51 protein-coding genes and 1 tRNA gene are annotated in these 55,427 nt (G+C 68.7%); 35 read left to right on the forward strand and 17 right to left on the reverse strand.

Features of this window, described 5'->3' with window-relative positions; all coding sequences use genetic code 11:
- Positions 1–59: 59 nt before the first annotated feature.
- Positions 60–308 carry a DUF3297 family protein gene (locus tag ASC95_RS13895; RefSeq protein ID WP_056204906.1) on the forward strand — a complete coding sequence of 83 codons (249 nt, stop codon included), beginning with the start codon at positions 60–62 and terminating at the stop codon, positions 306–308.
- Here ASC95_RS13895 and ASC95_RS13900 read toward each other — a convergent pair.
- On the reverse strand, positions 299–685 hold the full coding sequence (locus ASC95_RS13900) for a hypothetical protein (protein WP_057298255.1): 387 nt from the start codon (positions 683–685) through the stop codon (positions 299–301). The two genes, ASC95_RS13895 and ASC95_RS13900, sit on opposite strands and share 10 nt — an antisense overlap.
- Positions 682–2,040: a cytochrome P450 gene (locus ASC95_RS13905; protein WP_235537915.1), complete on the reverse strand. Its 1,359-nt coding sequence runs from the start codon at positions 2,038–2,040 to the stop codon at positions 682–684. Before ASC95_RS13905 ends, ASC95_RS13900 begins: the two co-directional genes overlap by 4 nt.
- Before the next feature lie 61 nt (positions 2,041–2,101).
- Here ASC95_RS13905 and ASC95_RS13910 point away from each other — a divergent pair, with 61 nt between their 5' ends.
- The 6 genes from ASC95_RS13910 (at position 2,102) to ASC95_RS13935 (ending at position 6,866) form a co-directional block, all read left to right on the forward strand.
- Complete coding sequence (locus ASC95_RS13910) at positions 2,102–2,947, forward strand: helix-turn-helix domain-containing protein (protein ID WP_082567770.1); 846 nt, start codon at positions 2,102–2,104, stop codon at positions 2,945–2,947.
- 22 nt (positions 2,948–2,969) lie between these two features.
- A complete protein-coding gene (locus ASC95_RS13915) occupies positions 2,970–3,767 on the forward strand; it encodes an ABC transporter substrate-binding protein (protein WP_057298257.1) in 798 nt (265 codons plus the stop codon).
- 104 nt (positions 3,768–3,871) lie between these two features.
- On the forward strand, positions 3,872–5,050 hold the full coding sequence (locus ASC95_RS13920) for an acetyl-CoA C-acyltransferase (RefSeq protein WP_057298258.1): 1,179 nt from the start codon (positions 3,872–3,874) through the stop codon (positions 5,048–5,050).
- Entirely contained in the window at positions 5,050–5,679 is a 630-nt protein-coding gene (locus ASC95_RS13925; RefSeq protein WP_057298259.1) for a LysE family translocator, read from the forward strand. Before ASC95_RS13920 ends, ASC95_RS13925 begins: the two co-directional genes overlap by 1 nt.
- The gene (locus ASC95_RS13930) at positions 5,676–6,341 is read left to right on the forward strand and encodes an SDR family oxidoreductase (RefSeq protein ID WP_057298260.1); all 666 of its coding nucleotides are present in this window, start codon (positions 5,676–5,678) and stop codon (positions 6,339–6,341) included. Before ASC95_RS13925 ends, ASC95_RS13930 begins: the two co-directional genes overlap by 4 nt.
- Positions 6,342–6,395: 54 nt before the next feature.
- Positions 6,396–6,866: a MaoC family dehydratase gene (locus ASC95_RS13935; RefSeq protein ID WP_056204884.1), complete on the forward strand. Its 471-nt coding sequence runs from the start codon at positions 6,396–6,398 to the stop codon at positions 6,864–6,866.
- On the opposite strand, the gene ASC95_RS13940 is transcribed toward ASC95_RS13935, so the two are convergent.
- From ASC95_RS13940 to ASC95_RS13950, 3 genes are all read right to left on the reverse strand, one after another.
- Entirely contained in the window at positions 6,847–7,323 is a 477-nt protein-coding gene (locus tag ASC95_RS13940; protein ID WP_235537916.1) for a response regulator, read from the reverse strand. The genes ASC95_RS13935 and ASC95_RS13940 overlap by 20 nt on opposite strands.
- A gap of 147 nt (positions 7,324–7,470) precedes the next feature.
- Positions 7,471–9,279 (reverse strand): ATP-binding protein, encoded by a 1,809-nt coding sequence (locus ASC95_RS13945; RefSeq protein ID WP_157256303.1) that lies wholly within the window; start codon positions 9,277–9,279, stop codon positions 7,471–7,473.
- Between the two features lie 86 nt (positions 9,280–9,365).
- Positions 9,366–12,392, reverse strand: a complete 3,027-nt coding sequence (locus ASC95_RS13950) for a VIT domain-containing protein (protein ID WP_057298262.1) — start codon at positions 12,390–12,392, stop codon at positions 9,366–9,368.
- Positions 12,393–12,650: 258 nt separating this feature from the next.
- On the opposite strand from ASC95_RS13950, the gene ASC95_RS13955 reads away from it, so the two are divergent.
- From ASC95_RS13955 to ASC95_RS13970, 4 genes are all read left to right on the forward strand, one after another.
- Positions 12,651–13,985, forward strand: a complete 1,335-nt coding sequence (locus ASC95_RS13955; protein WP_057298263.1) for a hypothetical protein — start codon at positions 12,651–12,653, stop codon at positions 13,983–13,985.
- A gap of 44 nt (positions 13,986–14,029) precedes the next feature.
- Positions 14,030–15,166 (forward strand): acyl-CoA dehydrogenase family protein, encoded by a 1,137-nt coding sequence (locus tag ASC95_RS13960; RefSeq protein ID WP_057298264.1) that lies wholly within the window; start codon positions 14,030–14,032, stop codon positions 15,164–15,166.
- Between the two features lie 358 nt (positions 15,167–15,524).
- Positions 15,525–16,124: a response regulator gene (locus tag ASC95_RS13965; protein ID WP_057298265.1), complete on the forward strand. Its 600-nt coding sequence runs from the start codon at positions 15,525–15,527 to the stop codon at positions 16,122–16,124.
- A gap of 130 nt (positions 16,125–16,254) precedes the next feature.
- Positions 16,255–17,928, forward strand: coding sequence for a methyl-accepting chemotaxis protein (locus ASC95_RS13970; protein ID WP_200960134.1), 1,674 nt, complete (start codon positions 16,255–16,257; stop codon positions 17,926–17,928).
- Here ASC95_RS13970 and ASC95_RS31375 read toward each other — a convergent pair.
- Positions 17,925–18,848, reverse strand: a complete 924-nt coding sequence (locus ASC95_RS31375; RefSeq protein ID WP_057298266.1) for an L-lactate dehydrogenase — start codon at positions 18,846–18,848, stop codon at positions 17,925–17,927. The two genes, ASC95_RS13970 and ASC95_RS31375, sit on opposite strands and share 4 nt — an antisense overlap.
- A 150-nt stretch (positions 18,849–18,998) precedes the next feature.
- Here ASC95_RS31375 and ASC95_RS13980 point away from each other — a divergent pair, with 150 nt between their 5' ends.
- From ASC95_RS13980 to ASC95_RS13990, 3 genes are all read left to right on the forward strand, one after another.
- Positions 18,999–19,928, forward strand: coding sequence for an ABC transporter ATP-binding protein (locus ASC95_RS13980; protein WP_057298267.1), 930 nt, complete (start codon positions 18,999–19,001; stop codon positions 19,926–19,928).
- 13 nt (positions 19,929–19,941) lie between these two features.
- Positions 19,942–21,237 (forward strand): ABC transporter permease, encoded by a 1,296-nt coding sequence (locus ASC95_RS13985; RefSeq protein ID WP_082567771.1) that lies wholly within the window; start codon positions 19,942–19,944, stop codon positions 21,235–21,237.
- A gap of 232 nt (positions 21,238–21,469) precedes the next feature.
- Positions 21,470–21,934 carry a nuclear transport factor 2 family protein gene (locus tag ASC95_RS13990; RefSeq protein WP_057298269.1) on the forward strand — a complete coding sequence of 155 codons (465 nt, stop codon included), beginning with the start codon at positions 21,470–21,472 and terminating at the stop codon, positions 21,932–21,934.
- Positions 21,935–21,937: 3 nt separating this feature from the next.
- Here ASC95_RS13990 and ASC95_RS13995 read toward each other — a convergent pair whose 3' ends face one another.
- The 3 genes from ASC95_RS13995 to ASC95_RS31380 form a co-directional block, all read right to left on the reverse strand.
- A complete protein-coding gene (locus tag ASC95_RS13995; RefSeq protein ID WP_157256304.1) occupies positions 21,938–22,273 on the reverse strand; it encodes a hypothetical protein in 336 nt (111 codons plus the stop codon).
- Between the two features lie 131 nt (positions 22,274–22,404).
- A complete protein-coding gene (gene lepB, locus ASC95_RS14000) occupies positions 22,405–23,091 on the reverse strand; it encodes a signal peptidase I (RefSeq protein ID WP_157256305.1) in 687 nt (228 codons plus the stop codon).
- A gap of 158 nt (positions 23,092–23,249) precedes the next feature.
- Positions 23,250–23,423 carry a hypothetical protein gene (locus ASC95_RS31380; RefSeq protein ID WP_056194453.1) on the reverse strand — a complete coding sequence of 58 codons (174 nt, stop codon included), beginning with the start codon at positions 23,421–23,423 and terminating at the stop codon, positions 23,250–23,252.
- A gap of 166 nt (positions 23,424–23,589) precedes the next feature.
- Here ASC95_RS31380 and ASC95_RS14010 point away from each other — a divergent pair, with 166 nt between their 5' ends.
- From ASC95_RS14010 to ASC95_RS14050, 9 genes are all read left to right on the forward strand, one after another.
- Positions 23,590–24,027 (forward strand): SET domain-containing protein-lysine N-methyltransferase, encoded by a 438-nt coding sequence (locus tag ASC95_RS14010; RefSeq protein ID WP_057298272.1) that lies wholly within the window; start codon positions 23,590–23,592, stop codon positions 24,025–24,027.
- 164 nt (positions 24,028–24,191) lie between these two features.
- Positions 24,192–24,884, forward strand: coding sequence for a tRNA (adenosine(37)-N6)-threonylcarbamoyltransferase complex dimerization subunit type 1 TsaB (tsaB, locus tag ASC95_RS14015; protein ID WP_057298273.1), 693 nt, complete (start codon positions 24,192–24,194; stop codon positions 24,882–24,884).
- On the forward strand, positions 24,881–25,357 hold the full coding sequence (rimI, locus tag ASC95_RS14020) for a ribosomal protein S18-alanine N-acetyltransferase (protein ID WP_057298274.1): 477 nt from the start codon (positions 24,881–24,883) through the stop codon (positions 25,355–25,357). The genes tsaB and rimI overlap by 4 nt, the downstream gene beginning before the upstream one ends.
- Positions 25,354–26,097, forward strand: a complete 744-nt coding sequence (locus ASC95_RS14025) for a uracil-DNA glycosylase (protein ID WP_057298275.1) — start codon at positions 25,354–25,356, stop codon at positions 26,095–26,097. Before rimI ends, ASC95_RS14025 begins: the two co-directional genes overlap by 4 nt.
- Positions 26,097–28,172: a bifunctional diguanylate cyclase/phosphodiesterase gene (locus tag ASC95_RS14030; RefSeq protein ID WP_057298276.1), complete on the forward strand. Its 2,076-nt coding sequence runs from the start codon at positions 26,097–26,099 to the stop codon at positions 28,170–28,172. The genes ASC95_RS14025 and ASC95_RS14030 overlap by 1 nt, the downstream gene beginning before the upstream one ends.
- Positions 28,169–29,260: a class I SAM-dependent methyltransferase gene (locus ASC95_RS14035; protein WP_057298277.1), complete on the forward strand. Its 1,092-nt coding sequence runs from the start codon at positions 28,169–28,171 to the stop codon at positions 29,258–29,260. The genes ASC95_RS14030 and ASC95_RS14035 overlap by 4 nt, the downstream gene beginning before the upstream one ends.
- 113 nt (positions 29,261–29,373) lie before the next feature.
- On the forward strand, positions 29,374–29,613 hold the full coding sequence (locus ASC95_RS14040) for a c-type cytochrome (RefSeq protein WP_157256306.1): 240 nt from the start codon (positions 29,374–29,376) through the stop codon (positions 29,611–29,613).
- Complete coding sequence (locus ASC95_RS14045; protein WP_057298278.1) at positions 29,610–30,857, forward strand: NAD(P)/FAD-dependent oxidoreductase; 1,248 nt, start codon at positions 29,610–29,612, stop codon at positions 30,855–30,857. The genes ASC95_RS14040 and ASC95_RS14045 overlap by 4 nt, the downstream gene beginning before the upstream one ends.
- Before the next feature lie 234 nt (positions 30,858–31,091).
- Positions 31,092–34,310: a glycoside hydrolase family 2 TIM barrel-domain containing protein gene (locus tag ASC95_RS14050; RefSeq protein WP_162250774.1), complete on the forward strand. Its 3,219-nt coding sequence runs from the start codon at positions 31,092–31,094 to the stop codon at positions 34,308–34,310.
- 37 nt (positions 34,311–34,347) lie between these two features.
- Here the strand turns inward: ASC95_RS14050 and ASC95_RS14055 are convergent, their stop codons facing one another.
- The 3 genes from ASC95_RS14055 to ASC95_RS14065 all read right to left on the reverse strand — a co-directional run bounded on the left by ASC95_RS14055 (position 34,348) and on the right by ASC95_RS14065 (position 37,522).
- Positions 34,348–34,767 carry a VOC family protein gene (locus tag ASC95_RS14055; protein WP_057298280.1) on the reverse strand — a complete coding sequence of 140 codons (420 nt, stop codon included), beginning with the start codon at positions 34,765–34,767 and terminating at the stop codon, positions 34,348–34,350.
- Between the two features lie 15 nt (positions 34,768–34,782).
- Positions 34,783–35,202, reverse strand: coding sequence for an SRPBCC family protein (locus tag ASC95_RS14060; RefSeq protein ID WP_057298281.1), 420 nt, complete (start codon positions 35,200–35,202; stop codon positions 34,783–34,785).
- Between the two features lie 88 nt (positions 35,203–35,290).
- Positions 35,291–37,522 (reverse strand): C1 family peptidase, encoded by a 2,232-nt coding sequence (locus ASC95_RS14065; protein ID WP_057298282.1) that lies wholly within the window; start codon positions 37,520–37,522, stop codon positions 35,291–35,293.
- A 76-nt stretch (positions 37,523–37,598) separates the two neighbouring features.
- Between ASC95_RS14065 and ASC95_RS14070 the strand changes: the two genes are divergently transcribed.
- Positions 37,599–38,579 (forward strand): 2-dehydropantoate 2-reductase, encoded by a 981-nt coding sequence (locus tag ASC95_RS14070; protein ID WP_057298283.1) that lies wholly within the window; start codon positions 37,599–37,601, stop codon positions 38,577–38,579.
- A gap of 12 nt (positions 38,580–38,591) precedes the next feature.
- Here the strand turns inward: ASC95_RS14070 and ASC95_RS14075 are convergent, their stop codons facing one another.
- The 4 genes from ASC95_RS14075 to ASC95_RS14090 all read right to left on the reverse strand — a co-directional run bounded on the left by ASC95_RS14075 (position 38,592) and on the right by ASC95_RS14090 (position 40,954).
- Positions 38,592–39,341, reverse strand: coding sequence for an ABC transporter substrate-binding protein (locus ASC95_RS14075; RefSeq protein ID WP_162250775.1), 750 nt, complete (start codon positions 39,339–39,341; stop codon positions 38,592–38,594).
- A 79-nt stretch (positions 39,342–39,420) separates the two neighbouring features.
- Positions 39,421–39,903 (reverse strand): GNAT family N-acetyltransferase, encoded by a 483-nt coding sequence (locus ASC95_RS14080; RefSeq protein ID WP_369820609.1) that lies wholly within the window; start codon positions 39,901–39,903, stop codon positions 39,421–39,423.
- On the reverse strand, positions 39,900–40,472 hold the full coding sequence (locus ASC95_RS14085) for an NnrU family protein (protein WP_057298286.1): 573 nt from the start codon (positions 40,470–40,472) through the stop codon (positions 39,900–39,902). Before ASC95_RS14085 ends, ASC95_RS14080 begins: the two co-directional genes overlap by 4 nt.
- Positions 40,473–40,489: 17 nt before the next feature.
- Complete coding sequence (locus ASC95_RS14090) at positions 40,490–40,954, reverse strand: Lrp/AsnC family transcriptional regulator (RefSeq protein WP_057298287.1); 465 nt, start codon at positions 40,952–40,954, stop codon at positions 40,490–40,492.
- Positions 40,955–41,075: 121 nt separating this feature from the next.
- Between ASC95_RS14090 and ASC95_RS14095 the strand changes: the two genes are divergently transcribed.
- From ASC95_RS14095 to ASC95_RS14105, 3 genes are all read left to right on the forward strand, one after another.
- Positions 41,076–42,170 (forward strand): saccharopine dehydrogenase family protein, encoded by a 1,095-nt coding sequence (locus ASC95_RS14095; protein WP_057298288.1) that lies wholly within the window; start codon positions 41,076–41,078, stop codon positions 42,168–42,170.
- Between the two features lie 14 nt (positions 42,171–42,184).
- A complete protein-coding gene (locus tag ASC95_RS14100) occupies positions 42,185–43,696 on the forward strand; it encodes an aldehyde dehydrogenase family protein (protein WP_057298289.1) in 1,512 nt (503 codons plus the stop codon).
- Between the two features lie 54 nt (positions 43,697–43,750).
- Positions 43,751–43,835 (forward strand) — tRNA-Leu (locus ASC95_RS14105).
- Positions 43,836–43,996: 161 nt separating this feature from the next.
- Here ASC95_RS14105 and ASC95_RS14110 read toward each other — a convergent pair.
- A complete protein-coding gene (locus tag ASC95_RS14110) occupies positions 43,997–46,063 on the reverse strand; it encodes a bifunctional diguanylate cyclase/phosphodiesterase (protein WP_157256307.1) in 2,067 nt (688 codons plus the stop codon).
- Positions 46,064–46,167: 104 nt separating this feature from the next.
- Between ASC95_RS14110 and ASC95_RS14115 the strand changes: the two genes are divergently transcribed.
- From ASC95_RS14115 to ASC95_RS14150, 8 genes are all read left to right on the forward strand, one after another.
- Complete coding sequence (locus ASC95_RS14115) at positions 46,168–46,509, forward strand: HU family DNA-binding protein (RefSeq protein WP_056194383.1); 342 nt, start codon at positions 46,168–46,170, stop codon at positions 46,507–46,509.
- 160 nt (positions 46,510–46,669) lie between these two features.
- Positions 46,670–47,710 carry a LacI family DNA-binding transcriptional regulator gene (locus ASC95_RS14120; protein WP_057298291.1) on the forward strand — a complete coding sequence of 347 codons (1,041 nt, stop codon included), beginning with the start codon at positions 46,670–46,672 and terminating at the stop codon, positions 47,708–47,710.
- A gap of 362 nt (positions 47,711–48,072) precedes the next feature.
- On the forward strand, positions 48,073–49,431 hold the full coding sequence (locus tag ASC95_RS14125; protein WP_057298292.1) for a GH1 family beta-glucosidase: 1,359 nt from the start codon (positions 48,073–48,075) through the stop codon (positions 49,429–49,431).
- Between the two features lie 252 nt (positions 49,432–49,683).
- Positions 49,684–50,985, forward strand: a complete 1,302-nt coding sequence (locus ASC95_RS14130; protein ID WP_057298293.1) for an HD-GYP domain-containing protein — start codon at positions 49,684–49,686, stop codon at positions 50,983–50,985.
- Between the two features lie 26 nt (positions 50,986–51,011).
- The gene (locus tag ASC95_RS14135) at positions 51,012–53,117 is read left to right on the forward strand and encodes a bifunctional diguanylate cyclase/phosphodiesterase (protein WP_235537919.1); all 2,106 of its coding nucleotides are present in this window, start codon (positions 51,012–51,014) and stop codon (positions 53,115–53,117) included.
- 26 nt (positions 53,118–53,143) lie between these two features.
- Positions 53,144–53,467 (forward strand): DUF1840 domain-containing protein, encoded by a 324-nt coding sequence (locus ASC95_RS14140; protein ID WP_057298294.1) that lies wholly within the window; start codon positions 53,144–53,146, stop codon positions 53,465–53,467.
- Between the two features lie 2 nt (positions 53,468–53,469).
- A complete protein-coding gene (locus ASC95_RS14145; RefSeq protein ID WP_057298386.1) occupies positions 53,470–54,111 on the forward strand; it encodes a histidine phosphatase family protein in 642 nt (213 codons plus the stop codon).
- 156 nt (positions 54,112–54,267) lie between these two features.
- Positions 54,268–55,227, forward strand: a complete 960-nt coding sequence (locus ASC95_RS14150) for a porin (RefSeq protein ID WP_057298295.1) — start codon at positions 54,268–54,270, stop codon at positions 55,225–55,227.
- Positions 55,228–55,427 lie beyond the last annotated feature (200 nt).

The raw sequence follows: 55,427 nt of genomic DNA on the forward strand, positions 1-55,427 counted from the left end.
TGCGGAACCCCCACCTTGCGCGCGAGAATGCCGGTTTGCTTCTCCGCCCGCCCCATTCCATGCCTGACACCCCCAGCCGCCCCGAACTGCCCGACCATCTCAGCGTCGACCCGCGCAGCCCGCATCACGTCGCCGCCGTCTTCGAGCACGACATCGGCATCCGCTTCAATGGCAAGGAGCGCCAGGACGTCGAGGAATACTGCATCAGCGAGGGCTGGATCAAGGTGCCCGCCGGCAAGACGCTGGACCGCAAGGGCCGGCCGCTGTGCATCAAGCTCAAGGGCGCCGTCGAGGCTTTCTACCGCTGAGACATCAGCACCAATGCGGCAGCCGCTAGCAGCGCGATCCAGGCCGGATGGCGGCCGCGGTTGCTGAGCAGTACCAAGCCGCCGCTGACCGCCAACGCCGTGGCGGCGGCCGCTTCGATGATGCCGCCGGACATTGCCTGCACCGCCGGTTGGGCCAGCCACGCCAGCACCACCGCCAGTGCCCAGGCCAGGGCCGTGACGACATGCCAGCTTGCCCACAGGATGCGCGTCTGGAATTCGCGCAGCGCCGGCTGGCCGCCGACGGGCACCAGGCCGCCAGCGCGCAGATGGCGGAACACCATGCGCTCGCCCAGCCATGAGTGCGCCAGGCCGATGACGAAGACCAGCGCCGCCGCGCCAACGAGCCAGGGGTTCATGCCGCCCGCCGTGAAGTGAGCCTCAGTGTGAGGCCGGACTCGGGCCGCAGCGTGACGGCCATGCGCGGCTTGGGCGCCTCGTTGCCGGCCGGGCTCAGCTCGAAGCGCTGCAGCAGCAGGGCGGCGATCAGCGTCATCTCCAGCACCGCGAAATGCTGGCCCAGGCAGACGCGTGGGCCCAGGCCGAAGGGGATGTAGGCGCCGCGCGGGATCTCGTGCGCGGCCCCCGGCATGAAGCGCTCGGGCTTGAAGGCCAGCGGCGCATCCGGCCACCAGCGCGGGTCGCGGTGCAGCAGCCAGGGCGTCACGCGCACCAGCGTGCGGGCTGGCAGGCGCACACCGCCGAGCGTGATCTCGCGCGTCAGGCGGCGCGTCATGATGGCCGCCACCGGCGGGTACAGGCGCATCGCTTCCTTCAGCGTAGCGGACAGGAACGGCATGGCACCCGAGTCATCGGCCGTCGGCACGCGGCCGGCCAGCACGGCATCCACTTCGGTGCGGGCGCGCGCCTGGGCTTCGGGGTGGGCGGCCAGCAGCCAGCTCCACCACAGCAGGGCCGTCGCGCTCGTCTCATGGCCGGCCTGGAAGCTGACCATGCACTGGTCGTAGACCTCCTGCGGCGACAGCGCCTCGCCGGTCGCCTCGTCGCGCAGTGCCATCAGCATGCCGAGCAGATCGGGCGTGCCGTCGCCGGACGCACGCCGGGCGTTGACGTGCCCACCCAGCAGCCCATGTATCAGCCTGCTCGCGCGGCGCTTGGCCGCCTTGCCCGGCAGCGGCAGCCAATCGGGCAGCGTGAATGGCCAGAACATCTCGGCCAACGCCGTCTCGCTGAGCACCTGCACAGCGTGCGCCGCCGCCGCGGTGTCGGCGCCGATCGGCGTGCTGAACAACGTGCGCGAGATGACGTCCATCGTCAGGTGGCTGAACAGCGTGTCCATCGCCACTTCACCGTCCTGCACGCCGGCCAGGCCGGCGGCGGCTGCATCGGTCATCAGCGCCGCGTAGCCGGCCACGCGCCTGGGCGTGAAGGCCTGCATCAGCATGCGGCGCTGGCGCTGCCAGGTGGGCCCTTCAGTGACGAGGACGGACTGGCCCATCAGCTGGGAAAACACCTCAGGTCCGCGTGCCCAGCGGATGAGCGCGTCGGCATGGTCCACCATCACCTCGCGCACCAGTTCCGGGTCGAAGACATCGACGCCGCGTTCGCCGAGGATGGTCTGGCGCGGCAGGTCGCCCAGCGACCGCTGCGCAGAGATCACCGCGAGATAGTCGCGCCGCATGGCCGCAAGCACGGGGATGCCCCACCAGCGCGTGGGGTGGCCAGGCAAGTCGTTCCAGGTCAGTGTCGTCATGGGCCGTGATGCTGCGCTCGGCGGGCGGACGGGTCTTGAACGAATGCGACACTGGTCTCCGATGCAAGCCCATACACGCCTTTGGCTGCCGCCGCTGGCCCTCGCCGGCTGCGTGCGTGGTGTGATGCTGCGCGACACGCGCGGCCGAAACCTCGACGCCGTGCAGCGAGAGAACTACTTTCCCGCGACACCGCTGGTCCAGCTGTTCTGGTGGGCCCAAGGCAGCAGCGAATGGCTGGCGACGCCGGGGTTCTCAACGCCGCCACCCGAGCGCCGCCATGCGCCGGTGCTGTTCGGCGGGCCGTTCACGCTGCCCACGCACACACGCAACGCCGGCGAGGTGTGGGCCTTCAAGCTGCTGCTGTTGCCGGATGCCTTCATCGCGCTGACCGGCGTCGCACTGGACCGCCACGTCAACCGGGTCGTCGATGCGCGGGAAGTGCTGCCCGCGGACTGGCTGGCTTGGGCCGAAAGCATGGCCGCCGCGGCCGACGACGCGACGCGTTTGCAACTGCTCGAAGGCTTCCTGCTGCCACGCTGGCAGGCCCTGGGCACGCAGCGCCCCGGCCACCGCTATGCCGACTGGACCCAGGCCCTGGCGGTGCGTGCCGCCACCAGCGCGGCTGGCCGCAGCATGCGCCAGTTGGAGCGCCGCATCAAGGCCTGGGCCGGCCTGCCGATGCGCGAACTGCGCGCCGTGTCGCGCGCCGAGAACGCCTTCCACGCGGTGGCTGCCGCCGAGGCCGGCGCGGGCGTGAACTGGGCCGACATCGCCGCCGACAACGACTACGCCGACCAGAGCCATCTCTGCCGCGAGACGCGCCGCCTGACCGGCTTCAGCCCCGAGGACCTGCGCCGGCGCATCCAGGCGGAGGAAGCCTTCTGGGCTTACCGGTTGTGGCGCTGAGCCTGACGCCTAAACTGGCGCGATGACCCGCCACCTGCTCCTGGCCCTGTTGCTGTGCTGGGTGGCTACATCGGCCCATGCGGTGCCTTGCCCGCAGCCGCTGCGCATCGGCTTCAGCGATGCGGCATCGCCACCGGGCCTGCTGGGGGTGGGCCCCGGCTTTCCTGAGCCGCCGGGTTGGGAGGTCGTCGCCGTGCGCGAGGCGCTCAAACGCCTGGGGTGCGAGGCCGAACTGCTGCGTCTGCCCAACCGCCGGTTGTCGGCCTCATTGGCCCAGGGTGGCGTTGACATCGCGCTGCTGTTCGGCAGCACCCCGGAGAGGTTGCGCAGCTTCCGCTTTCCCCTCGACGCCCACGGTCGGCCCGACGTGGCCTGGGCGCCCGTGTTCGGCCACCTGGCGCTGTTCGGCCGTGGTGGCGAGGCCCCCGATCCCGCCTGGGACGGCAAGCTTCTGCCCAAGGGCCTACGCGTGGGCGTGCTGGCCGGCTCGGTGCAGGACGCCATCGCGCGCGGTCACGGGTGGGCGGTCGAGCCCATCAGCGCACTCGACGCGGGGCCGACCATGTTGCAGGCGCGCCGCTTCGACCTGCTGCTGACCACCCGCGAGGTGCTCACGCCCGAGCAGCGCGCCGAGCTCGTCGAATGGGCGCCAGGGGTGGCCAAGCTGCCCTATTTCGCGCCGGCCTCGCCGCAGTTCGCCCAGCGCCACCCGGACTGGACGCGCGCCTTCTGGCGCCAGCTGTGCCAGGCCGTGCGGCGGCTGGAGCCCGACGTCCGCCCGGTCGACTGCGGCAGCGCGCCGGCCACGACCTGGCGCTAGGCCCCAAGCCCAACCGATTGACTCCGGCATTGCGCGGCAATTGACGCATACGTCAATTGATCGCGTCAAAATGCCGCTTCTGAGTTACCAACGGAGTACATGCCATGTCCGACCCCATCGTCATCGTTTCCGCCGCCCGCACCCCCATCGGCGGCTTGCTGGGTGATTTCGCCGGCCTGGCCGGCTGGGAGCTGGGTGCGGTTGCCATCAAGGCGGCCGTCGAGCGCGCCGGCGTGCCGGGCGACTCGGTCGATGAAGTGCTGATGGGCAACTGCCTGATGGCCGGCCAGGGCCAGGCGCCCGCCCGCCAGGCGGTGCGCAAGGCCGGCCTGCCGGATTCGGCCGGCGCCGTCACACTGAGCAAGATGTGCGGCTCCGGCATGCGCACCATGATGTTTGCCCACGACATGCTGGCCGCCGGGTCGGCCGAGGTCATGGTGGCCGGTGGCATGGAGAGCATGACCAATGCGCCCCACCTGATGTTTGCGCGCAAGGGTGTCAAGTACGGCGTCGCGCAGATGTACGACCACATGGCCTTGGACGGCCTGGAAGACGCCTACGAGCGCGGCAAGGCCATGGGCGTGTTCGCCGAACAATGCGTGAGCAAGTACAGCTTCACACGCGAAGCCATGGACCAGTACGCCATCACGTCCACCCAGCGTGCCAAGGCCGCCAACGAGAGCGGCGCCTTCGATTGGGAAATGGCGCCGGTGACGCTGAGCTCTCCCAAGGGCGACACCGTCATCAAGTTCGACGAGCAGCCCTTCAAGGCCAAGCTCGACAAGATCCCCTCGCTCAAGCCCGCTTTCAAGAAGGACGGCGCCATCACCGCCGCCACCTCGTCCAGCATCTCCGACGGCGCCGCGGCCCTGGTGTTGATGCGCGAGAGCACGGCCAGGGCCCGCGGCCTCGCTCCAATAGCGCGCATCGTCAGCCACGCGGTGCACGCTCAGGCGCCCGAATGGTTCAGCACCGCCCCTGCAGGCGCCATCCAGAAGGCCCTGGCCAAGGCCGGCTGGCAGGCGGGCCAGGTCGATCTGTGGGAAGTCAATGAAGCCTTCGCCGCCGTCACCATGGCCGCGATGGCCGACTTCAAGCTGCCCCACGACATCGTCAACGTCAACGGCGGTGCCGTGGCACTGGGCCACCCCATCGGCGCCAGCGGTGCGCGCATCGTCGTCACACTGCTGGGCGCGCTGAAGGCCCGTGGGCTCAAGAAGGGCATGGCGGCGTTGTGCATTGGTGGCGGTGAAGCGACGGCGCTGGCGGTGGAGATGCTCTGATGCTGGGTACCCACGATCTGGCGCTGTTTGCCGCCACCGTCTTCGTGCTGAATGCGACGCCCGGCGTCGACATGGCCTACACGGTCGCCAGCACGCTGCGTGGCGGCTGGCGCCAGGGCGTGGCGGCGGCGGTCGGCATCATGGCGGGCTGCGTGCTGCATTCGCTAGCCGCGGCCTTTGGCCTGGCGGCGCTGTTGGCCACGTCGGCCGAGGCCTTCACGGTCGTCAAGCTCGTGGGTGCGGCGTATCTGCTCTATGTGGCATGGGGCATGGCCCGGGCCGGGCTGCGTCCGGCGTCGGCCGCGGCCGAAGTCAGCGCCCCGCAGTCGCTGTGGCGCACGGTACGGCAGGGCTTTTTCACGAACGCGCTGAATCCCAAGGTCGCGCTGTTCTTTCTCGCGCTGCTGCCGCAGTTCATCGCGGCCGACGCACCGAGCAAGACGCTGTCCTTCCTGTTCCTGGGCGCCTGGTTCATCGTGCAAGGCCTGCTCTTCCTGCTGGCCCTGATCGTGCTGGTGGCGCCGCTTTGCCGTAGCAAGCCGCGGCCCTGGCTGGGGCGTGGCCTCAACCTCGGCGGCGCCGGACTCTTCACCGTGTTGGCCGCCAAACTGGCATTGACCAAACCATGAACGTCCTCATCGTCGGTGCCTCGCGCGGCCTGGGTCTCGAATTCGTCCGCCAGTACCGTGCGGCCGGCGCGCGCATCACAGCCACGGCCCGCGATGAAGCCGCACTGGAGCGCCTGCGTGCCCATGGCGCGCGGGCGCTGAAGCTGGACGTGGCAGACGCCGCCAGCGTGTCCGGCCTGGCCTGGCTCATCGACGGCGAGAGCTTCGACGTCGTCGTCATCAATGCCGGCGTCTACGGCCCCAGCACGACGGGCCTGGAGACGCCGACCGAGGCCGACTTCGACGCCGTCATGCACACCAATGTGCTCGGCCCGATGCGCCTGCTGCCGCAGATTGCCGAGGCGCTGGCGCCAGGGGCCCGCGTGGCCATCCTCTCCTCCAAGATGGGCGCCATCGGCTCGCGCGCCAGCACCAGCGGCTGGCTCTATCGCGCCTCCAAGGCCGCGGTGAACTCGGTCATGAAGGATGCTTCACTGGCGCTTGCAGGCAAGGCCACCGTCATCAGCTTCCACCCCGGCTGGGTGCGCACCGACATGGGCGGCTCGGGCGCCGACATCGACGCGTCGACCAGCATCGCCGGCATGCGCACCGTGCTGGCCAGCGTGAAGCCGGCGGATACGGGCAGTTTCTTCAATTACGACGGGCAACGATTGGGCTGGTGAGTCCCCTTTATTGGCGGCGCGGCGGCCCGGCGGATTGCGCTAAGGTCTCGATCCATGGACACAACCCTCGCAGAAGCCGAAACGACCAGCCTGATCCGTGCCGGGGAAACCTGCGAACGTCACATCCGCTTCACGCGTGAGGACATCGCCGCCTTTGCCCGCCTGACCGGCGACTCCAACCCCCTGCACCATGATGTGCAGGCGGCCCAGCGGGCGCGGCACGGCGAGATCATCGCCAGCGGCCAGCAGACGACGGCGCAGATGATCGGCCTCGTCGCCAGCCACTTCTCGCGCGGTGATGACGGCGCGGATCGCGAGCTGTTGTGCCTGAACTTCAATTTCGCCTTCAAGGCGCCGGTGTTCGCCGAGCAGGAGCTGCTGCTGCACTGGCGCGTGGCCAGTGTGGAATGGAATGCGACGCTCGGTGGCTGGCTGGCCCTCGTCGATGGGCGGGCGACCGTGCGCAACGCCCACCCTTGCGTCGTCGGGCGTGGCACGCTGCTCGTCAAGGCAGCCAGGGCCTGATCTCGTCCGCGAGCGTGGCCACGTCGATGGGTTTGCCAATATGGGCGGCGCAGCCGGCCGCCAGCGCCCGGGCACGCTCCTCGGGCATGGCCTGGGCGCTCATCGCCAGCACGGGCACGTCGCGCAGCGCCGGATCGGCTTTCAGTCGGCGCGTGGCCTCGTAGCCGTCGAGGACCGGCATTCGCAGGTCCATCAGGATGATGTCCGGCCGGCGCGCGGCGGCAGCTTCCAGACCAAGTTGGCCATTGGCCGCCCAGTCGACCTCGAAGCCGGCGGCCTCCAGCACGTAGCGCGCGAGATAGGCGTTGGCCGCGTTGTCCTCGACCAGCAGCACCCGCGGCGTGTTGGCCATGTCAGGCGCTCCCCATGTGCCGCCGGAGCCTTGCGGGCCGAGTGCCGGGCCGCTCCCAAGCCGGCCCGCGCTGGCGATGTGCTTGCCGGTCGAACCGGCAAGCATCGCCGTCCCCTTGGGGGCTGAGGCTGGACACATCGCGCCCAGTGGGCGGGATGTGCCTGCCGAAGAGCTGCAGCACTGCTGGCAGCGCGGTCTGCAAGACCGACCGGGCGCGCCTGCGTTCAGCGGGGCGAGACCGGGCGAGGGGCCTCATAGCGCGTCCATCTCGATGACGAAGCGCGAACCCCCACCTTCGACAGGCTCGTGGCGGATGCGACCCTGCATGCCGGCCAGCAGCTGGGCGCTCAGGTAAAGGCCCAGCCCCGTGCCCTCCTGGGCATGGGCGACGCCGCCTTCGAGCTGGCGAAAGGGCTGGAAGAGCAGGGCTCGATGCGCTTCGGGAATGCCGGGGCCGTGATCCTTGACGCTCATGATCAGGCGCTCGCCGTCTTGCCGGGCCTGGATCTCGATGTCGCCCTGCTCGGAGAACTTGATGGCATTGCCCACCAGATTGATCAGCACCTGGGTCAGCTTGCGGCGGTCCCCACGCCAGGGCATTGACGGGGCCACATCCAGCTTCAGCGCCAGCCCCCGGGGTTCGGCCAGCGGGCGCAACTGCCCCACCACGTCCGCAGCGATCTCGGCGATGTCGATCGACTCGATGTGGAGGTCCAGGCGACCGGCCTCGATGCGCGACAACTCCAGCAGGTCGTTGATGAGGGCCAGCAGGTGGCGGCCCGAACTGGCGACGAAACCGAGCTGGCGCTTCTGCTCGGCGGTGACCGGGCCGCTGCGGCCCCCATGGATCAGGTCGGTGAAGCCGAGGATGGCGTTCAGCGGCGTGCGCAGCTCATGGCTCATGCGCGCCAGGAACTCGGACTTGAGGCGATCGGCCTCCTGCAGCCTCAGGTGCTCGGCGGCCACCCGCTCGGCGGCCTTGCGTTCCGAGATGTCGTGCACGAAGCCGACGAACAGCGTCTCGCCGTCGAGTTCGAAGCGCGCGAAACGGATCTCCACCGGCAGGTCGCGGCCATCGGCATGGTGGGCCAGGGTCTCGACGCCGCGCCAGTTCAAGCGTTTCTCTCCGGTCGCCATGTGGCGGGCCAGGCCGGCGACGTGCTGCGCCCGCAGGGCCTCAGGTTGCAAGGTCGCCAGCGGCTGGCCGTTGAGGCTGCCCGGTTCGTGGCCGAGTAGGGCGTGGATGGCAGGGTTGGCGAAACGAATGCGGCTGCCGGCATCGATGATGATGGCACCGTCGATGCTTGTCTCCCACAGCGAGCGGAACAGCGCCTCGCTGCGCTGCACGGTTTGGTGGGCGCCTTGATCCTCGCGGGCGCGCCGCACCACGAGGCCGGCAGCGGTCAGGCCGAACAGCAGAGCGCTGACCATCAGCAACCCGATCAGCGTAGCGGCCGTGATGCGCGACGCCAGCCCGAGGCTGGCCGAGAAGCGCTGCTCCATCGGCGTCAGCCGCGCGTCCAGCGCCAGCACGCGGGGCTGCAGTGCGGCCCGGGCCTCGGGAGGCAGTTCGCGGGCCCGGCGCGCCAGCGCAGTCATCTCGGTGATCAGCTCATCGGCCTCGCGCCAGATGTCGACCGACTCGGCCATATAGGGCAGAGCGCGGCAGCAGCGATAGAGCCGGATCATGCCGGGCGCGTCGTCGGCATGGTTGCGCGATTCGATGAAGCCCTGGCGGGCCTCGTCGTCGTGAGCGTTGCCCCGGTCCATGGCCTCGCGTGCGCGCCTGGCGTTCAGGGGCACGGCGATCTCGCGCTCGAACGCCTGGTACTGCGTCTCGTCGCCGGATTGCAGATAAAGCACCAGGGCCAGCGCTGCGCTTTTCTGTGCACGTGACCACTGGCTTTCACCCGCGACATAGGCCCGTGCGGCCGACAGCGCCGTGATGGCGTACAGCCCTAGCACGGCCAGCAGTGCCGCCATGACGATCAGCAGCCAGGCCACGCGGCGCGCGCCGTGCGGCAGCGCGGTCGGCGGGGTGAAGGCGGAGGTGTGGCTCACCACGCCCGAGTATGCCCAGCCGCTGCCGGCGCGGGAACCTCAGGACGTAGGACGCAGCGCGACTAGTGGTCAAGGGAAGCTGAACGTTATTTCGCCGCGCCGCCGGCCGGCCCCGCCACCTCGAAGCTGCCCACCAACACCTGCTGGCCGCTGCCGGACAGGCGAAGCACGACGCGTTCGTCCTTCTGCGCGCCGGTGCCGAAGCCGGTGGCCAGCCACAGCATCAGCGTCGTGTAGGGCGACACCAGCTGCTGGCTGTGGCCATAGAACTGGACGCGCACCTCGTAGCGGCCCGGCTTGGCACGGCGCAGCGAGAACTCCTCGGGGCCGTAGCCGCCAGTGAAGTCGCGCGACATTGCGCCGCCCTGGCGGGTCAGGCGGTGGGCGTAGTAGGCCTTCTCGCCGTCGGGGTCGGTCACCCAGAGGTCGATGTCGGTGTTGTCGGCGTCCCAGGTCAGTACCGCGCGCAGGTCCAGCGGCAGGTTTTGGCGCAGACGCGCGTCGACACGCGACAGGTCCAGCTTGGGCGTCCGGGCGGCCAGGGCATTGAGCTCGGTCAGCGCAATCAGGTCGATGTCGGCAAAACGCCCGTCCCAGGGCCGGCTGGCCACGTCCCACAACAGGTCCAGCGCGCGCTGGGGCTGGGTGGCGGCGAGGGCCAGGGCGAGGTCGCGCGAGGACTGCGGCTCGTCCGGTGCCAGTTCGCGCACGCGCTCCAGCAGCGGCACGGCCAGGGGGGTCTGGCCGGCCTGCAGCAGCCGGTAGGCCAGGATGCGCAGGATGTGGCGGTTCTCCAGCTCCATCTCGGCGAGGTTGGACAGCACGCGCACCGCCAGTGCCTGCTGACCCTTGGCGAAGAAAATCTCGGCCGCGTCGATGAAGAAGGCGGTGCTGGACAGATAGCCGGGCCGCTCGTCGAGGTAGATGGCATAGCGCTCGGCGTCGCTGGCCTCGCGCAGGCGGCGTGCGTAGGCGGCATTGGGCTCCCAGGCTCTCAGCGCGATGCTGGCCGGGGCGGCCGTGGTGCCGGCGTCCTCTTCGCGGGCGCGGTGCAATCCCGCCACGGACACGGATTCGAGCGCGGGCGCAGCTGAGGGAGCCAACATCTGCGCGAGAGGCGGCGGTGCCGGCGCTGCGACGGGTGCTGGCGGCGGCTCTCGCAGGGCGATGGGGGCCGGTGGCTGCGCGATCGATGGGCGGACTGGCGCAGGCGCTGCCGGCCGGGTCTCGGCCACGGCGACGGGCGGCGTCTCGACGGGCCCCCGCGGGAACTCCTGGGCCCACCAGGCCTGGCGCTGCTTGAAGCGCTGCACGAGGCTGTCGATATGCCTTTCGCGATCGGCCTGGCGCGTGGCGCCACGCTGGGCCAGGCTCTGCCGGTAGGCGGCGCGCATGGTGGCCGTGGGGGGCACGATCTCGTAACGCACATAGTCGGCCAGCTCGTCGAGCACGATCAGCGAGGTCTCGGCGCTGAGCAGGCGGAACTGCTCGCCCAGACGCCGGATCTGGGCGCGGTTGCGTTGCTGCTCGGCCGACAGCTCGGCGATGCGCAGCTCGGCCCAGCGCCGCGCCGCCAGCGGCAGCGTGGCCTCGTCGGACGGAGGGCTCTCGGTCGGCGCCTTCAGCTCGATGCGGCGCTGGCTGCGCCGCCCCTGGCCGTCGATGAGGGTAACGAGGAGGCGGCCGGTGACCACTGTCAGGCGAGTCGCGATGGCGAGGCGGCCGTTCTCGGGGTGCAGGGATTCGATAACGACGTCCTCGATGCCCTCGACGCCGTCGCCTTTCACGTCCAGTACCTGCAGGCCGGGCCTTGTCAGCGCGGTGAAGGCGGACGCGGTGCCCATCCGGGTCAGGTCCAGCAGGCGTGCACCGCCGGCCTCGGCGAGGCGGCGCAGCCGTGGCAGGTCGGCCCGGCTGGCGGCATTCACCGTGAACACGGGGCCGGCGGGTGGCAGGCCGCCGAGGTCGGGCCAGGTGGCCAGGCCGTCGCTGAACAGCAGGCTCATCGTGCCGCTGCCGGGGGGCGCGGCGGCCAGGCCGGCATACCAGGCGGCCGGGCTGCTGGCGCCGTCGTACGGCAACTGCTGCAGGGTGCGGCGCAGGGGCTGCCAGTCGCCACCGCGCACGTCGAAAACACGCACCGGCTCGGCGGCATTGCGTGCCACGGTCAGGTGCACGCGCACGTCGCGGGCGGCGGAGAAGAGGGCGTCCAGCAGCGCGAACTCGCGCGCATGGTCGCGCTCGGCACCGGAGCCGGAGGCATCCCAGACGAGGTTGAGTTCGCGAGGCAGTCGGGTGGTGCCCCGCGCGCCCTCGGCCGCGGCGATCTCCGCATAGGCATAGACCTGGCCAAGATGCTCCTGCACGACGACGCTGTCGCCAACGTTGCCGGCCCAGCTCAGTGCCAGCGGTTCGCGCGGCTGCCAGTCGCGGCGCTGCAATCGCATTGACATCTCGTCGCCACGGGAGAGGGTCTCGACGCCTGTCAAGGCGCCGCTTGCCTGCAGCTTGCCGCCACGCAGGTCGAAGCGACCCTCGAACAGGCCCATCGGCTGGCCGAAGTTCAAGGGCAGGCGGTACTGCATGCGGCCCTGGGGGTCGGGCTGCAGCGTCTCGGCCAGTTGCAACATGACGCGCCGCTCGCCGTTGGGTGGCACGGGGTAGATGCGCAGCTTGAAGTTGTTGCCGGCGGTGCGCTCCAGCAGGGCCGGGTCGACACGGCGGCGCGAGATGTCGTCGAACACCTGGCGGCCCTTGTCCTTGGGTACCGGCACGGCGCTGACCATCTCGCCGCGGATATCCAACGCAAAGCCGACGACGCTCTGGCTCGCATCCAGCGGGAACTCCAGCGTGGCTTCCAGCTGGCGTGGGTTGGGGTTGTGCACGACCAACTCGATGCGTGTCTGCGCCTGGGCGCCGGCCAACGTGGCCTGCACCTGTACGCGCTGCAACGTCAGCGGCTGGCTGGCGTCGGGCACGATGAAGCGCGGCATGGGCGGCGCCACCGGGGGCAAGGGCTTGGGCGGTGTTGGCGCAGGGCTGAGCGCGAAAGCGGCCGAGGTCGTCAAGGCCAGCAGGGCGAGCAGCGAGCGAAGCGTCGTGGCAGAAGGCATCAAAGGTGTCCGGGACGGGCAGGCCAGGCGGGCGCCGACAACACCTTGCCCAAACCGGCGCCGTTGGCGAGTGCACCGTGTTCGCCAATGTGAAGCCGGCGAACGCAGGGCATCTGCTTCTACGGTGGCAGTTGGCAAACAGGGTGAACGCCGCTCCGAAAAACCCCGGAGAGCGACTGAGGGAATATTCCCTTGGGCCCTTTACTGCTACCGCGACCGCTGCTGCCTAAGCTGCGCCGTCTTCATGGGAGCTTGTCGATGCGCCGTGGGTTCAAGGTGTTGCTGTGGGTCGTGCTCGGTCCGATGGCGCTGCTGCTGCTGCTGGGCCTGGCCTGGCTGGCCTGCAACGGCCGCTGGGCGGATGTCGCCGCCGTGCCCTTGCCCCCGGAACTGCTGCCGCAGGCAGTGACGCTGGCGCCACAGGACAACGCCTTCTTCGACGCCCAGGGGCTGCGCGCGCCGCAGGGCGAGGCGCCGAATGCCTGGGGGCAGCGCAGCTGGCGCGGTGAGGTCAGCGGCGAAGCCGGGCTGCTGGCGCTGCCATCGGGAGAGGACTGGAACTGCAACGCCGCCAAGGAGGATTGCGTGGCCCGCTGGCGTACCGCCGCGGCGGGGCTGAAGGCGCAGATGGCCAATGCCACCCTGTTCGGCGAACGTTGCAAGGCGCTGGCAGCCAGGCCCAGCTTCCAGGAGCCGGCACCGGTGCGTCGGCCCCGCCCACCCGGCAGCGCGTCCTTCGAAGCCCTGGCGCTGCCGCAGTTCGGAGGCGTGACCCATTGCATGCGCTGGTTGCAGATCGAAGCCGTGCTCGCGCCGGATGCACAGCGCGCGGAGCCGTCCTGGGCAAGGGCGGATGCGCTGCTGCGCCTCTTCGCCTCCGGCTCCCAGACCTTGCTCGGCCAAGCTGTCGGCTGGGTCACGGCCGTGCGGCAACAGCAGTTGTTGGCGCAATGGGCGGCGCGCCAGCCGGCAGGCGCGGTGCTGCCGGCTGCTTGGCGAGCCCCGCTGCCGGCACGCCTGCTTCAGCCGCGCCTGTGGATGGCGGCGGAGTCGCATTTCCAGCGCGAGACGGTTGCCGACCTTAGCGCGCATGGCGACTCGATGTTCGACATGGACCCCAGTCCGCTGCAGGCCTGGGCCAGCCGGCACAGCCTGGGCTACCTGCCGCAGCTGACGATACAGGCCATGAGCGCCTACTGGTTGGCCGACATGCGGTCCTTCGGGCAGTTGCAGGGCCCGGCGTTGGCGCGGCAGGTGCGCGGCAAGCCCGACCCCGAAGTCTCCTGGTGGCGGTTCCTGCGCTGGCGCAACACGATCGGCCACGTGCTGGTGGAAGTCGGTCGACCTGCGTTCGAAAGCTATGCCTTGCGCCAGGCCGACCTGGTGCTTTCCCAGGCCGCGCTCGACCTCAGTCAGCAGCTGAATGTGCTGCCGGTCGCAGAACGCGCGGACTGGTGGCAGCGCCAGACGCTGGATGCCGGCATCCGCGAGCGCCTGAACCTTGAAGGCGACGCGCTGACCGTCCGCACCTGGCGCGGCGAAGTCGAAGCGGCGCATGCGGCGCCCTTGCGCTTCCCGCTGCGCCCCGGCTGACACAGCCTCGACAATGGCTCACCCAATCCAACAGGTTGAGCACCATGCTTCTTACCGAAGACCACCTCGCCGTGCAAGACGCCATCCGCGCCTTCGTGCAGGCCGAGATCGCCCCCTACGCCGCGGCCTGGGACAAGAACCATCACTTCCCCGCCGAGCAGTTGAAGGGCCTGGCGGCCCTGGGCTGCTATGGCGTTGCCGTGCCGACCGAATGGGACGGCGCGGGCCTGGACTATCTGGCGCTGGCCGTCATCCTCGAAGAGATCGGCGCGGGTGACGGCGGCACCAGTACCGTGGTCAGCGTCAACAACTGCCCGGTCTGCTCCATCCTGATGGGCTTTGCCAACGACGAGCAGAAGGAGCGCTTCCTCAAACCCCTGGCGCGCGGCGACATGCTGGGCGCCTTCTGCCTGACCGAGCCTCATGTCGGCTCGGAAGCCGGCGGCCTGCGCACGACGGCTGTGCGGGACGGCGACGACTATGTGCTCAATGGCGTCAAGCAGTTCATCACCAGCGGCAAGCACGGTGATGTCGCGATCGTCATGGCGGTGACCGACAAGACGGCGGGCAAGAAGGGCATCAGCGCCTTCGTCGTGCCCACCGCCACGCCGGGTTACACGGTCGCGCGCATCGAGGAGAAGATGGGCCAGCACAGCAGCGACACGGCCCAGATCCTGTTCGAGAACTGCCGCGTCTCCGCAGCCAATCGCCTGGGCGAGGAAGGCCAGGGCCTGAAGATCGCCCTGTCGGGCCTGGAGGGTGGGCGCATCGGCATCGCCTCGCAATCGGTCGGCATGGCACGGGCGGCGTTTGAAGCGGCACTGCGCTACAGCAAGGACCGCGTCACCTTCGGCCAACCGATCTTCAACCACCAGGCGGTGCAGTTCAAGCTGGCCGAGATGGCCACGCAGCTCGAGGCGGCGCGCCAGTTGATCTGGCACGCCGCCAGCCTGAAGGACGCCGGCCGGCCCTGTCTGAAGGAAGCGGCCATGGCCAAGCTGTTCGCCAGCGAGATGGCCGAGAAAGTCTGCTCCGAGGCCATCCAGATCCATGGCGGTTATGGTTACCTCAGCGACTTCCCCGTGGAGCGCATCTACCGCGACGTGCGGGTGACGCAGATCTACGAGGGCACGAGCGAGGTGCAGAAGATCCTGATCGGGCGCGCCCTGGCGGCGGGCTGAGACGGCGAAAGTCAAGCCAACGTCGGAACGCCTTCTCGGGCATGCCGGATTCCCGCTCACCGCCCTGAGCGGCGCTCATCACGCCGTCAGAGGACCTGCTTCTGCCTCGCCCGGCCCGTCCTTCACGCTTGCCGCGGTGCTCGGCGAGGGCCAACGGTATGGGGGATGCGGTTGGCTGGCTCGAACTCGTGAACACCGCCTGCCGCCGGGCGACGCCATGCGGCGCGCACCGAAAAGCAGCATGGCCAGCCGCCACCCCACCACTGCCGGCTCTTTCGTGAAATCAGGCGCAAACCACGTTATTGACTAACGTGACACACGGCCCTAACCTGACAGCAAGGAATCAGGAGCAGCCGCCGTGAATGAAACTTTGACGAGTAGTGAAGCTGCGCGGATATGCGGCGTGAGCTTTCGGACGGTGATCCGATGGATCGAGCGCAACGAGCTGCAGGCCTATCGGTTGCCAGGTCGTGGCGACTATCGCGTCCTCGCGACCGAACTGCGCCGGTTCATGAGCGTGCATGGCATTCCTGATCCCGATGACATGCCCGGGCAACCCAAACGCATCCTGGTGGTCGACGACGAAGCCGCAATGGCCAGCGCGATCAAGCGGGCGCTCAAGCGCGAAGGCTTCGAGGTGGCCACCGCGAGCGACGGCTTTCTGGCGGGGTCGATGCTGCACGTCTTCAAGCCGCACCTGATGACCCTGGACCTTCAGATGCCTGGCATCGACGGCTTCGGCGTCCTGCGCTTCCTGCGCGAGCAGCCGCCGCCGTTTCCGCTGAAGGTGCTCGTCGTTTCCGGCGAGAGCGAGCAACGTCTGCGGCAGGCGCTCGAGCAGGGCGCGCATGGCGCGCTGGCCAAACCCTTCGAGAACGAGGAACTGCGGCAGGCCGTCGGGCGGATCCTGGGCGAAGCGCCCCGGGGCGCGCGCACCGGTGATGACAAGCAGCCCTGAGGAGACCTTCGCCCGCGTGGGTCGCATCCATGAACAACCCAAGTTCGCTGCCGAGGTGACGGGGCCATCAATCCCGTGCAGCGAGCCCTCCCCGTCCGTCAAAGGAACCCGCATCATGATGTTCGATGACATGAAACTCTCCACCCGGCTCGGCCTGGGGTTCGGCACCCTGGTGCTTCTGATCGTCTTCATGGGCGGCATGACGCTCGTGAGGATCCCCACGGTCGACGACGCATTCCACAAGGTGACCGACGAACGTATTCCGCGAGTGGCGCTGCTCAACGAGATCAAGGGCAACCTCAACCAGATTGGCCTGTCCATGCGCAACATGCTCATCATGAGTGCTCCGGCGGACCTGAAGAAGCAAGAGGCGCAGATTGACGCCGCTGGCAAGAACATCGATGACGGGTTGGCCAAGCTGCAGGCCCAGATCAAGGTCGAGAAGGGCAAGGCGCTGCTGGCAAAGATCATCGAGGCCCGAGCTGTTTACGTTCCGGCGGAGGTCCAGTACATCAACCTGGTCGTTGCCGGCAAGGTTGATGAGGCCAGGAACCAATTGCTTGGCGTCGCGCGGCCGGCCCAGCTGGCCTATTTCGCCACGGTGGACGACCTGATCCGTTTCCAGGGCGAGTTGCTGAAGGAGTCGGGCGTCGAAGCCGCCAGCGCGCTGGTGGCCATCAACCGCGCGGTGTGGCTGTCGTGCGCGATCGCTCTGGCCCTGGCCGTTGCGATGGCGGCCTGGATCATCCGCTCCGTCACTCGCCAGATCGGCGGCGAGCCCCGTGTCGCCGCAGACTTGGCACGCAGCGTTGCCGCGGGCGACCTCAGTGTGCGCATCGATCTCAGGCCAGGCGACACGACCAGCCTGCTGGCGCAGCTGCGGGAGATGCAGGAGAGCCTGTCCCGCGTGGTGGCCGGTGTGCGCGAGAACTCCGAGGCGGTCGCCACCGCATCGGCGCAGATCGCCCAGGGCAACAACGACCTGAGCCAGCGCACCGAGGAGCAGGCCTCGGCGCTCGAGGAGACCGCAGCTTCGATGGAGCAGCTCAGCGCCACGGTCAAGCAAAACGCCGACAACGCCAGCGAGGCCAACACACTCGCGCAGGGCGCCAGCGTCATCGCCATCAAGGGCGGCGAAGTGGTCGGCCAGGTCGTCGACACGATGAAGGAGATCAACGCCGGCTCGAAGAAGATAGCCGACATCATCGGCGTCATCGATGGCATCGCTTTCCAGACCAACATCCTCGCCTTGAACGCGGCGGTGGAAGCGGCGCGCGCCGGCGAGCAGGGCCGCGGCTTCGCGGTCGTCGCAAGCGAGGTGCGCAGCCTGGCCGGTCGATCGGCGAACGCCGCCAAGGAGATCAAGAGCCTGATCGGTGCGAGCGTGCAGCGCGTCGAGCAGGGCACGGTGCTGGTCGATCAGGCCGGTGCCACGATGACGGAAGTGGTCAACTCGATCAAGCGTGTGACTGACATCATGGTCGAGATCAGCGCGGCCAGCACGGAGCAGAGTGCCGGCGTGTGCCAGGTGGGTGAAGCCGTCGGCCAGATGGACCAGGTCACGCAGCAGAATGCCGCACTGGTGGAGGAAAGCGCGGCGGCGGCGGAGAGCCTGCGGGTGCAGGCACTGCGGCTGGTGCAGACGGTCGAAGTGTTCAAGCTGGCTCAGAGCAGCCCGGCGCACGAGTCCGCGGTGCCTGTGGCACCACGCGCCGCCCCGGCTCGCGTCGGCGTCGAGCGCCGCAGCCCGCAGCGCGCAAAGGCCACGAGCCGGCCCGCATGGGGGCACGCCAAGCTGGCCTAAGCGCCGGCGGCGAGCGACGCGAATGCTCGCGCCAGCACCGCGCTCGACGCCGCCAACGCCGCCCGCTCGACCGCATCCATCGCCGGCTCCACCACCTGCACCGCGCCGCCTGCGCCCACCAGCGCCGGCAGGGACAACGCCACGCCGCGGATGCCACAGGCGCCCTCCTGCACGCGACTGACGGGTAGCAGCCGGCGCTCATCGTTGACGAGGGCGCCGATCAGCTCGCTCGTGACGAGCCCGATGGCGTGGTTGGTGGCGCCCTTGCGCTGGATGACGTCGTAGGCCGCGCGGCGCACGTGGCCCGCCAGCGTGGCCTCTTCGTCCGCCGGCCAGCCGGCCCAGTCGCGCAGCGCCACGCCACCGACGCGCGCGCCGGACCACAGCACGACTGACGAGTCGCCGTGCTCGCCCACGACCTGCGCATGCACCGACGTCGGCGACACCTTCAGGTGCATGGCCAGCCGCTCGCGCAGCCGCGCCGTGTCCAGCAGCGTGCCGGTGCCGATGACACGCTCCGGTGGCAGGCCGGAGGCCGCGGCGACCACGCGGGTCAGCACGTCGACCGGGTTGGTCACGACGATGACGATGCCGCCGAAGCCGGCCAGCGCCCGGCCCATGCCGGCGGCGATGCGGGCGTTGTCGCGCAGCAGGTCCAGCCGGCTCTCGTCCGGCCGGCCGTTGCGCCCGGCGGCCAGCACGACGATGTCGGCCTCGCGCATCTGCGCCAGCGGCACGGCACTCACGGCGCAGCGTGGGTAGAAGGCCGCACCGTCGGCCAGGTCCATGGCCTCGCCCTCGGCCACGGCGGCGCGCTGGTCGCACAGCCACAGTTCGCGCGCATGCCCGGCGAGCAGCGTTGAAAACGCGACGCTGGTGCCGACCCAGCCCGTGCCGATGATGCCGATGCGTGCCTTCATGCCGGCAGTATCAACCGCCGACCCCAGCTTTCACAGTTGGCGCGCGGTGCCGTTCATCCGCGCCCGATGCTTGCCGTTCGTCGCATGGCAGGCGCGCGCCGCCCGGCCCCTGTCTAGCATCGCGCCCATTCGGAACCCAAGGAGGCGGCAATGAAGGAAGACGTGCTGGTGGCCCGCGGCCTGCGCAAGGCCTATGGCGACCGCGTGGCCGTGCATGAAGTGAGCCTTGAGCTGCGGGCTGGTGAGGTGCTGGGCCTGCTCGGCCCTAACGGTGCTGGCAAGTCGACGACGGTCGGCATGATCTGCGGCCTGACTGTGCCCGATGCCGGCACGGTGACGCTGTCCGGCAGCGTCAGCCTCGCCAGCGACCAGGCCGGCTACAAGCGTCGCATCGGCCTGGTGCCCCAGGACATCGCGCTGTACGAGGAACTGCCGGCGCGCATGAACGTGGAGCTCTTCGGCAACCTCTATGGCATGGCGCCGGAACTGCTGAAGCGCCGCGCCGACGAGGTGCTGGCCATGGTGGGCCTGTCGGATCGCGCCAAGGACAAGCCCTCGACCTTTTCCGGCGGCATGAAGCGGCGGCTCAACATCGCCTGCGCGCTGGTCCATGACCCCGAGATCATCCTGCTCGACGAGCCCACGGCCGGCGTCGACCCGCAAAGCCGCAACGCCATCTTCGACAACCTGGAGATGCTCAAGCGCGCCGGCAAGGCCCTGATCTACACGACGCACTACATGGAGGAGGCCGAGCGCCTGGCCGACCGGCTCGTCATCATCGACCATGGCCGCGTCGTCGCCAGTGGCACCCAGGCCCAGCTTTTCGCGCTGCTGCCGGCCGCGCAGACGCTGCACATCGAGATCGACGGCGAGCCCGACGATCTGGCGCTGCAAGGCCTGCGTGGCGTGACGCGGGTGGGCCAGCGGCTGGACGTCAGCGTCGCCGACATCGGCCGCGACGCTGGCGCCGTATTGGCCGCGCTGGCGCAGCGCGGTGTCAGGGTGCGCGGCCTGGCCTCGGCACGCGCGACGCTTGAAGACGTCTTCCTCCAACTCACCGGCCGCGCCCTGCGCGATTGAACAGGGACTGACCATGCAAGCCTTGCTCGCCCTCGTCCGTGCGGAACTCAAACTGCACTTCTCCAACCGCCGCGCGCTGCTCATGAGCATCGTCGCGCCCATCCTCATCGCCGCCTTCTTCGGCAGCCTGTTCGGCACCAGCAGCAAGATGTCCGGCATCGCCGTCGGAGTCGTCGACCTGGATCGCAGCCCGCTGTCGCAGCGCGTCGTTGGGGCACTGCAGGCCGAGTCGGCGCTGAAGACGACGGTCACCGACGAGGCCGATGCCGTCGCCCAGGTGCGCGCCGGCAAGCTGCGCGCCGTGGCCATCCTGCCGCAGGGGCTGGGCCAGCAGGCCGCAGGTGCGATGTTCGGCGCCTCACCCAAGCCCGAGATCGTGCTGCACTACGACCCCTCGCAGGCCAGCGCCCTGGCCGTCGTGCGCGGGCTGCTGGCGCAGACGCTGATGCAGGAAGTCAGCCGCACGACCTTCAGCGCCGACAGCCCCGTGCTGGCGGACATGAAGCAACAGATCGAGAAGAACGCGGGCCTTGAGCCCGAACGCCGCGCCGAACTCCTGCGCATGTTCGACAGCATCGGCGCGGTGCAAAAGCGCGAGGCCGCCCAGCCTCAAGGCGGCGCCTCCGCGCCGACGGCAGGCGGCCTGTCCATGCCCTACACGACGCGCGAGGTCGAGGCCCTGCAGTCCGGCGCCAACGCCGCACCCGTGGCCTACAACAGCTACGCCCACTCTTTCGCCGGCATGGGCGTGCAGTTCATCCTGATGAGCGGTGTGGAGATGGGCATGGGCCTGCTGTTGATGCGCCGCCTGGGCCTGTGGAAGCGGTTACGCGCGGCGCCGCTGTCGCGCGCCCAGTTGCTGGGCAGCCGCATCGCGGCCAGCGCGCTGATCTCGTTGATCGTCTTCGCCGTCATCTACGTCGTGGCCATCGCCGCTTTCGGCGTTCGGGTGCTTGGCAGCCCGGCCGGCTTCGCGCTGGTGCTGGCCTGCTTTGCGCTGCTGACGGGCAGCTTCGGCCTGCTCATCGCGGCCCTGGGCCGCACGCCGGAGGCCACGCGCGGCCTGGCCATCCTGGCCACGCTGCTGATGGTCATGCTGGGCGGCGCCTGGGTGCCCGCCTTCATTTTCCCGGAATGGCTGCAGACGGTCTCGCTGGCCGTGCCGACGCGCTGGGCCGTGGATGCGCTGGATGCAATGACCTGGCGCGGCCAGCCCTTCGCCGCGGCGCTGTTGCCCAGCGCGGTGATGCTGGGATTCAGCGCGGCCTTCGGGCTGCTGGCGATCTGGCGGTTTCGCTGGGAGGAGTGAAATTCACCGTCCGGGATGGTGCCTTCTCGCGCAGCATCGAAGGTGCCCGGTCAGTTTGTTCGCATCGAATGGAAAGCTCCGCCACAGGACGTGAGTCCACAACCGGCTTGGGATGACAAAAAAAGAGCATTTCAGGCAAATGGGGTGTGAGGGTTGATCGACGACGGGTTGACCCGCCTGGGTGTTGCGATTGCTCACGCGCGTGGCAGCCGGTGCGTTGCAGGATCCTGCCATGAGCGCAAGCCAGCCCAACCAGGACGAGTCGGCGATCCGGGGCTTGGTCGAGGTTCTCGTCCGCGCCATACGCACCAAGGACGCTGACCTCGCCATGTCCGTCTTTGCACCTGAGGTGGAGTCGTTCGACCTCGGCCCGGGCTTGCGGCATGGTGGCGGCAAACCCTTCCACGACCGCTGGTGCAAGCTCTTCGAGGCTTACCGGGGCGAGATCGACTACGACGTTCACGATTGGGTCGTTTGGGTCGGCAGCGACATCGCTTTCAGCCACAGCCTCAATCGAACCGGCGGCACCAGCCCGGCTGGCGAGATGATGCAGCGCTGGGTGCGATGGACGGCCTGCTATCGACGCGTCGATGGCCGTTGGCGCATCGTCCACGAGCATGTCTCGGTCCCCGCCGACCTGAAAAGCGGGCGGGCGATGCTTGACCAGCAGCCCCCGCAGGGCACGCGAGCGGCCTGAGACTCAGCCCTGCACCGGCTCGCTGCGATTGGCGCGCCAGCACTGGATCAGCTCTCGCGCCAGGGCCGGCAGTTCACCCCGGCCGACCCGCTTGGCGAAGCCGAAGCGCTCGCCGGCGTAGATGCGGTCGTAAGCCATGCGGGAGACATGGGCCGGCCAGCCCTGTGCGGCCATCAGCGCCGAGAAGCGCTCCAGCAGCTGGAGCTCGGCCTGCATCGGGCGTTCCTCGCAGGTCCACTGCTCTTCGATCACCAGACGCGCCGACCCGTCGGGGCAGCTGATGCGGCGGGGGCCGAAGCTGGGCAGCGGGAGCGGGCGACGGTGGCGGCGGGATGTCATGGCCGCAAAGATAGAACCGTCGCCCCTCAAGCCCGTGCCGAAAAACACCGCTTCTTCGGCTTTCGATGGGCGCCGGTCGATGGGCGGCGCAAAAGGCGTGGGCTTGGTCACGGCCCATGACAGGCATGCGCTCAGCGGATCGCCGACACCCAGCGTTCGAAGCGCGGCGCCATCCGCCAGCCGTCCTCGCCCAGCCAGTCCGCCGCCACGATGACGTGATGCGCCCGGCCGATCAGCTTCTCGCGCGGCACCGTGCCGATGAAGCGCGAGTCCTCGCTGTTGTCGCGGTTGTCGCCGAGCAGGAAATACTGGCCCGCCGGCACGGTGACCTCGGCGAAGTTGCGCCGCGCGCTGAGGGCCGGCAGGAACTGGACCGCATGAGGCCGGCCGTCAAGGTCCTCCGTGGCGCGCACCGCGTCCACGACCCAGCCGGGCGCCACAGCCTCGCCATGAGACTGGTTGCCGCTATAGCTCAGCGGCCTGCCATTGAGGATCAGCACGTCATCGCGCATCTCGACGCGATCACCCGGCAGGCCGACGATGCGCTTGATCAGCCGCGTGCCGCCGGCCGGCGAACTCAGCGTGACCACATCGCCGCGCTGGGGCTCACCCAGTGGCAGCAGCACGACGTCGGTCAGCGGCAGCTTGAGGTCATAGGCCAGGCGATTGACGAGCACGACATCGCCTTCCAGCAGCGTCGGCCGCATCGAGCCCGAGGGAATGGGGTTCCAGTCGGCCACCGCGGTGCGGAACAGCGCGAAGCTGAGCAGGAAGAGGATGAAGCCGCGGTTGTCGCGGAGGGTGCGTCGGAGGTTCATGACGGCCATGCTCGGGCCGATCTCCTGGCTTCGACCCGGTCGGCGGGCGAATGGCCGGCTGATTTGGGCGAATGGCAGCGGCGCTGCGCGAATGGCGGGCGCGGCAGGCCGATTTCGCGGCCCGATGCCTTCGGCCACCCGCCTGCGGCGCCTTGACGTCAGGCCGGCGGATCCTTGGCCCGGGTGCGGGACACGGCCATCATGATGCCGACACCGGCGACGATGAGACAGGCGATGGCGACATAGGTGGCCGCCAGGCCGGCCGTGATCAGGGCCCAGGCCAAGCCGCCCAGCAGCACGGCCAGGCCGACGATATAGAGCAGGAAGGACATAGCAGCTCCTGTCTGGATGGAGCGGCGCCCCATCTCGTCAAGTACTCTAGTGAGGCGGCCCGCCGCGGCCGGTCGGACGCCGTTGAAGCCGCCGGTAGGTGGCCTCCTACCGCGGCGCGGCTATCGTTGCGCAAGCTCGGTCGCGGGGATAGCGAGAATCCGCCGCATGACCATCCAATCCCCCAGCGTCTACATCAAGGACACCGGTACGACCAAAGGCCGCGGCGCCTATGCGTCACGGCCTCATGCCAAGGGAGAGACTGTCGAGTCCTGCCCCGTCGTGCTGTTCACCGGCGCCTACACGTCGGTGCCCGAGGAGGTCAGGAAGCTGCTCTTCAACTGGGGTGTGCTCGCCCACACCACGAGCGGCCACTGCCTGGCTCTCGGCTACGGCAGCATGTACAACCATGAGAACCCGGCCAATATGCGCTACGAGGCCGATGTCGAGTTGCGGCTGCTGCGCTTCGTGGCCATCCGCGACATTGCCGTCGATGAGGAACTCACGGTGAACTACAACGCCGTCGGTGGCGGCCATGTGTCGGAGCGGGACACCTGGTTCACGGGCCAGGGCGTCGAGCCCTATGCCGCAGAGAGCGACGCCTGACCTCGGCGTCAGCGGCCGGGCCTTGCGGCCTGGGCCTGCGGTGGTTGACGACGGCCACCAGCACTCAGACCGACAGCGGTTTCGCCGCCTGCCCCCCAGGATCCACCCCGGCGACACCCATCCCACTGCCTGTTTGCGCATGACCCGAAAGTTACACTGGCCTGATGCCTCCGACCCCGCGCCTCCTGGCTCTTGACAGCTCCACCGACACGATGGCCCTGGCCCTCGTGGCTCAGGGGCAGACTCGGGTTTTCGAGGCCCAGGGCGGTGCGCAGGCGTCGGCACGCATGCTGCCCGAGGTCAAGGCCTTGCTGGCCGGCGCGGGCGTCACGATGGCCGAGCTGGACGCCATCGCGTTTGGCCAGGGCCCCGGCGCCTTCACCGGGCTGCGCACCGCCTGCGCCGTCGCGCAGGGCCTGGCCTTCGGGCTGGACCGGCCGGTGCTGGCCATCGACAGCCTGATGCTTGTGGCCGAGGACGCCCGCGCGCAGGGCGCCGGCGACGACCTCTGGGTGGCGATGGATGCGCGTATCGGCGAGATCTATGCGGCCCGCTACCGCTGGGCCGATGGCGCCTGGGTCGTCGTGGAGGCCCCCGCCCTGTACAAGCCCGAGGCGCTGGTCGCCCACTGGGGCCAGCCGGCGGCTGTCGCCGGCACGGCCCTGACCGAATACGCTGCAGCCCTCGGCGTGCTGCCGCAGACCTGGCCCCAGGCCCGCTCGCGCGCTGCAGCCCTGGGCACCCTGGCACTGGCCGCCTGGCGGCGCGGCGAGACGCGCGACGCCGCCGAGGCCCTGCCGGTCTACGTGCGCGACAAGGTCGCGTTGACGACGGCCGAGCGAGAACTCAAGTCATGAGCGCACTGCTTGAGCGCACCCTGCCGCCCTTCGAGGCCGCGGCCATGCGGGTGCCCGATCTGACCGAGATCATCGCCGTCGAACGCCAGGCCTACCCGGTGCCGTGGACGCATGGCAATTTCGTCGACTCGCTGGCGGCCGGCTACCCGGCCGAGGTGTTGCGCGGGCCGCGCGCCGAGCTTTTCGGCTACTGGGTCGCCATGCCGGGCGTGGACGAGATGCACCTGCTCAACATCACCGTCGTGCCGGCCTGGCAAGGGCGTGGCCTGGCCGTGGCCATGCTGGACCGGCTGGTGGACGAGTGCCGCCGCCGCGCCCTGACCCAGTTGTGGCTGGAGGTGCGCGTCGGCAACGAGCGAGCCCGCGAGGTCTACCGCCGCTACGGCTTCGCCGAGGTTGGCAAACGCCGCGCCTATTACCCGGTGCAGCAGGGGCCGCGCGAGGACGCCATCCTGATGAGCCTGTCGGTATGAGCTGGGACCCGCGTCAACGGGCCATGCTGGCCGAGATGGGTTTCCGGGTGCCGGCGGCAAGCGTGATGGCAGAGGCCGTCGACGTCATCGAGACCGAACCCGAGCCCATCGTCGTTGCCGCGCCACCGCCGGCCGTCGTGAGCGTAGCTGCGCCTGCGGCGCCATCAAGCTTCGCCGACCTGGATCTGCCGGCGCTGCGCGAGGCCGTCTCGGGTTGCCGGGCATGCGGCCTGTGCGAGCAGCGACGCAACGCCGTATTCGGCAACGGCGCCGTGCAGCAGGCGCAATGGCTGGTCGTCACCGATCCGCCCGATGAAGGTGACGATGCGTCCGGTGAAGCCTTCGGCGGTGATGCAGGCCGGCTGCTGGACCGCATGCTGAGCGCCGCCGGCCAACGTCGTACGGGTGATGAAGCGACCGCCTTCGTAACCCCGATCGTCAAGTGCCGCCCGCCGCGTGGCCGGGCCCCCCAGCCCGGCGAGCTGGATGCCTGCGAGGCCGTGCTGGCACGCCAGGCCGAGCTGCTGCGCCCGCGCGTCGTGCTGGCCATGGGCCTGCAGGCGGCGCGCCGGCTGACTGGCCTGACCGAGCCGCTTGGGCGCCTGCGCGGCCGCGTGCACCGTTGGCGCGACCTGCCCGTCATCGTCACCTATCACCCGGCCTATTTGCTGCGTTCGCCGGCCGACAAGGCCGGCGCCTGGGATGACCTTTGCCTGGCCCGGCGAACGGTGAACGACTGATGAGCTCACCCAGGGAACTCGACCTCGAACGCCAGGCCCTGGACGCGGCGCGCTTTCGCATGCTGGCCGATCACGTGCCGGCCTGGATCGCGCTGTACGGCGCCGTCGATCATCGGTGCCTCTTTGCCAACCGCGGCTACGCCGAGGCCTTCCACCTGACGCAGGACTCCATTGTCGGCAAGCACTTCAGCGAGATCGTCGGATCCGAGGCCTACGAGCATGTGCGCGTGTGGGTCGAACAACTGGTGCGCGACCTCAAGCCGGTCGTCTACGAGCGCGAGCTGATCCAGCCCGGCGGCCAACTGTCCTTCCTCGAGATCCACCTGATTCCGCAGTTCGACAGCCAGGGCACGCTGCTGGGCAGCTGGGTCCTGGTCTACGACATCACGCGCCATCGCCTGGCCGAGCGCCGGCTGCGGGAATCGGAGGCCAGGCTCGACAAGTTCATGCAGGCTACGGTGGAGGGCATCCTCTTCCACCGTGACGGCATCATGACCGACGTCAACCAGCCCCTGTGCAAGATGTTGGGTTGGTCGGCGGACGAACTGATCGGCAAGCACGTGCTGTCCTATGTCGACGCCGACGAACTGCCCAAGGTCCGCGAGGTCATGTTGCGAGGGCAGGAGCTTCGCTACGAGACCGCCGTCACGCACTGCAACGGCTCACGCATTCCGGTCGAGCTCATCATGCGCACGATGGAGCGCGACGGCGAGCAGCTGCGCATGGCCGTCGTGCGCGACATCAGCGACCGCCTCGCCAACGAGGCGCGCATCCAGCACCTGGCCCATCACGATGTCCTGACCGGCCTGCTCAACCGCGCGGCCTTCATGGACCGCATGGCCCTGCAGATGCGCCGCGCCGAGCGCAAGGGCGAGATGCTGGCCCTGCTCTTCATCGACCTGGACAACTTCAAGCGCGTCAACGATTCCCTGGGGCATCTCGAAGGTGACCAGGTGCTGACGACGGTGTCTGAGCGCATCGTCGGTGCGCTGCGCGACAGCGACCTCGTCGGCCGCTTCGGTGGCGACGAGTTCATCGTGCTGCTGAGCGACCTGACCAGCCGCGCCGACATCGTCGTCGTGCTGGAGGCCCTGCTGTCGGTCGTCGAAGTGCCCGTCAAGGCCGATGGCCGGGCGCTGTCGGTCACGCCCTCCATCGGCGTGGCCGTCTACCCGGACGACGGCCGGCAGGCGGACGACCTCATCCAGCATGCCGACACGGCCATGTACCTCGCCAAGGCCCGTGGCCGTGCGACCTACCAGTTCTTCGAATCCTCGCTGGCCGAGGCCGCCTATGCCGACATCGTGCTCGAAGCCGAGCTGGCCCAAGGCCTGACGCGCAACGAGTTCGAACTCTTCTTCCAGCCCCAGGTCGAGGCGACGACGGGCCAGCTGTCGGGCGCCGAGGCGCTGCTGCGCTGGCGCCACCCGCGGCGTGGCCTGCTGGCGCCGGACGCTTTCATCTTCGTTGCCGAGCGCCACCGCCTGATGCTCAACCTCGGCGAATGGGTGCTGCGCGAAGCCGCCGCAACGGCACGGCGTTGGCGCGAGAACGGCCTGACCCGCGGCCATGGCGCCATGCGCATCGCCGTCAACCTGTCGCGCATCCAGTTCCATCTCGATGGCTTTGCCGACACGGTCAAGCGCGTGTTGCAGGAGTCCGGCGCGCAAGGCCAATGGCTGGAGCTGGAACTGACCGAGCGCATGCTGATCGATGACATCACGCATGCGCCGGCCACGCTGGCCCAGCTGCGTGCTCTCGGGCTGACAGTGTCGGTCGACGACTTCGGCACCGGCTACACCTCGCTGGCCCACCTGACCGAGCTGCCGTTGGACAAGCTCAAGATCGACCAGGGCTTCGTTGCCCGCTTGCCCGACGATGTCGGTGCCCAGGCCATCACGCGGGCCATCGTGCAGATGGCCGTCGGCCTGGGTCTGACCGTCACGGCCGAAGGCGTGCGCACCGCGGCCCAGTGGCAGCTGCTGGCTGGCTGGGGCTGCCAGCAGTTCCAGGGCGAGCTGGTCGGCGCGCCGATGCCGCTGGCCGAGTTCGAAGCCTGGGTGAAAGCTCGATGAATGGCGCGGTGAAGCTCGCCAACAAGATCCACGCCGAGATCGCCGCAGCCGGCGGCTGGCTGGGCTTCGACCGTTTCATGAGCATGGCCCTGTACGAGCCGGGCCTGGGCTATTACGCCGGCGGCCGGCGCAAGTTCGGCCAGATGCCCAGCGAGGGCTCGGACTTCGTCACGGCACCCGAGATGTCGCCGCTGTTCGGCCGCGCGCTGGCTCGCCAGCTCGCCCAAGCCATGGACGCCAGCGGCTGCCGCGATGTCATCGAGTTCGGTGCCGGCTCGGGTGCACTGGCGGCCCAGTTGATCGCGGAGCTGGATGCACTGGGTGCGGGCCTGGCACGCTACGCAATAGTGGAGCTGTCGGCCGAACTGCGCGAGCGCCAGCGCGAACGCCTTTCGCATTGGGGGGGGCGCGTCGACTGGCTGGACGCGCTGCCCGCCGAACTGGAGGCCGTCGTCATCGGCAACGAGGTGCTGGATGCGATGCCGGTGCAGCTTATTGCCTTTGACGGCCTGGTCTGGCGCGAGCGTGGCGTGGTCTCGGCGGGCGAGGGCTTTGCTTTTGAAGATCGCGACAGCATGTTGCGCCCACCGCTGGAGGCGGGCATGGTGCCGGGCACCGTCACCGAGATCCACCCGCAGGCCGAGGCCTTCGTTGCCACCCTCGCCCGGACCTTGAAACGCGGCGCCGCCTTCTTCATCGACTACGGCTTCCCCGAAGCCGAGTACTACCACCCGCAGCGCCACGGCGGCACGCTGATGTGTCACCAGGCCCACCTGGCCGATGCCGATCCGCTGGTGGCCGTCGGCGACAAGGACATCACGGCCCACGTCAACTTCACCGGCATCGCGCTGGCCGGCCAGGACGCCGGCCTCGTCGTGCTGGGCTATACCAGCCAGGCCAACTTTCTGCTCAACTGCGGCATCGCCGATCTGCTGCAGGGAGCGAGCCTGGCCGAGCGCGCCATGGCGCACCGCCTGCTGGCCGAGCATGAGATGGGCGAGCTGTTCAAGGTGATCGGCTTCGCGCCGCTGAATGCGCCTTTTGACGCGATTGGTTTTGAACGCGGGGATCGTTCGCACAAACTCTGAACCACATCATGAATGCAACCACAGAGGCACGGAGACACAGAGGAACTTCTGTCTTTTCTCTGTGCCTCTGTGTCTCTGTGGTTGCATTTGGTTTTCCTGCTCTGGCGCAGGACATGACGAGGGCGCGTAGCCTCGCGGCCACCTGTGCGAATTGCCACGGCACGAACGGCCGCCCGCGCGGCCAGGCGATGCCGCCGCTGGCCGGCATGAAGGCCGACGTGATGCTGGAGCTGCTGGCCGACTACCGCAGCGGGCGGCAGCCGGGCACCGTCATGCCCCAGATCGCCAAGGGCTACACCGAGGAGCAGCTGCGCCTCGTGGCCGCCTATTTCGCCGTGCAGGCCAAGCCATGATTGCGCGGCGCCAATTGGTCACGGCCGGTGGCCTGGCGCTGGCGGGTTGTGCAACGCCATCGGGGTCGGCGGCCCGAGTCGTCGTCGTGGGCGGTGGTTTTGGTGGCGCGACCGCTGCCCGCTATCTGAAGCTCTGGGGCGGCGCGACTGTCGACGTGACGCTGGTCGAGCGCAACGAGGGCTTCATTTCCTGCCCGATGTCCAACCTCGTCATCGGTGGCGTGCGTGGCCCGCTCAGCATCAGCCATGGCTACGCCGGCCTGGAGGCCCAGGGCGTCAAGCGCCTGCGAGGCGAGGTCGTGGGCATCGACCTGGTGGCCAGGACGCTGCGCCTGGCCGACCGCAGCACGCTGGCCTGGGACCGCCTCATCCTCGCGCCGGGTGTCGACTTCATGCTCGACGCCATCCCCGGCCTGGCCGGCGCCTTCGACAGCGGCCGCGCCGTCCACGCCTGGAAGGCCGGCGCGCAGACGCTCGCGCTGCGCCGCCAACTGGCGGACCTGCCCGACGGCGGCGTCGTGCTGATGAGCATTCCCAAGGCGCCCTACCGCTGCCCGCCAGGCCCCTACGAGCGCGCCTGCCTGATCGCTTCGTATCTCAGACGCGCCAAGCCGCGTGCCAAGCTGCTGGTGCTGGACGCCAACCCCGAGGTCCAGAGCAAGAAGGCGCTGTTCGAGCGCGCCTTTGCCCAGCACCATGCCGGCGTACTCGAGTACAGGCCCAATGCCGAGCTGAAGGAAGTACTGGCCGACGGCACGGCGCGCTTCGAGTTCGAGGACGTGAAAGCCGATGTGCTGAACCTGATCCCGCCGCAGCGCGCCGGCCACCTCGCCAGGGACTTCGCCAACATGAACGGCCGCTGGGTCGGCATCGACTGGCTGAGCATGCAGGCGCATGCCGCGCCGGGTGTGCATGTCGTCGGCGACGCGATCTTCTCCGCGCCCGGCATGCCGAAGTCGGCCCATCTGGCCAACCAGCAAGCCAAGCTGGCCGCGGCGGCGGTGCTGCAGCTGCTCAAGGGCGAGGCGGTGAACCCGGCGCCGGTGGTCATGAACACCTGCTACAGCTTCGTCACACCGCAAGAGGCCATGCATGTCGCCTCCGTCCACCAATACGACGCGGTGGACAAGACGATGAAGGCGGTGCCTGGCGCGGGCGGCGTGTCCCTCGCAGCGGGCGTGCAGGAGGCGGGCTTCGCGCTCGGTTGGGCCGAGAACATCTGGGCCGACAGCCTGGCGCTGTAGCCGCCCGGGCGCCGCGCCGAGATCACGACGGGCACGGATCGCAGGGCGTGAAGGGCGCCTTCGGCTATGGCGTCACGACCCTCGTTGATACTGCGCGGCGATCCGATGAATCCGCCGCGCCGCCCCCGATCGGGCACAGGCTTTTTCACGGCTCAGGCCATCCAGCTCCTTTGTCGCCGTCTCATGTCGTTCTTCCTCACGCGTCGCCGATCCAGCCGCTTCCTTGCCCTCTGCTTGTCGCTTGCTGCCCTGTGCGCAGGCGCATCAGCCCAGCTCCAGACCGCCCCGCCGGTCTGGGAGAACCCGGCCGTCTTTCGCGTCAACAAGGAAGAGCCGCACGCCACGAAGATGCCTTTTCCCGATGCCGCCAGCGCCCTGGCCAAGCCGCGGGACGCCAGCCCCTGGCACCGCAGCCTGAACGGTGAGTGGCGTTTCCATTGGGTGAGCACGCCGGACCAGCGCCCAGCCGGCTTCGAGAAGCCCGGCTTCGACGACTCCGCCTGGACCACGCTGACCGTGCCCTCCAACGTGGAGCTGCACGGCCACGGCACGCCCATCTATACCAACATCACCTATCCCTTCCACAAGGACGCGCCCCGGGTGATGGGCGAGCCGCCCGCCGACTGGACGACCTACCGCGAGCGCAACCCCGTCTCCAGCTACCGCCGCACTTTCACCGTGCCCGCCAACTGGACCGGCCGGCAGACCTTCATTGCCTTCAACGGCGTGGCCTCCGCCTTTCACGTCTACCTGAACGGCCACCACGTCGGCTACTCGCAAGACAGCCGCACGCCGGCCGAGTTCAACCTCACCGCCCACCTCAAGCCGGGCGAGAACCTGCTGGCCGTCGAGGTCTATCGCTACAGCGACGGCGCTTATCTGGAAGACCAGGATTTCTGGCGCCTGTCCGGCATCTTCCGTGACGTGTCCCTCTGGTCCGCCGCCAATCTCGACATCCGCGACTTCCAGATCGACGCCACCCTCGCCGACGACTATCGCAGCGGCGTCCTCAAGCTGGCCACGTGGGTACGGGACTACGCCGGCCGCGAGCGCCCTTACGCCGTAGAAGCCACGCTGCTTGACGAGCGCGGCCGCGCCGTCACCCGCCGCATCGTGTCCGGCCGCACCCCCGCGGGCGGCGAACATGCCGCCAACTTCCGCATCGACGGCCTCGCCATCCAGCTCTGGTCGGCCGAGCTGCCGCGCCTGTACTCGCTGCTGCTGACCCTCAAGGATGAACGTGGCCGCGCCGTTGCGCATTACGCCAGCAAGATCGGCTTCCGCCGTGCCGAGGTGAAGAACGGCAACCTGCTCGTCAACGGCAAGGCCATCCTCATCAAGGGTGTGAACCGCCACGACCACAACCACCTCACCGGCCAGTACGTCACCGAGGCCAGCATGCGCGCCGACCTCGACGGCATGAAGCGCCTCAACATCAACGCCATCCGCACGTCGCACTACCCGAACGACCCGCGCTTCCTCGAGCTGGTGGACGAGTACGGCTTCTACGTCGTCTCCGAGGCCAACATCGAAACCCATGGCTATGGCATCGACCCCGGCAACGCGCTTGCCAACGATCCGGCCTGGTATCCCGCCCAGCTGGATCGCGTGCGCAACATGGTGGAGCTGCTGAAAAACCACCCCTCGGTCATCATCTGGTCGCTCGGCAACGAATCCGGCGACGGCCCCAATTTCGAGCGCATGGGCAAGTGGGTGAAGCAACGCGACCCGTCACGCCCGCTGCACTACGAAGGCGCCTGGGAGCGCCCCTACATCGATTTCATCTCGCCGATGTACCTGAACGTCGGCAACCTTGCCGCCTGGCCGCGCAAGGAAGAGAAGAAGCCGCTGGCCGAGCAGCGCCCGCTGATCATGAGCGAGTACAACCACACGATGGGCAACTCCAGCGGCGGCCTGGACGAGTACTGGCGCGTCATCCGCAAGGAGCGCCTGCTGCAAGGCGGCTTCATCTGGGACTGGCGCGACCAGGGCATCCTGCGCGAGAAGCCCACCGGCCACCCGCTCGCCGCTGCCCAGGCCGCCGTCTCAGCGCTCGACCCGCAGCGCTTCGTCACCCCCCAAGGCCGGCTGCGCTACTTCGCCTACGGCGGCGACTACGGCGACAAGCCCAACGACAACAACTTCAACTTCAACGGCATCGTCGGTGCCGACCTCGTGCCCAATCCGCACGCCGTCGAGGTGGCCCATCAGTACCGCAACCTCCTCGTCACCGCGGTGGACGTGACCGCCGCCCGCCCGCGGGTCGCGGTGCTGAACGAGAACTTCTTCCTGACCCTCGACCGCCAACCCTATCGCTGGACCCTGCTGGAAGACGGCCGCCCGCTGCACACCGGCCAAGGCCGCCTGCCCCGGCTTGCGCCGCAGGCTTCCGCCGAGATCCAGCTCGACCTGCCCGACGTGCCGCGCCGTAGTGGCGCCGAGTACCACCTGAACCTGGAGTTCCTGCAGGGGGTTGACCGCCCCTGGGCGCGTGCCGATCACGTCGTCGCCCACGAACAGCTGGCCCTTGCGTGGGCCGTACCTGCTGCCCCCGCGCCGGCGCCTGCCGCTGCGCTGATACCCGACGCCGTCGCGCAGAACATCCATGCCGGGCGCACCACCGTCAACGGCGCCGGCTATGCGGCCGTCCTCGATGACCGCACGGGTCAGCTCGTCTCCTATACCGTCGCCGGCCGCGAACTGCTCGCCGGGCCACTGCACCTCAACCTGTGGCGCCCGCCGACCGACAACGACCGGGGCAACGACATGGTCAGCGCCTGCGCCCCGTGGCGTGAAGCCGGCCCTCGCGCCGCCGTCACTGCCCGCAGCAGCCAGCGCGAAGGCGGCGACCATGTCCTGCGCTACGAACTCGCCGTTCCCGTCGGCCAGACCACGGCCACGCTCGCCTATCGTTTTGTGAGCGACGGCCGCGTCCGCGTCACGCTCGAACTGCGGCCCGCCGGCGACAAGCTGCCCCGCATCCCGCGCGTCGGCCTGAGCGCTGCGCTCGTCAAGGAGCTGCGCCAATGGACCTGGTTCGGCCGCGGCCCCGAGGAGAACTACCGCGACCGCCACGAAGGCTACCCGCTGGGCGTCTGGTCAGGCGATGTGACCCGCCTGTGGTTCCCCTACGGCGAACCGCAAGAAACGGCCAACCGCACGGGCGTACGCTGGGCCAGCTTCCTGGACACCGCCGGTCGCGGCCTGCGCGTGCGCAGCGCCGATGCGCAGACGCTGGAGGTGGGCGCCTATCCGTTTGCCCAGAGTGACCTGGAGAACCGTCGCCACCCCGCGGACATCCCGCTGCGCGACTTCGTCACCGTGCACATCGCCCACACGCAGATGGGCGTTGGCGGCGAAAACTCCTGGGGCGCCTGGCCCAGTTGGGCCCACGTGCTGCACGCTGACCGCAGCTACAGCTACGCCTTCGAGATCGCGCCCGTCTCGCCCTGATTCCCCGGCCGCCCCCGAAGGGTGTCGGGCGGGAGTGTCACCAGCTGCCGGTGTTGGGCATGGACGCCCAGGGCTCGGCAGGCGCCAGCGACGGGCCGGCCTGCAGCAGCTCGATGGAGATGCCGTCGGGCGAGCGCACAAAGGCCATGCGGCCGTCGCGCGGCGGACGGTTGATGGTCACGCCGTGGTCCATCAGCTGCTGGCAGGCCGCGTAGATGTCGTCCACCGCATAGGCCAGGTGGCCGAAGTTGCGGCCGCCGGTGTAGCCGGCCTCGTCCCAGTTGTGGGTCAACTCGACCTGGGCCGAGTCATCGCCGGGAGCGGCCAGGAAGATGAGGGTGAAGCGGCCGGCCTCATGCTCGCTGCGGCGCAGTTCGCGCAGGCCGAGGGCGTCGCAGTAGAACTTCAGCGAGGCGTCGAGATCGCTGACGCGGACCATGGTGTGCAGGTATTTCATGGCCGCGATTGTTCGTCAAAGCGGCGGACCCTTTTCGGCGTGCGCCTTCATGGCCTGCAGCCCTGCCTCGATCATGGTGGCGATGGCCGGGGCCAGTGCGTGGGGCAGCAGGTCGGCGATCCAGACGACGCGGCAGCGCGTGTCGCCCAAGTCGAAGATCTGCGTCGAGGCGTTGTGGTGCGTCAGCCGCCCGCCGACGGCCGACCAGGCGATGCGGCGGCGGTCGTCGTCAATGTCGATGATGAGTTCGCGCACCGTCATGCCATTGGTGAAGCGGAGCTCGCGCGCCTGCTCACCACTCGTATTGCCGTCCAGCCTGCACTCGATGACGAAGGCGGGCACGAGGTGGGTGTGCAGGGCGCCGGGATCTCGCATCGCATCCCAGAGGGTGGCGGCGGGGACATCGACGAGGATTTCGCGGTGGATGGAGGCCATGGCCGTCTCCTGAGGTGATGACTCATGGTGCCCGCTCGACCAGCGCCGCGCCGGCCGGAAGCGGACATCTCCAACCGTCGCCCACGCGTCAGTAGTCCAGCCACTCCATCGGCGCGACGAGGCCGTCGCCGCGGATGCGCTCCAGCGTGCCGGTCAGGACGTCGATGTTGTTGTCGAAGCTGCCGTGGCTGGCATCGATCTGGTCACCGGCCTTGGTCGTGCGGATCTTGGGCGTCGTGACGCGGTTCAGCAGGTTGCCGCCGGGCCACAGCTTGAGCCAGGCGGCAACGTCGGCATTCGGCGGGCCGGCCCACTGGTCATCCAGCCACGTGGCGTCCGGCGGCACCAGGGCGCGTTCCATGCCGAGCAGCGGTTGCTTGCGGATGTCGTCCAGCGCGCGCGACACGAGGTAGAGCAGGGACTTGCCGTAGATGTCGCGCTCGGCGTTGGGCAGGCCGTCGGCGCGCTCGTTGGCATCGGTCAGCACGTGCAGGCGCAGGCGGTCCAGCGACAGCACGCCAGCTTGGGCTGCCGCGCCGTAGTGCTGCACAGCGAAGCCGCTGGAGCAGGCGGCGGCATAGAGCTCGCAGCTGGCGGCCTGCACGACGTTGGCACCACCCAGGCGGCCGAGCAGATGGCCGACGAGGATGGAGCCGGCCGAATGGCCGATGAGATGGACTTCCAGCGTCTTGCCGTTCTTGGCCAGCCCGTCGCGCAGCTCGCGCAGCATGCGCGCGGCCAGGTCCAGCACATGGTCGGCCGTGGCGCCGCCTGCGGCGTTCTCGCGCATCTCGCTCCAGATGCCGCGCGCGAACTGGCGGCCGACGGCCTCGATGGCGCGGTCCTTGGCTTCGGCGGCGACCTCACGCAGGCGGTCCAGCATGCCGGTACTGACGTCGCCCGAGTCGACGATGCGGTGCTTGAGATCCTCGAGCATGTCCGTCAGCGTCTCGCCAGGGCCTGTCTTCCACGTGAAGAACAGCGGGTAGATGCCGTTGGCCAGGAAGTAGGGCGCCATCACACGGATGCGCTGGACGGAGCCGATCTCCGAGTTCAACCCGCCGTGGGCGTAGATGGCGAGCTTGACGGTCTTGCCCTTGCTGGCCTTGAACCAGGCCGCGGGGCGCTCGACGACGATCTCGCGCGCCAGGCCTTCGCGGTCGTCGCGGGAGCGCGTGAAGTCGGTCGCCATCAGCTGACCGTCGTTGCCCGAGACCAGGGTGTGGGTGTAGGCCTCGTCGGTGCGCAGTGGCTGGTAGGGCTTGTGGGCGAAGACGTGGTTGATGGGCCAGGGGTCGTCGCGCGGGTTGTCGTCGACACGCAGCGTGGCGCCGACGTCCGACAGGCCGCGGCCGGCCATGGCGCGAAACCCGCCGGCCACGCGCGCGGCCTTGGCTCCTCTTGCCGCCGCCACGGCCTGGCGGCTCTTGATGTCCGACAGGTCCTGGGGCACGCCCAGGGCCACGGCCCAGGCATCGGTGCCGTTGGTGATCCAGTCCTCGTAGCTGAGGATGGCGAAGCCGCTGGCACCCCAGCCGGTGCCCCAGCTGTTCTGCACGACGAAGCCGCGCTCGTTGTAGCCCACCAGCGCAAAGGCGTGCCCACCGGTCTTGCGGGCCATGCGCTCGATGCGCGGCAGCTTGTCGTGGCTGGCCGGCATGGGCGATTCGTCCAGCGTCCAGCCGTCGTGCACGTCGCCCGACACATAAATGGCGCCGATCTCGTAGATGGCGGCCTGCATGTCGACGACGCTCTTCTTGTCGACGCGGTAGTAGACACCCAGCGCCCGCGTCGTCGCGTCATCGTCCCAGCCTGCCGCGGGGCGCTCGAAGATGCCGTTGCCCTTCTTGTCCAGCGGATAGGGCCACAGCTTGAAGGAGCAGACGCCGTGCTTGTGCCAACCCTTGAGGGCGCCGCGGCAGGACGAGCCTTCATAGTCCTGGCCGGGCCATTCGTCGTAGAGCTTGGCCAGCTCGTAGAACATGCGCGGGCTGACGGTGTCGGGCAGCGTGCGGCTGCGCGGCGCGTCGAGGTGGCGCAGCCAGTAGAGGTAGTTGGTCACGCAGGCCAGGCCGAAGCCGGTGCAGGCACCCTCGTTGCCCTGGTTGAGGATGCGACCGGCCTTCACGTAGGCGGGCAGCAGGCGCTTGAGGTCGGCGTCCAGCGGCCAGCGCGCGGGCAAGGAGCGCAGCGGCGCGCGGTAGACGAGGTCGCGCAGGTCCAGCCGGTCGGGGCGGGCGTCCAGCTTGGGTGCGGGAACGGCGTTGGCGGCGGCTTTCTTGGCAGCGGGCTTCTTGGCGGCGGCGGGCTTGGTGGCCATGGGGGTCTCCTCCAAAGACGCGCGATCATGGCTGCGCTCTTTCGGCGCGACAAGCCTGCATGCGAGACTGATCCCCATGTTTAAGGTCTGCATCGTCGGCCTCGGGGCCATTGGCGGCTGGATGGCCGCGCATCTGCAACGCGTCGAGGGCGTGGCCGTCAGCGCCTTGGCTCGCGGCGACACGCTGGCAGCGGTGCGCGAGCACGGCCTGCGGCTGGACAGCGGCGAGGACAGCTGGCGTGCGCCGTTGCACGTGAGTGGCGCCGCCGCCGAACTCGGCCTGCAGGACCTGGTCATCCTCGCCGTCAAGGGCCCGGCCATCGCCGGCGTCGCGGCCCAGGTCGCCCAGCTTTGCGGGCCGGACACACGCGTGCTCACGGCGTTGAACGGCCTGCCATGGTGGTTCACGGCCGGGTTGCCCGTGCAGGGGCTGACGCTGAAATGCGTGGACCCCGATGGCCGCATCGCTGCGCTGATCCCGCCCCAGCGCGTCATCGGCTGCGTCGTGCATGCCAGCTGCGCGCTGCGCGGCCCGGGCTGGGTGCACCACGTGATGGGCAATGGCCTGCTGGTCGGCGAGGCCGTGGGCGGCACCAGCCCGGCCGTCGATGCGCTGGTCACACTGCTGGGCAACGCCGGCTTCGAGGCCAAGGCGGCCGAGAGCATCCAGCGTGACGCTTGGTACAAGCTCTGGGGCAATATGACGACCAACCCGGTCTCAGCGCTGACCCGCGCGACGACGGACCGTATCCTGGATGACGAGCTGGTGCGCGAATTCACGACGGCCATCATGGGAGAGGCCGCCGAGGTTGGCGAACGCATGGGCTGCCCGATCTCGCAAACGCCGCAGGACCGTCACACCATCACGCGCTCACTGGGGGCGTTCAAGACCTCGATGCTGCAGGACATCGAGGCGGGCCGGCCCATCGAAACCGACGCATTGCTAGCGGCGCCGCGGGAGCTGGCGCAGCAGCTGGGGGTGGCGACGCCGATGCTGGATGCCTTGCTGGGTTTGACGCGTTTGATGGATGCGTGTCGCGGCGAGCAGCCCGCCTGAAACCCTGGGACCTCAGTAGGGCAGCTTGCCCGCGTGCCGTTTCCAGCGCTGCGCGACCTCGCCCTTGCGCACGGCCTCGGCGAAGGCGGCGTCCAGGCGCGGTAGCAACTCCGCCGCCGCGCTGCCGCGTGCGGCCACCACATGGAAGGCCGGCGGGGGCACGTCCGCCAACGGCGCGTGGGCCAGCCCCGGCGTGGCCAGGTGGTCGACCTTGCCGAGTTCCCATTGCTCGATGACTTCGAGCTCCTCGACAAAGTAGTCGCAGCGGCCGAGCAGCAGTTTCTCGATCAGCTGCCGGTAGTTGCGCGCGCCTTGGTCCAGGTCGTTCGGGCCCAGCCCGTAGTGGGCATAGCTTGACCCGTTCTTGCCGCAGCCGCGCCAGCGCTTCAGCCCGGCCCGGTCGGCGATGTTCAGCGGCTGCGCGGCGCGGAAGAAGACCTGGGGCGTGAAGGTCTTGTAGGGCTTGGAGAAAGCCAGCGTCTTGCCGCGCTCTTCGTCGTAATAGGCCGCGAGCGCGAAGTCGATCTCGCCGGAAGCGACCGCGCGCAGGCAGCGCTTGAAGGGCAGGTCGATCAGCTGGAGTTCGACGCCGAGCCTGGCAAAAAGCGGCGGCCAGAGATCGACGAGGAAGCCGCTCATCTGCTGCGGCTGGCCCGGCGTGCGGTACAGCCAGGGCGGCCCGATGCCGGGTTCGCCGCAGGCGGTGAGAGGCGCGGCATGGGCGCAGATGCTCGTGGCCGCCACGCCTACTAGCCAAACCATTGAGCGAATCCAGCGGCGGCAAAAGAAGCGAGAGAGACGAATCATCTGCGCGCGAGTCTATGCCCGCCGCTAACGGGATTCACGGTCTGACACGCGCCCAGCGTTCGTGGTCGCGCCAGCGACCGGCGATCTTCAGATAACGCGGTGAATAGCCCTCCAGCGCGAAGCCGCAGCGCCGTGCGAGCGCGATGGACGCCAGGTTGCCAGGCTGGATATTGGCCTCGACGCGGTGCAGGCCGAGCTCCTTGAAGGCATGCCGAACGACGGCGTTCAGGCCCTGCGTCATCAGCCCGCGCCCCTCGAAGCCGGCGAAGGCGTAGTAGCCCAGGTAGCCGCTGCAAAAGGCGCCCATGACGATGTTGGTCAGGTTGATGGCGCCGGCCAGGTCGCCATCCAACTCCACGAGGAAACCGTGATGAGCGGCGCCGTCGAAGCGAGCGAGATGCCGCGCGAAGGCTTTTGCATCACACGGCGGCTGCACCCATGGGCGATGCAGCTTGCGGCTGGCTTGGGCAGCAGCGATGAAGGCGGCTTCGTCCGCTGCCGCGACGGTGCGGATCACCGGCCCAGCGGCGCGATGCCCAGCCATGCTGCGTGCGCCCAGAACGCAAACAAGGCCCACAGCGCGATGCCGACGACGAGGGTGGCCGCCGTGCCAGCCGCCGTGCCGGCGGCCGGTGCCGGCATTGGGCGGCGGCGCGCCGCGCGGAAGACCAGGATGGACCAGACCAGGAAGCTGCCGAACAGCATGACGTCGGCCAGCGTGTTGTTGGCCAGCAGGTGGGCAAAGGCCCAGACCTTGACCGACAGCGTCATGGGGTGCTGCAGCTTGGCCTTGAAGTGGTTGCGCGGCACATAGGCAGCGGCCATCAGGATCATGGCGACGAGCATCAGCGCCGCGGCGGCGTGGTTCATGCCGGGGATGCGCGGCCAAAGCACGATGGGGTTGAGCCGCGCCTGCGAGAAGCCCCAGAGGATGAGGCCAAAGCCGACCAGCGAGGCGAGGGTGTAGAGGCCCTTCCAGCGCTTTTCGCCGAGCCGCGCCATTTGCGCCGTGCGCCATTGCGGCGTCAGCGCGCGGGTCAGGTGGATGCCGAGGAAGAGGGCGAGGCCGAGGGCAAGCCAGGTCATCGAAGGTCTCCGTAGGTTCAGGTCTGTCGGTCGACGCGCAAGGCGAGGACGACCGAGCTGTTGGTGCGCAGCACGCCGTCGATCTCGCCGATCTCGTCGAGCAGCGCGTCGAGCCGGGCCGTAGTGTCGGCGCGCAGCAGCGCCATGTAATCGAACTCACCACTGACGGATGAGAGCTGGCGCAGCTCGGGCAGTTCTGATAAGCGCCTCACGACCTCACGCCCGGCCTTGGGGCTGACGGTGATGCCGACAAAGGCCTGCACGCTGCGCCCCGCTTCATCGCCGCCCAGCCGCGCTGTGTAGCCGACGATGCGGCCGCTCGTTTCCAGCCGCGCCAGCCGCGCGACGACGGTGGTGCGCGCCACGTCCAGCTTGCGCGCCAGGGTGGCGGTGCTTTCGCGGGCGTTGGCTTGCAGAAGCAGGATCAGCCGGCGGTCGAGGTCGTCCAGCGAGGCGCTCGGGTTTACCCTTTGTTCATTCATATCGACGAATGATCGCGACGAATCGTCGAAACAGCAATCGCTTTCGTCGAATTGGCGCTTTCTTTCGTCATCATCCCTGCCTAGAGTTCGGCCCAACGCAAACACCTGCCTGGAGCCCCTCATGAAGATCGCCCTGCTTGGCGCCGGCCACATCGGCCAGACCATCGCCCGCCTGCTGCACGCCACCGGCGACTATCAAGTGACGGTGCTCGACAAGAACCCCGGCTATTTGAAGGTGCTGGGCGCCGAGGGCATTGCCATCGCGGAAGTCGACAGCGACAACCGCGCCGCCCTGGCTGCGCAGCTGCGCGGCAAGGACGCCGTCGTCAACGCGCTGCCCTACCACCTGGCCATCACCGCCGCCGAGCTGGCGCTGGAGTGCGGCTGCCACTACTTCGACCTGACCGAGGACGTGGCCGCCACCAAGGCCATCATGAAGATGGCTGACGGCGCCAAGACCGCCTTCATGCCGCAGTGCGGCCTGGCGCCGGGCTTCATCGGCATCGTGGCCCACCACCTGGCCAGCGGCTTCGACTCGGTGCGCGACGTGCAGATGCGCGTCGGCGCGCTGCCGGCCTTCCCGACCAATGCGCTGAAGTACAACCTGACCTGGTCGGTCGACGGCCTCATCAACGAGTACTGCCACCCCTGCGAGGCCGTCCACGAAGGTGAGACCATCTCGGCGCTGCCGCTGGAAGGCCTGGAGCACTTCAGCCTGGACGGCACCGAGTACGAGGCCTTCAACACCTCGGGTGGCCTGGGCACGCTGTGCGAGACCTGGGCGGGCAAGGTGCGCAACCTGGACTACAAGACGGTGCGCTACCCCGGCCACCGCGACCTGATGCAGTTCCTGCTGAGCGACCTGGGCCTGAAGGGCGACCAGAACCTGCTGAAGGACATCATGCGCAAGAGCATGCCCGCCACGATGCAGGACGTCGTCCTCGTCTTCGTGACCGTGTCCGGCCAGAAGAACGGCGTGCTGCTGCAGGAAGTCTTCGCTCGCAAGATCTTTGCGCAGCGCGATGGCGCCCAGCCGCTGTCGGCCATCCAGATCACGACGGCCGCCGGCATCTGTGCCGCCGTCGACCTGTTCCGTGAAGGCAAGCTGCCGCAGAAGGGCTTCGTGCGCCAGGAGCAGGTTGCGCTGCCCGACTTCCTTGCCAATCGCTTCGGCTCGGCGTATCAACAGTCCCGCCAGGTCGAATCGATCTCTTGAGGACAATGTTCGTCATGAAGCAACAGACCCTCTCCGTTCTCGACGCCCTTGGCGTCCACCTTCCCGGCTCGGGCGACCTGACCGTGCGCTCGCCCATCGACGGCAGCGTGCTGACCCAGCTGCCCACGGCCAGCGCGGCTGACATGAAGGCGGCCGTCGGCCGCGCCGCCGAGGCCTTCAAGGCCTGGCGCGTCGTGCCCGCCCCCAAGCGCGGCGAACTGATTCGCCTGTTCGGCGAAGAGCTGCGTGCCCACAAGGCGCAACTGGCCCAGCTGGTTTCCATCGAGGCCGGCAAGGTGACGAGCGAAGGCTTGGGCGAAGTCCAGGAAATGATCGACATCTGCGAGTTCGCCGTCGGTCTGTCGCGCCAGCTGCACGGCCTGACCATCGCCAGCGAGCGCCCCGGCCATCGCATGATGGAACAGTGGCTGCCGCTGGGCGTCGTTGGCATCATCTCGGCCTTCAACTTCCCCGTGGCCGTGTGGGCCTGGAACTCGGCGCTGGCGCTTGTGGCCGGCGATACCTGCGTGTGGAAGCCGTCCGAGAAGACGCCGCTGACGGCGCTGGCCACGCAAGCGCTGTTCGAACGCGCACTGAAGGCCTACCGCGCCGCCGGCAACACCGCGCCTGACGGTCTGTCCGAGCTGATCATCGGCCGCGCCGATGCCGGTGAAGCGATGGTCGACGACGCCCGCGTGGCCCTCGTCTCCGCCACCGGCTCCACCCGCATGGGCCGCGCCGTCGGCCCGCGCGTCGCGGCGCGTTTCGGCCGTTCGCTGTTGGAACTCGGCGGCAACAACGCCATCATCGTGACGCCCAGCGCCGACTTGGAACTGGCCGTGCGCGGCATCCTGTTCGGCGCCTACGGTACGGCCGGCCAGCGCTGCACGACGACGCGCCGCGTCATCGCGCACGAGAGCATCCACGATGCGCTGGTCGACCGACTGGACCGCGCCCGTGCCCAATTGCCCATCGGTTCGCCGGTGGAGCAGGGCACGCTGATCGGTCCGCTGATCGACGCGCAGTCCTTCGACGCGATGCAGTTCGCGCTGAGCGCCGCGCGCGAGCAGGGCGGGCAGGTCAGTGGCGGTGAACGTGCTTTGGCCGATCGCTTCCCCGAGGCCTATTACGTCGTGCCGGCCCTGGTGCGCATGCCAGCACAGACCGAAGTCGTCTGCCACGAGACCTTCGCGCCCATCCTGTACACGCTGAAGTACAAGACGCTGGAAGAAGCCATCGAACTGCAGAACGGCGTGCCGCAAGGCCTGTCTTCAGCCATCTTCACGACCGACATTCGCGAGGCCGAGCGTTTCATGAGCGCTTCGGGCAGCGACTGCGGCATTGCCAACGTCAACATCGGCACGTCCGGTGCGGAGATCGGCGGCGCCTTCGGCGGCGAGAAGGAAACCGGCGGCGGGCGCGAGAGCGGTTCCGACGCGTGGAAGGCGTACATGCGCCGCACCACCAACACCGTTAACTATTCAAGTGAGCTGCCTCTTGCTCAGGGAGTGAAGTTCGACATCTGAGTCGACTTCGTCGGGGAAGGCTGAGAACTAGGCTATAGTCCGGCCTCCCTGAAAGCCCAGGTGGCGGAATTGGTAGACGCACTAGTTTCAGGTACTAGCGGGTAACTCCGTGGAGGTTCGAGTCCTCTCCTGGGCACCAAACAAAGAAAAAGGCCAGCGCTTGCGCTGGCCTTTTGCTTTGGTGCCCAGGAGAGGACTCGAAGGACGCCTCGACGAAGGCTTCGCGCCCGTGGCGCGTTGCCGGCCGCCGGGGTCGCCGGAGGTGACCGAGTCCCCGCTAAGGTGCCCTCGATGGGCGCCTTAGCGCGTGGTGGCGGCAACCGAGCCCGCTGCAGTGGCACCAAACCACCGCTCCTCAAACTCGGCCGCCGGCACTCCCTTCCCAAACCACCATCCTTGTCCCCAATCACACCCCATCTCCCTGAGCGCCACCATCTGCGCCTCGGTTTCCACCCCCTCCGCCACCACCTCCATCCCCAGCTCATGCGCCATCGTCACGATGGCCCGGCACAGCGCCAGCGCCTTGCCACCGTTCTCCAGCCCGGCGACAAAGCTGCGGTCGATCTTGACCGTGTCGATGTCGTGATGCTGCAGATAGCTCAGCGATGAATAGCCGGTACCGAAGTCATCCAGCGAGATCGCCAGCCCTGCCGCCCGCAGTGCCCGCAGCCGCTCGGCCACCGCTTCGTCGCGCTCCAGCAAAAGCCCTTCAGTGATCTCGACCGCCAGCGCGTTGCCGGGCAACCCCAGGCCGCGCAAATGCGTGACCCAGTCTGGCTGCACGCGGTGGCTGCGCTCGCCGAGGAACTGCACCGGCGACTTGTTGACGCTGATCTGGAAGCCCTCGTGCCCCGCTGCGCGCCAGGCCAGCACCTGGGCTGCGGCTTCACGGAAGACCCAGTCGCCGATGTCGACGATGAAGCCGCTGGTCTCCGCGATCGGGATGAACTGGGCCGGGCTGACGTCACCCAGTTGGGGGTGGGACCAGCGCAGCAGCGCCTCGGCCTTGCGCGGTGGCGCGGACGGATCGCGCAGCGACAGGATGGGCTGGTAGACCAGGCTGAATTGCGACAGCCGCAGCGCCTCGCGCAACTCGGCCACCAGCCGGGCGCGACGCTGCGCCGCTTCGTGCAGCTCCGGCGTGAACAGGCTCAGGCGGTTGCGGCCCGCGCCCTTGGCTTCATACAGCGCCAGATCGGCATGCTTGAACAGCGCCTCGATCTCGACGCCATCGCGCGGCGCCAGGCTCACACCGATGCTGGCCGACACATAGACCCGCTCGCCGGCGACCTCGAAGGCCTCGGACAAGGCTTCCAGCAGGTCGTGCCCGACGCGCTCGGCCGCAAGCACCGCCTGATCCGTCGCCAGCAGCACGGTGAACTCGTCGCCACCCATGCGCGCGACCACGCCGCCCGGGGGCATGTGCTCCTGCAGCCGCCCCGCCACCTGCACCAGCAGCGCGTCACCGACGTCATGGCCCAGGGAGTCGTTGACCTCCTTGAAATGATCGAGGTCGACGAACATCACGGCGAGCTCGTCGCCGCGCAGCGTGCGCAGGGCCAGCGCACGCTCGATGCGTTCGCGCAGCGAACGGCGGTTGGGCAGGCCGGTCAGCGTGTCGACACGCGCCTGCTGCCAGACCAGCGCCTCCTGGCGCTTGCGATCGGTGATGTCGGTGTGCGTGCCGACCATGCGCAACGGCCGGCCGGCCGTGTCCCGCGCGATGACCATGCCGCGGCTCAGGATCCATTTCCAGCTGCCGTCCTTGGCCAGCACCCGGTGTTCGTTGCGGTAGAGCGGCGTGCGGCCGGCGAAATGGTCCTCGCGGTCCTTGTCCATCTGCGCTAGGTCGTCGGGATGGGTGCGCGCGTCGAAGGCCTCCGGCGTCGCGTCGACGTCGCCCGGCTCGAAGCCATAGAGGCGCAGATAGCGCTCCGAGAAGTATTCGATCCCGGCCTGCACATGCCAATCCCAGACGCCGTCGCCGCTGCACTCAAGCGCCAGCTTCCAGACCTCGTCCGCCTCGCGCAGCCGCGCCTCGACCGTGCGGCGCGAGGCGATGTCGGTGTGCGTGCCCAGCCAAAGCGGCGAGTCCGGCAGGCGCTGGGCCTGGGCCAGCACCCACTGGTTGCCCAGCCGGTACTCCATCTCGAAGCGGCCGCTGCGCTGCGCCGCCGCCCACTGAGCCGAGAAGGCGCTGCGGTCCTCCTCGTGCAACCAGTTGACGAGGGCAGCCGGCAGGGCGGGGCGGTTCAGCGCCTCGGCCAGGCGCGCGTTCATCCACAGCAGCCGGCCCTGCGCGTCGGCCTTCCACACTTGCTGGGGCAGGGCATCAAGCAAAGAGGAAAAGTGCACGTGGGCTGACATCGACGATGGATACGGGACTCTGCCGAGACTGTATGCCTCCCGCAATGCGCCACAATCCCGCCCGCCCGAGCCGTTCGGGCGCGTTTTTGGACGAGACCCCCCGCATGAACAAGACCGATCTGATCGAACACCTGGCCGCCAAGCACGAGCTGAGCAAGGCCGAAGCTGGCCGCGTCCTCGAGACCCTGCTGGACGCCATCGTCACCACCGTCAAAAAGGGTGGTGCGGTGTCGATCCCGGGCTTCGGCTCCTTCAAGCAGCACGCACGTGCCGCCCGCAACGGCGTGAATCCCAGCACCGGCGCCAAGATCAAGATCGCCGCCGCCAAGCTGCCCAAGTTCACCGCCGGCGCTGGCTTCAAGGCCGCCGTCGACCCCAAGGCTGCAGCCAAGAAGGCCGCTGCCAAGCCGGCAGCCAAGCCGGCCGCCAAGGCCAAGAAGAAGTAAGGCCTGCTGAGTCCATGAGCCGTACCTGCAACCGTATTCGGGCCGAGCGCCGGGCCGCTCCCAAGCCGGCCCGCTTGGCGATGTGTTCGGGGGGCATCCCCCCCGAACATCGCCGTCCCCTCGGGGGACCGGCCAAGGTACGCCTTGGACGAGGGGCACCATGACCCCGCGCGGTACCACCCCCACCATCGTCGACGTTGCCCGCGAAGCGGGCGTGTCGATCAAGACGGTATCGCGCGTGCTCAACCATGAGCCCGGTGTGCATGAAAGCACCCGGGATCAGGTGCTCAAGGTGGTGGAGGCGCTGCGCTACCGGCCCAAGCAGTCGGCTCGCAGCCTCGCAGGTGGACGGTCCTTCCTGATCGGCCTGCTCTATTACGACCCCAGCGCGATCTTCGTCGGCAGCGTGCAACAAGGCGCCACGGTGCGTTGCCGCGAGCTGGGCTATCACCTGGTCGTCGAGTCACTTCACAACGACGCGCCCGACCTGCGCCAGCAGATCGACCGCATGGTGATGGCGCTGCGCCCCGACGGCATGATCCTGACGCCGCCGCTGTGCGACAACCCCGAGGTGCTCGCCGCGCTGCGCGAGAACGGCACGCCCTGCGTGCTGATGTCACCCGAACGCGACCTGCGCGGCGTGCCTTCGGTGCGCATGGACGATGTGCATGCGGCCGAAGAGATCACCAACCTGCTGCTCAGCCTGGGCCACCAGCGCATCGCCTTCATCAAGGGGCCGCCGGACCAGTCGGCCAGCGCAGCGCGCTATCAGGGCTTCGTCAATGCGCTGCGCGCGCATGGCCTGGAGCCCGACCCCGAGCTGATCCAGCCCGGTGCCTTCACTTTCGAGAGCGGCCGCGAGGCGGCTCATCAGCTGCTCAGCCGTCGCCAGCGGCCGACCGCCGTGTTCGCCAGCAATGACGACATGGCCCTGGGCGTGCTGGCCGCGGCCCAGCGCCTGGGCCTGCCCGTGCCCAACGACCTGTCGGTGGCCGGTTTCGACGATTCCCCGACCGCCGCCCTGGTCTGGCCGCCGCTGACCACCGTGCGTCAGCCGGTCGCCGAAATGGCGCGCACGGCGGTGGAAATGCTGGTCACGGGGCAGCGGCCCGACGCCTCTGCGGGACCGGCAGACGAAGCCGATCTGCACAAGGTGCTGCGGCACGAACTTGTCGTGCGGGACTCCACGCGCGCCCGCTGAGCCGGCGCGCTTTCGCCTCAGCCCTCCTTGCTTTGATCGGCCGTCGCAGCGCTGCCGTTACCGCTAACAGTCCGTATTGACAGCGTTGTCATCCGTCGGGCAAGATGGCCGCGCCATGGGCGGGCGTCGCTTCAGAACCTGCTACTCCAGCCCCTCGGTGGTCCGGCACGCGCCGCTGTCAAAGCGGTCGGCTTGGTCGTGGTACGCCAATTCAAATAACACAGGAGACGCCATGAAGCGCTACCGCTGCCCTGCGGATTCGGCCATTCCGCCCGCCTGACTCGTCTTAGGTCCCGTCCTCGCTTCGTCGCCGCGGTGCCGCCGCCGCCTTGCCCCAGTTTTTTTGCCCTTGCCTCCCTGCCATGAGCCTCGCCAACCTCGACCGCATCGACCCCGCCGCACTCGCCCAGTCCTTCCCACCCGGCTTTCTGTGGGGCGTCGCCACCAGCGCCGCGCAGATCGAGGGCGCCGCCTTCGAAGATGGCAAGGCCGCCTCCATCTGGGACCATTTCTGCCGCCAGCCGGGTCGTATCAAGGATGCGTCCAACATCGACGTCGCCTGCGACCACTACCACCGCTTCCGCGATGACGTCGCATTGATGAAGGGCCTGGGCCTGGACTGCTACCGCTTCAGCTTCAGCTGGCCGCGCGTGCAGCCGCTGGGGGAGGGCGCCTGGAACGAAGCCGGCTTCGCCTTCTATGATCGCCTCATCGACGCCCTGCTCGAAGCCGGCATTCAGCCCCACTGCACCCTTTATCACTGGGACCTGCCGCAGGCCCTGGACGAGAGCATCGGTGGGTGGTTGTCGCGCGGCATCGTCGGCCGTTTCGCCGACTACGGTGCCGAGATCGCGCGCCGCTTCGGGGACCGGCTGGCCAGCATCGCGACGCACAACGAGCCCTGGTGCACGGCAACTTTGGGCTACGAGACCGCCCAGTTCGCGCCTGGTCACACCAGCCGCGCCGAGAGCTTGCAGGTGGCCCACCACCTGATGTTGTCTCACGGCGAAGCCATCGCCGCGATGCGCGCGGTCACCCGGACCCAACTCGGCATCGTGCTCAACCACACGCCGTCCTTCCCCGCCACGCCCAACGAGGCTGACCGCCGCGCCGCCCGCATCGATGACGGGCTCAACGTGCGCTGGTACATGGACCCGATCTTCCGCGGCGCATACCCGGCCGACGCTCTTGAATATGTCGGTGCGGATGCGCCGCGGATCGAAGCCGGCGACCTGGACCGCATCCGCCAGCCGCTGGACTTCCTCGGCATCAATTTCTATACGCGCAGCCTCTTCGGCGCGGACGGCAAGACCGTCCCGGGCCCGGGCAAGCGCGGCTTCACCGACATGGGCTGGGAGATCGTGCCCGAGGTCTTCGCCCAGCACCTGGTGCGCCTGGCGCGCGAGTACAACCCGCCGCCGATGTTCATCACCGAGAACGGCATGGCGAATGCCGACCGCGTCGTCGACGGCCGGGTGCCCGACAAAGAGCGCATCGCCTACCTGTCGGCACATCTCCAGGCGCTGTCCACCGCGATGAGCCTGGGTGCCGACGTGCGCGGTTATTTCTACTGGAGCCTGCTCGACAACTTCGAGTGGAACTCCGGCTATGACAAGCGCTTCGGCCTCGTGCATGTCGACTACGCGAGCCAGCAGCGACTGCTCAAGGACAGCGCCCACTGGTATCGCGAGTTCGTTGCCCTCCATCACGCCCGACGGTGAGAGAGGCCTCAACGCGGCCTCACACAGGCCGCCGGTCATGCATTCCTCCGCGTTTGCCCCGACAAAGCGGTGGGAAATCGGTCACGTTCAGGCGCTAAGCTCCGACTTGCGCGCCGCCGGGACTTTTCCCAGCCGGTAGCGGGCGCGATCGGCCGATTTGGCATATAGTAGGAGACCGGTTCGAGCACTGCGGCAGGGCTGCCGGAGCTCGGGCCGGGTCGAGGGTGCCCCGGGCGCACGGGTTTTGAGCGAATGCAGGATAGAACAAGCGATCCACTGATCGATGTCAGCCAGTTGGCCGTCGGGATGTTCATTCATCTGGATCTCGGCTGGATGTCGCATCCCTTCCCGCTATCGAGCTTCAAGATCGCCTCCAGCGATCAGTTGCTGATCCTGCGCCGCCTTGGCTTGACCCAGGTGCGCTGGAGCCCTGCCAAGAGCGACCTGGACCTGCAGTCGTCCGAGGTCGCCGTGGCTGCGGATGCCGGCGACGCCGCTGTTGCGGGCGACAGTTCCGCCCCCTCGCAACCCAGCCCTGAAGACCTGGCTCGCGAAGCCCACCGCCGCGCGCTGGCCGCCCAGCGTGAGGCCCTGCGCCTGTGCGAGGAGCAGTACGGCGAGGCGGCCATAGGCTTTCGCGGCGTCATGGACCTGGTCCAGCCTGACCCCCATGCCGCCCGGACCCAAGCCGAGACCTTGACCGCCGCACTGCTCGACAAGATGCTGGTCGAGGGTGATCTCAATATGCGGCTGCTCAACGAAGCCGCCGGCGACCGCAGCACTGCACACGCGCTGAACGTCTGCATCATTGCCCTGCTGCTCGGCCGCGCCTTTGGCCTCGGTCGCGACGAGATGATGGACCTCGGCGTGGGCTCGCTGCTGCACGATGTCGGCAAGCTCGAAGTCGCGGCCCGCCTGCGCCACCGTGACGAGAGCTTCACGGCGGCCGAGACGCAGGCCTACCAGCAGCACGTCGTCAAGGGCGTGGCCATCGCCCAGACCATGGGCCTGGCGCCCGGCCCGTTGCTCATCGTCGCCCAGCATCATGAGCATGCCGACGGCAGCGGCTTCCCGCAAAAGATCAACATGGACCGCATGAGCACCGGCGCGCGCATCGTTGCGCTGGTGAACCGCTTTGACGGCCTGTGCAATCCGCTGATCACGTCCAAGGCGATGACGCCGCACGAGGCACTGTCGCTGATGTTCGCGCAGGGCCGCAACCGCTTCGACGCGACCATGCTGAACGCCTTCATCCGCATGATGGGCGTCTACCCGCCGGGCTCCACGGTGCAACTGACCGACGACCGCTATGCCCTGGTCGTGTCCGTCAACTCGGCGCGGCCGCTCAAGCCCCGCGTCATGGTCCATGACACCAAGGTGGCCAAGGAAGAGGCGCTCATCCTCAACCTGGAAGAGATGCCGGACCTCGGCATCCGCCGCAGCCTCAAGCCCCAGTTCCTGCCGCGAGCCTCGCTCGACTACCTCAGCCCCCGGGCGCGCATCGCCTACTTCTTCGACGCCGCGAGTACGGGACCAGGGGAGTTGGCCGCGTGAACGCCGGCCGCGAGGCGAACTCAGCCTTGCCCCGCGCTTCGGAGGCGCCGTCCGTGATCGCCGCGCTGCTGGAAGGCCTGCCCGAACCCGCCTGGCTGGTGGATGGCGAAAGCCTGACCGTCAACGCCGTCAACCGGGCTGCGTTGCGCCTGCTCGGCCTCAAGCCCGAACGGGCGCTGGGCCAGCCGCCGGCCCTGTTGTGCGGCTCGTTGGAGGATGAGGCCTTCTGGCAGGGCGCCGCCCGCGATCCTTTCGCCCGCATCCGCTCCGACACGGTGCTGACCCACAGCGACGGCCAGCCGCGTTGGGTCAGCCGCAGCATCAGCCCCGTCCACACGCCCGACGGCGGCCGCTACTGGTTGGTGCTGCTGCATGACCAGACGCGCCGCCGCCGCGCCGAGGCCGAACGCGAAACCTTGCTGGCTGAACTGCGCGCGACGCTGGAATCCACCGCCGACGGCATCCTCGTCGTCGACCTGGGCGGCCGCGTGCGCAGCTTCAACCGCCGCTTCGCCAAGCTCTGGGGCTTGCCCGGCGGCCTGCTGCACGAACCCGGCGACGCCGGCCTGTGGCTGAGCCTGCAGCGTGTCATGCGCGACGGCGAGCAGTACCGCCTGCGCATCGAGTCCCTGCTGGACGCGCCGCTGATGCGCTCCAGCGACATGCTGCGCCTGGCCGACGGCCGCGTGCTGGAACAGGTCTCGCTGCCGCAGATGAGCCGCGGCGAACCCATCGGCCGGGTCTTCTCCTTCCGCGACCTGAGCGAGAAGCTCGCTGCGCACCAACGCATTGAGGAGCTTGGCCGCTCCGACGTGCTGACCGGCGCGCCCAACCGCCGTGCGCTGGCCGACCGCATCGTGCAGCAGATGGCCGCCGTTGACACCGGCCAGCCGGCCCCTGCCTTCGCGCTGCTGCACCTCGACCTGGACCGCTTCAAGCAGATCAACGACACGCTCGGCCACAGCTATGGCGACCGCGTGCTGCGCGAGGTCGTCGAGCGCCTGCGCGGCGCCGTTGGTGCCAATGACACCCTGGCCCGATTGGGCGGCGATGAATTCGCGCTGCTGATCGACGGCGCCCAGATGTTCGAGGCGGAGGCCGCCGCCCGCCATGTGCAGCAACTGCTGGCACAGCCCTTCAGCTTCGACACGCTGAGCTTCACTGTCACGGCCAGCTGTGGCATCGCCTTGCACCCGGGCGACGGCAGCTCACCTGACGAACTGATGGCCAGCGCGGAGCGCGCCATGCACTGGGTCAAGGAAAGTGGCCGCGCGGGCTTTCGCTTCCACGTACCGCGCAAGGAAGTCGACCTGCTGTCGCGCATGCGCCTGGACCACGACATGCGCCAGGCCCTGGCCGAGGGGCGTTTCCGCCTGCACTACCAGCCCCAGGTCGAGCTCGGCAGCGACCGCGTCATCGGCGCCGAGGCGCTGATCCGCTGGCGCGACCCTCAGCGTGGCGACATCTCGCCTGCCGAATTCATCCCGCTGGCCGAGGAAAGCGGCTTTGTCGTCGCCATCGGCGAGTGGGTGCTGCGCGAGGCCGTGGGCCAGGCCGCCTATTGGCTGGGCCGCGGCCTGCGCATGCCGGTCGCCGTCAACGTGTCGGCCTTGCAGTTCCAACAGGCCCATTTCGTCGAGACGGTGGCCGAAGCCCTGCGCGAGGCCACGCTGCCGGCCAGCCTGCTCGAACTGGAATTGACCGAAGGCGTGCTGCTCGGTGATGCCGAGGAGGCTCTCAAGCGCATGCGCGCGCTGGCAGCCCTGGGCGTCACGCTGTCCATCGACGACTTCGGCACCGGCTACTCCTCGCTGGGCTATCTCAAGCGCTTCCCCATCCAACGCCTGAAGATCGACCGCAGCTTTGTGCAGGGTCTGCCCAGCGACGCCAGCGATGTCGGCATCGCCAACGCCATCGTGCAGATGGGCCGGGCCCTGGGGCTGCAAGTCATCGCCGAGGGTGTTGAGACCGAGGCCCAGCGCGACTTCCTGGCCCAGGCCGGCTGTCATGAGTTCCAGGGCTATCTGTTTGCCAGGCCGCTGCCGCCCGACGAATTCGAGCAGCGCGTGCGCCCGCGCCGCCATGTCGTCGACTCGCCGGTGTCCGGCTGGCTGGGGTTGGCCAGCGCTTGAGGCGGCGTGGCGCGCACAATGCGGCCATGCTCTACCGCTTCAAATCCAAGGCTGGCGCCGACGTCATCATGATGGCCGATTCGGCCGATGCCGTGCTGCGTCTGATGGGGCGTGAACCCGCCCAACAAGGCATCCTCGAACTGGCTGCACTGCCAGGCCTGATCCAGGCGCTGGAAGCGGGCGTGGCGGCCGATGAGGCGCAATTCCAGCGCAGCGTCGACGAAGCCAAGGCCGCCGGCGAGGCCGTGCCGCGCCGCCAGGGCGTGTCCCTGCGGCAGCGTGCCTGGCCGCTGCACGAGTTGATGCAGCGCAGCGTGAAGGAAAAGGCCGACGTCGTCTGGGGCGTCTAGTGCTGGAAGAAGTCACTCGACTGATCCTGATCCGCCACGGCGAGACCGCCTGGAACCGCGCCACGCGAATCCAGGGTCATACCGACATCCCGCTGAGCCCGCTGGGTCTGGCCCAGGCTCAGCGCCTGGCCGATGCCCTGGCCGACGAGCCGTTGGCGGCCATCTATTCCAGTGATCTCAGCCGCGCCCGCCAGACGGCTGAGGCCGTGGCCGGCGCTCAAGGTCTGGCCATTCACTTCGACGCCGCCCTGCGCGAGCGTGCTTTCGGCCGGTTCGAGGGCCTGAGTTGGGAAGAGATTGATAGGGGTTATCCCGACGATGCCGCCCGTTGGCGGCGTCGGGAGCCCGATTTCGCCGTCGGCGGCGGCGAGAGCCTGACCGTCTTCAGCGCTCGCTGCGTCGCTGCGGTCCGCCGCGCCGCCTCGGCCCACCCGGGGCAGAGCATTGCGCTGGTTGCCCATGGCGGCGTGCTGGACTGCCTCTACAGGGCGGCGACCCAGTCCGCCCTGGACGCGCCGCGCAGCTGGCAACTGGGCAATGCCACCATCAACCGATTGCTCGCAACAGCCGAAGGATTCACGCTGGTTGGCTGGAACGACGACCGCCACCTGGCCGGGCTGAGCGCCGACGACATCGCGGCCTGATGCAGGCGGGGCGGGCTTTTCAAGGTCCCTAGGCCCACTGTTGCATCCACGCGTCGCCGCAGTCGGGCGCGGCAAAAGCCGCTCCTATACTGGCCGCCACTGGTCCTTCAAGGCAGGGCCCATGGCCTCGCCCAACCTCTCTACAAAGGCAAAACGATGAAGAAGATTGCACTCGTCGCCGCTCTGGCCGCTACCGCCGCCGCGCCGGCTTTCGCACAAAGCGTGACCCTGTGGGGCCGCCTCAACACCTCCGTCGAAAGCCAGAAGTTCGGCTCGCAAGACCGCAAGGTCGTTGTGCAAAACAACTCGTCGCGCCTGGGCTTCAAGGGCAGCGAAGACCTCGGCGGCGGCCTGAAGGCTTCCTTCTCGCTGGAGCACGGTCTGCAAAGCGACACCGGCGCCGCTTCCGGGGGCACCACCTTCTGGAACCGCGCTTCGTGGGTTCAGTTGGAAGGCGGCTTCGGCGGCATCCGCCTCGGCAAGTGGTTCCCGGGCTCTTACTTCGCTACGGCCGACTACGTGTCCATGCACAACCATGACACTGGCACCTCGGCCGACGCGCTGTATGCGACCCAGTTCTACACGAACAACAAGATCTCTTACTTCACCCCGAGCGCAGGTGGCTTCTCTGCCGAAGTTTCCGCAGCCGCTGGTGAAAACACGACGACTCGCGCTTTCGACGTCGCTGTGAACTACGACATGGGCCCCGCCCACGCCGGCCTCGGCTACGAAAAGAAGGGTGACTTCACCCAGATCGCCATCCGCGGCCTGTACGAGTTTGGCCCCGTCGTCATCGGCGGCTATGTGCAGCGCGCTGAGAACACCTTTGCCGGCGTCGGCAAGAAGAACTGGAACGTGTGGCGCGCTTCCGGTATGTATGTCATGGGTCAATCCGAGTTCCACCTGAACTTCGGCAAGGCCGACAAGATGGTGGCCGACGACGGCGCCAAGCAGCTGACGGTTGGCTACAACTACAACCTGAGCAAGCGCACCAAGGTCTACGGTTTCTGGACCAAGGTCGACAACCAAAAGAACGGCGCCTATGACCCGGTCGGTGGTCTGGGCAAGGGCAACGACTTCTCGTCGCTGGCCGCTGGCGTCCGCCACAACTTCTGATCCTTCGGGACCGGAACGAAGAAAGCGCCCCTCGGGCGCTTTTTTGTTGGCTCTTTGCGCGTTGATTCGTGATGGCTCACGTGTTGAGCCTGTGGGGAGGGATATTGGCTCGCACGGCCCCGGAGTCTGGGGCGACGGGAGTCACAGATGCGCAGCCGAGAACTCAAGAGGATGCTGGCCGAGGTATCGAAGCTGACGCC

It is taken from the genome of Pelomonas sp. Root1217 (genome assembly GCF_001425705.1).
GTDB lineage: Bacteria > Pseudomonadota > Gammaproteobacteria > Burkholderiales > Burkholderiaceae_C > Pelomonas.

Coding starts and splice junctions, on each gene's coding strand:
- ASC95_RS14035 (WP_057298277.1), top strand. CDS start 28,169: ATGAATGGCGCGGTGAAGCTCGCCAACAAGATCCACGCCGAGATCGCC.
- ASC95_RS13895 (WP_056204906.1), top strand. CDS start 60: ATGCCTGACACCCCCAGCCGCCCCGAACTGCCCGACCATCTCAGCGTC.
- ASC95_RS14085 (WP_057298286.1), bottom strand. CDS start 40,472: ATGACCTGGCTTGCCCTCGGCCTCGCCCTCTTCCTCGGCATCCACCTG.
- lepB (WP_157256305.1), bottom strand. CDS start 23,091: ATGAACCTCCGACGCACCCTCCGCGACAACCGCGGCTTCATCCTCTTC.
- tsaB (WP_057298273.1), top strand. CDS start 24,192: ATGCCTCCGACCCCGCGCCTCCTGGCTCTTGACAGCTCCACCGACACG.
- ASC95_RS14115 (WP_056194383.1), top strand. CDS start 46,168: ATGAACAAGACCGATCTGATCGAACACCTGGCCGCCAAGCACGAGCTG.
- ASC95_RS14030 (WP_057298276.1), top strand. CDS start 26,097: ATGAGCTCACCCAGGGAACTCGACCTCGAACGCCAGGCCCTGGACGCG.
- ASC95_RS14045 (WP_057298278.1), top strand. CDS start 29,610: ATGATTGCGCGGCGCCAATTGGTCACGGCCGGTGGCCTGGCGCTGGCG.
- ASC95_RS14040 (WP_157256306.1), top strand. CDS start 29,374: ATGACGAGGGCGCGTAGCCTCGCGGCCACCTGTGCGAATTGCCACGGC.
- ASC95_RS14060 (WP_057298281.1), bottom strand. CDS start 35,202: ATGGCCTCCATCCACCGCGAAATCCTCGTCGATGTCCCCGCCGCCACC.
- ASC95_RS13960 (WP_057298264.1), top strand. CDS start 14,030: ATGCTTCTTACCGAAGACCACCTCGCCGTGCAAGACGCCATCCGCGCC.
- ASC95_RS14055 (WP_057298280.1), bottom strand. CDS start 34,767: ATGAAATACCTGCACACCATGGTCCGCGTCAGCGATCTCGACGCCTCG.
- ASC95_RS13930 (WP_057298260.1), top strand. CDS start 5,676: ATGAACGTCCTCATCGTCGGTGCCTCGCGCGGCCTGGGTCTCGAATTC.
- ASC95_RS14100 (WP_057298289.1), top strand. CDS start 42,185: ATGAAGCAACAGACCCTCTCCGTTCTCGACGCCCTTGGCGTCCACCTT.
- ASC95_RS14070 (WP_057298283.1), top strand. CDS start 37,599: ATGTTTAAGGTCTGCATCGTCGGCCTCGGGGCCATTGGCGGCTGGATG.
- ASC95_RS14125 (WP_057298292.1), top strand. CDS start 48,073: ATGAGCCTCGCCAACCTCGACCGCATCGACCCCGCCGCACTCGCCCAG.
- ASC95_RS14095 (WP_057298288.1), top strand. CDS start 41,076: ATGAAGATCGCCCTGCTTGGCGCCGGCCACATCGGCCAGACCATCGCC.
- ASC95_RS14065 (WP_057298282.1), bottom strand. CDS start 37,522: ATGGCCACCAAGCCCGCCGCCGCCAAGAAGCCCGCTGCCAAGAAAGCC.
- ASC95_RS13940 (WP_235537916.1), bottom strand. CDS start 7,323: ATGCTTGCCGGTTCGACCGGCAAGCACATCGCCAGCGCGGGCCGGCTT.
- ASC95_RS14025 (WP_057298275.1), top strand. CDS start 25,354: ATGAGCTGGGACCCGCGTCAACGGGCCATGCTGGCCGAGATGGGTTTC.
- ASC95_RS13925 (WP_057298259.1), top strand. CDS start 5,050: ATGCTGGGTACCCACGATCTGGCGCTGTTTGCCGCCACCGTCTTCGTG.
- ASC95_RS13995 (WP_157256304.1), bottom strand. CDS start 22,273: ATGACATCCCGCCGCCACCGTCGCCCGCTCCCGCTGCCCAGCTTCGGC.
- ASC95_RS14130 (WP_057298293.1), top strand. CDS start 49,684: ATGCAGGATAGAACAAGCGATCCACTGATCGATGTCAGCCAGTTGGCC.
- ASC95_RS13990 (WP_057298269.1), top strand. CDS start 21,470: ATGAGCGCAAGCCAGCCCAACCAGGACGAGTCGGCGATCCGGGGCTTG.
- ASC95_RS13980 (WP_057298267.1), top strand. CDS start 18,999: ATGAAGGAAGACGTGCTGGTGGCCCGCGGCCTGCGCAAGGCCTATGGC.
- ASC95_RS14150 (WP_057298295.1), top strand. CDS start 54,268: ATGAAGAAGATTGCACTCGTCGCCGCTCTGGCCGCTACCGCCGCCGCG.
- ASC95_RS13935 (WP_056204884.1), top strand. CDS start 6,396: ATGGACACAACCCTCGCAGAAGCCGAAACGACCAGCCTGATCCGTGCC.
- ASC95_RS13920 (WP_057298258.1), top strand. CDS start 3,872: ATGTCCGACCCCATCGTCATCGTTTCCGCCGCCCGCACCCCCATCGGC.
- ASC95_RS13915 (WP_057298257.1), top strand. CDS start 2,970: ATGACCCGCCACCTGCTCCTGGCCCTGTTGCTGTGCTGGGTGGCTACA.
- ASC95_RS13970 (WP_200960134.1), top strand. CDS start 16,255: ATGAAACTCTCCACCCGGCTCGGCCTGGGGTTCGGCACCCTGGTGCTT.
- rimI (WP_057298274.1), top strand. CDS start 24,881: ATGAGCGCACTGCTTGAGCGCACCCTGCCGCCCTTCGAGGCCGCGGCC.
- ASC95_RS13905 (WP_235537915.1), bottom strand. CDS start 2,040: ATGACGACACTGACCTGGAACGACTTGCCTGGCCACCCCACGCGCTGG.
- ASC95_RS14110 (WP_157256307.1), bottom strand. CDS start 46,063: ATGTCAGCCCACGTGCACTTTTCCTCTTTGCTTGATGCCCTGCCCCAG.
- ASC95_RS14120 (WP_057298291.1), top strand. CDS start 46,670: ATGACCCCGCGCGGTACCACCCCCACCATCGTCGACGTTGCCCGCGAA.
- ASC95_RS13985 (WP_082567771.1), top strand. CDS start 19,942: ATGCAAGCCTTGCTCGCCCTCGTCCGTGCGGAACTCAAACTGCACTTC.
- ASC95_RS13910 (WP_082567770.1), top strand. CDS start 2,102: ATGCAAGCCCATACACGCCTTTGGCTGCCGCCGCTGGCCCTCGCCGGC.
- ASC95_RS31375 (WP_057298266.1), bottom strand. CDS start 18,848: ATGAAGGCACGCATCGGCATCATCGGCACGGGCTGGGTCGGCACCAGC.
- ASC95_RS13950 (WP_057298262.1), bottom strand. CDS start 12,392: ATGCCTTCTGCCACGACGCTTCGCTCGCTGCTCGCCCTGCTGGCCTTG.
- ASC95_RS13900 (WP_057298255.1), bottom strand. CDS start 685: ATGAACCCCTGGCTCGTTGGCGCGGCGGCGCTGGTCTTCGTCATCGGC.
- ASC95_RS13955 (WP_057298263.1), top strand. CDS start 12,651: ATGCGCCGTGGGTTCAAGGTGTTGCTGTGGGTCGTGCTCGGTCCGATG.
- ASC95_RS14090 (WP_057298287.1), bottom strand. CDS start 40,954: ATGAATGAACAAAGGGTAAACCCGAGCGCCTCGCTGGACGACCTCGAC.
- ASC95_RS14075 (WP_162250775.1), bottom strand. CDS start 39,341: ATGGTTTGGCTAGTAGGCGTGGCGGCCACGAGCATCTGCGCCCATGCC.
- ASC95_RS14010 (WP_057298272.1), top strand. CDS start 23,590: ATGACCATCCAATCCCCCAGCGTCTACATCAAGGACACCGGTACGACC.
- ASC95_RS14140 (WP_057298294.1), top strand. CDS start 53,144: ATGCTCTACCGCTTCAAATCCAAGGCTGGCGCCGACGTCATCATGATG.
- ASC95_RS31380 (WP_056194453.1), bottom strand. CDS start 23,423: ATGTCCTTCCTGCTCTATATCGTCGGCCTGGCCGTGCTGCTGGGCGGC.